The 57671-nt window shown below is 48.2% G+C and carries 53 protein-coding genes and 4 tRNA genes (2 of these 57 running past the window's edge); 43 read left to right on the top strand and 14 right to left on the bottom strand.

Annotation, left to right across the window (positions count from 1 at the left end; translation table 11 throughout):
* The 3 genes from H6760_03430 to H6760_03420 form a co-directional block, all read left to right on the top strand.
* Window positions 1-239, top strand: partial view of a V-type ATP synthase subunit A gene (locus H6760_03430; protein USN53202.1) — the 3' portion only. 1507 nt of this gene lie to the left of the window's left edge; only the last 239 of its 1746 coding nucleotides appear in the window; its start codon lies beyond the left edge, outside the window; the stop codon is at window positions 237-239.
* 11 nt (window positions 240-250) lie between these two features.
* Window positions 251-1657 carry a V-type ATP synthase subunit B gene (locus tag H6760_03425; GenBank protein USN53201.1) on the top strand — a complete coding sequence of 469 codons (1407 nt, stop codon included), beginning with the start codon at window positions 251-253 and terminating at the stop codon, window positions 1655-1657.
* A gap of 83 nt (window positions 1658-1740) precedes the next feature.
* Window positions 1741-2355: a V-type ATP synthase subunit D gene (locus tag H6760_03420; protein USN53200.1), complete on the top strand. Its 615-nt coding sequence runs from the start codon at window positions 1741-1743 to the stop codon at window positions 2353-2355.
* A gap of 72 nt (window positions 2356-2427) precedes the next feature.
* Here the strand turns inward: H6760_03420 and H6760_03415 are convergent, their stop codons facing one another.
* Window positions 2428-2706, bottom strand: coding sequence for an RNA-binding protein (locus H6760_03415; GenBank protein USN53199.1), 279 nt, complete (start codon window positions 2704-2706; stop codon window positions 2428-2430).
* A 436-nt stretch (window positions 2707-3142) separates the two neighbouring features.
* On the opposite strand from H6760_03415, the gene H6760_03410 reads away from it, so the two are divergent.
* The 3 genes from H6760_03410 (at window position 3143) to H6760_03400 (ending at window position 10972) form a co-directional block, all read left to right on the top strand.
* A complete protein-coding gene (locus H6760_03410; GenBank protein USN53198.1) occupies window positions 3143-6850 on the top strand; it encodes a DUF11 domain-containing protein in 3708 nt (1235 codons plus the stop codon).
* Window positions 6851-7026: 176 nt separating this feature from the next.
* On the top strand, window positions 7027-10086 hold the full coding sequence (locus H6760_03405; protein USN53197.1) for an ATP-dependent helicase: 3060 nt from the start codon (window positions 7027-7029) through the stop codon (window positions 10084-10086).
* 331 nt (window positions 10087-10417) lie between these two features.
* Window positions 10418-10972, top strand: a complete 555-nt coding sequence (locus H6760_03400) for a magnesium transporter (GenBank protein ID USN53196.1) — start codon at window positions 10418-10420, stop codon at window positions 10970-10972.
* 288 nt (window positions 10973-11260) lie between these two features.
* Here H6760_03400 and H6760_03395 read toward each other — a convergent pair whose 3' ends face one another.
* Complete coding sequence (locus H6760_03395) at window positions 11261-11536, bottom strand: hypothetical protein (GenBank protein ID USN53195.1); 276 nt, start codon at window positions 11534-11536, stop codon at window positions 11261-11263.
* A gap of 234 nt (window positions 11537-11770) precedes the next feature.
* Entirely contained in the window at window positions 11771-12124 is a 354-nt protein-coding gene (locus H6760_03390) for a hypothetical protein (GenBank protein USN53194.1), read from the bottom strand.
* Window positions 12125-12288: 164 nt separating this feature from the next.
* On the opposite strand from H6760_03390, the gene H6760_03385 reads away from it, so the two are divergent.
* From H6760_03385 to H6760_03310, 16 genes are all read left to right on the top strand, one after another.
* The gene (locus tag H6760_03385) at window positions 12289-12837 is read left to right on the top strand and encodes a hypothetical protein (GenBank protein USN53193.1); all 549 of its coding nucleotides are present in this window, start codon (window positions 12289-12291) and stop codon (window positions 12835-12837) included.
* A gap of 222 nt (window positions 12838-13059) precedes the next feature.
* Window positions 13060-15387, top strand: a complete 2328-nt coding sequence (locus H6760_03380) for an AAA family ATPase (protein USN53192.1) — start codon at window positions 13060-13062, stop codon at window positions 15385-15387.
* A 225-nt stretch (window positions 15388-15612) separates the two neighbouring features.
* A complete protein-coding gene (locus H6760_03375) occupies window positions 15613-16014 on the top strand; it encodes a hypothetical protein (protein ID USN53191.1) in 402 nt (133 codons plus the stop codon).
* Entirely contained in the window at window positions 15992-16984 is a 993-nt protein-coding gene (pheS, locus tag H6760_03370; protein USN53190.1) for a phenylalanine--tRNA ligase subunit alpha, read from the top strand. The genes H6760_03375 and pheS overlap by 23 nt, the downstream gene beginning before the upstream one ends.
* 1 nt (window position 16985) lies before the next feature.
* On the top strand, window positions 16986-19280 hold the full coding sequence (locus H6760_03365; protein USN53189.1) for a phenylalanine--tRNA ligase subunit beta: 2295 nt from the start codon (window positions 16986-16988) through the stop codon (window positions 19278-19280).
* 14 nt (window positions 19281-19294) lie between these two features.
* On the top strand, window positions 19295-21331 hold the full coding sequence (gene gyrB, locus H6760_03360) for a DNA topoisomerase (ATP-hydrolyzing) subunit B (protein ID USN53188.1): 2037 nt from the start codon (window positions 19295-19297) through the stop codon (window positions 21329-21331).
* Window positions 21332-21340: 9 nt separating this feature from the next.
* A complete protein-coding gene (locus H6760_03355; protein ID USN53187.1) occupies window positions 21341-22333 on the top strand; it encodes a CDP-archaeol synthase in 993 nt (330 codons plus the stop codon).
* A 177-nt stretch (window positions 22334-22510) separates the two neighbouring features.
* Complete coding sequence (secE, locus tag H6760_03350; protein ID USN53186.1) at window positions 22511-22696, top strand: preprotein translocase subunit SecE; 186 nt, start codon at window positions 22511-22513, stop codon at window positions 22694-22696.
* Window positions 22697-22700: 4 nt separating this feature from the next.
* Entirely contained in the window at window positions 22701-23246 is a 546-nt protein-coding gene (gene nusG / locus H6760_03345; protein ID USN53185.1) for a transcription termination/antitermination protein NusG, read from the top strand.
* A gap of 2 nt (window positions 23247-23248) precedes the next feature.
* Complete coding sequence (gene rplK / locus H6760_03340; protein USN53184.1) at window positions 23249-23674, top strand: 50S ribosomal protein L11; 426 nt, start codon at window positions 23249-23251, stop codon at window positions 23672-23674.
* Between the two features lie 4 nt (window positions 23675-23678).
* The gene (locus tag H6760_03335) at window positions 23679-24647 is read left to right on the top strand and encodes a hypothetical protein (protein USN53183.1); all 969 of its coding nucleotides are present in this window, start codon (window positions 23679-23681) and stop codon (window positions 24645-24647) included.
* 23 nt (window positions 24648-24670) lie between these two features.
* A complete protein-coding gene (gene rplA / locus H6760_03330) occupies window positions 24671-25357 on the top strand; it encodes a 50S ribosomal protein L1 (protein USN53182.1) in 687 nt (228 codons plus the stop codon).
* 5 nt (window positions 25358-25362) lie between these two features.
* Window positions 25363-25839, top strand: coding sequence for a cytidine/deoxycytidylate deaminase family protein (locus H6760_03325; protein USN53181.1), 477 nt, complete (start codon window positions 25363-25365; stop codon window positions 25837-25839).
* A gap of 1 nt (window position 25840) precedes the next feature.
* Window positions 25841-26269 (top strand): dUTP diphosphatase, encoded by a 429-nt coding sequence (gene dut / locus H6760_03320; protein USN53180.1) that lies wholly within the window; start codon window positions 25841-25843, stop codon window positions 26267-26269.
* 55 nt (window positions 26270-26324) lie between these two features.
* Window positions 26325-26933, top strand: coding sequence for a type II secretion system protein (locus H6760_03315; GenBank protein ID USN53179.1), 609 nt, complete (start codon window positions 26325-26327; stop codon window positions 26931-26933).
* Between the two features lie 2 nt (window positions 26934-26935).
* The gene (locus H6760_03310; GenBank protein USN53178.1) at window positions 26936-27535 is read left to right on the top strand and encodes an AAA family ATPase; all 600 of its coding nucleotides are present in this window, start codon (window positions 26936-26938) and stop codon (window positions 27533-27535) included.
* 369 nt (window positions 27536-27904) lie between these two features.
* On the opposite strand, the gene H6760_03305 is transcribed toward H6760_03310, so the two are convergent.
* Window positions 27905-29596 (bottom strand): FAD-dependent thymidylate synthase, encoded by a 1692-nt coding sequence (locus H6760_03305; protein USN53177.1) that lies wholly within the window; start codon window positions 29594-29596, stop codon window positions 27905-27907.
* A gap of 119 nt (window positions 29597-29715) precedes the next feature.
* Here H6760_03305 and H6760_03300 point away from each other — a divergent pair, with 119 nt between their 5' ends.
* Genes H6760_03300 through H6760_03290 form a run of 3 tightly spaced genes read left to right on the top strand, consistent with a single transcriptional unit; the run spans window position 29716 to window position 33096 of the window.
* Window positions 29716-30405 (top strand): thymidylate kinase, encoded by a 690-nt coding sequence (locus H6760_03300; protein USN53176.1) that lies wholly within the window; start codon window positions 29716-29718, stop codon window positions 30403-30405.
* A gap of 4 nt (window positions 30406-30409) precedes the next feature.
* Window positions 30410-31900, top strand: a complete 1491-nt coding sequence (gene gatB / locus H6760_03295) for an Asp-tRNA(Asn)/Glu-tRNA(Gln) amidotransferase subunit GatB (protein ID USN53175.1) — start codon at window positions 30410-30412, stop codon at window positions 31898-31900.
* A gap of 32 nt (window positions 31901-31932) precedes the next feature.
* Window positions 31933-33096 carry a M23 family metallopeptidase gene (locus tag H6760_03290; GenBank protein USN53174.1) on the top strand — a complete coding sequence of 388 codons (1164 nt, stop codon included), beginning with the start codon at window positions 31933-31935 and terminating at the stop codon, window positions 33094-33096.
* 44 nt (window positions 33097-33140) lie between these two features.
* Here the strand turns inward: H6760_03290 and H6760_03285 are convergent, their stop codons facing one another.
* Window positions 33141-34280 carry a Na+/H+ antiporter NhaA gene (locus tag H6760_03285; protein ID USN53173.1) on the bottom strand — a complete coding sequence of 380 codons (1140 nt, stop codon included), beginning with the start codon at window positions 34278-34280 and terminating at the stop codon, window positions 33141-33143.
* Between the two features lie 393 nt (window positions 34281-34673).
* Here H6760_03285 and pyrB point away from each other — a divergent pair, with 393 nt between their 5' ends.
* Window positions 34674-36143 (top strand): aspartate carbamoyltransferase, encoded by a 1470-nt coding sequence (gene pyrB, locus H6760_03280; GenBank protein ID USN53172.1) that lies wholly within the window; start codon window positions 34674-34676, stop codon window positions 36141-36143.
* 18 nt (window positions 36144-36161) lie between these two features.
* On the opposite strand, the gene miaA is transcribed toward pyrB, so the two are convergent.
* From miaA to H6760_03250, 6 genes are all read right to left on the bottom strand, one after another.
* Window positions 36162-37067: a tRNA (adenosine(37)-N6)-dimethylallyltransferase MiaA gene (gene miaA / locus H6760_03275; protein USN53171.1), complete on the bottom strand. Its 906-nt coding sequence runs from the start codon at window positions 37065-37067 to the stop codon at window positions 36162-36164.
* Between the two features lie 310 nt (window positions 37068-37377).
* Window positions 37378-37785 carry a hypothetical protein gene (locus H6760_03270; GenBank protein USN53170.1) on the bottom strand — a complete coding sequence of 136 codons (408 nt, stop codon included), beginning with the start codon at window positions 37783-37785 and terminating at the stop codon, window positions 37378-37380.
* Between the two features lie 153 nt (window positions 37786-37938).
* Window positions 37939-39690: a threonine--tRNA ligase gene (locus H6760_03265; protein USN53169.1), complete on the bottom strand. Its 1752-nt coding sequence runs from the start codon at window positions 39688-39690 to the stop codon at window positions 37939-37941.
* A 220-nt stretch (window positions 39691-39910) separates the two neighbouring features.
* Window positions 39911-41092 carry a baseplate J/gp47 family protein gene (locus tag H6760_03260; GenBank protein ID USN53168.1) on the bottom strand — a complete coding sequence of 394 codons (1182 nt, stop codon included), beginning with the start codon at window positions 41090-41092 and terminating at the stop codon, window positions 39911-39913.
* Between the two features lie 2 nt (window positions 41093-41094).
* Window positions 41095-44541: a DNA polymerase III subunit alpha gene (locus H6760_03255; protein ID USN53167.1), complete on the bottom strand. Its 3447-nt coding sequence runs from the start codon at window positions 44539-44541 to the stop codon at window positions 41095-41097.
* Window positions 44542-44547: 6 nt separating this feature from the next.
* A complete protein-coding gene (locus H6760_03250; protein USN53166.1) occupies window positions 44548-44862 on the bottom strand; it encodes a hypothetical protein in 315 nt (104 codons plus the stop codon).
* Window positions 44863-45000: 138 nt separating this feature from the next.
* Between H6760_03250 and H6760_03245 the strand changes: the two genes are divergently transcribed.
* From H6760_03245 to H6760_03220, 6 genes are all read left to right on the top strand, one after another.
* Window positions 45001-45867 (top strand): hypothetical protein, encoded by an 867-nt coding sequence (locus tag H6760_03245; protein ID USN53165.1) that lies wholly within the window; start codon window positions 45001-45003, stop codon window positions 45865-45867.
* Between the two features lie 12 nt (window positions 45868-45879).
* Entirely contained in the window at window positions 45880-46995 is a 1116-nt protein-coding gene (rodA, locus tag H6760_03240) for a rod shape-determining protein RodA (protein ID USN53164.1), read from the top strand.
* 85 nt (window positions 46996-47080) lie between these two features.
* Window positions 47081-47434 (top strand): hypothetical protein, encoded by a 354-nt coding sequence (locus H6760_03235; protein ID USN53163.1) that lies wholly within the window; start codon window positions 47081-47083, stop codon window positions 47432-47434.
* 13 nt (window positions 47435-47447) lie between these two features.
* Window positions 47448-48152 (top strand): 50S ribosomal protein L25, encoded by a 705-nt coding sequence (locus H6760_03230; protein USN53162.1) that lies wholly within the window; start codon window positions 47448-47450, stop codon window positions 48150-48152.
* Window positions 48153-48173: 21 nt separating this feature from the next.
* Window positions 48174-49298: a DUF3048 domain-containing protein gene (locus H6760_03225; GenBank protein ID USN53161.1), complete on the top strand. Its 1125-nt coding sequence runs from the start codon at window positions 48174-48176 to the stop codon at window positions 49296-49298.
* Window positions 49299-49307: 9 nt separating this feature from the next.
* Entirely contained in the window at window positions 49308-50453 is a 1146-nt protein-coding gene (locus H6760_03220; protein ID USN53160.1) for a DUF3048 domain-containing protein, read from the top strand.
* Here the strand turns inward: H6760_03220 and prmC are convergent.
* Genes prmC through rpmE form a run of 3 tightly spaced genes read right to left on the bottom strand, consistent with a single transcriptional unit; the run spans window position 50450 to window position 52649 of the window.
* Window positions 50450-51328 carry a peptide chain release factor N(5)-glutamine methyltransferase gene (gene prmC, locus H6760_03215; GenBank protein ID USN53159.1) on the bottom strand — a complete coding sequence of 293 codons (879 nt, stop codon included), beginning with the start codon at window positions 51326-51328 and terminating at the stop codon, window positions 50450-50452. The two genes, H6760_03220 and prmC, sit on opposite strands and share 4 nt — an antisense overlap.
* Window positions 51273-52331 (bottom strand): peptide chain release factor 1, encoded by a 1059-nt coding sequence (gene prfA / locus H6760_03210; protein USN53158.1) that lies wholly within the window; start codon window positions 52329-52331, stop codon window positions 51273-51275. Before prfA ends, prmC begins: the two co-directional genes overlap by 56 nt.
* Window positions 52332-52364: 33 nt before the next feature.
* Window positions 52365-52649, bottom strand: a complete 285-nt coding sequence (gene rpmE, locus H6760_03205) for a 50S ribosomal protein L31 (GenBank protein USN53157.1) — start codon at window positions 52647-52649, stop codon at window positions 52365-52367.
* 264 nt (window positions 52650-52913) lie between these two features.
* Here rpmE and rpsB point away from each other — a divergent pair, with 264 nt between their 5' ends.
* The 11 genes from rpsB to H6760_03150 all read left to right on the top strand — a co-directional run.
* Window positions 52914-53717 (top strand): 30S ribosomal protein S2, encoded by an 804-nt coding sequence (rpsB, locus tag H6760_03200; GenBank protein ID USN53156.1) that lies wholly within the window; start codon window positions 52914-52916, stop codon window positions 53715-53717.
* A gap of 17 nt (window positions 53718-53734) precedes the next feature.
* Window positions 53735-54316 carry an elongation factor Ts gene (locus tag H6760_03195; GenBank protein ID USN53155.1) on the top strand — a complete coding sequence of 194 codons (582 nt, stop codon included), beginning with the start codon at window positions 53735-53737 and terminating at the stop codon, window positions 54314-54316.
* Between the two features lie 10 nt (window positions 54317-54326).
* Window positions 54327-55184, top strand: a complete 858-nt coding sequence (locus H6760_03190; protein ID USN53154.1) for a hypothetical protein — start codon at window positions 54327-54329, stop codon at window positions 55182-55184.
* A gap of 47 nt (window positions 55185-55231) precedes the next feature.
* Window positions 55232-55307: transfer RNA gene (locus tag H6760_03185), tRNA-Thr, on the top strand.
* Between the two features lie 28 nt (window positions 55308-55335).
* A tRNA-Tyr gene (locus tag H6760_03180) sits at window positions 55336-55422 on the top strand.
* A gap of 267 nt (window positions 55423-55689) precedes the next feature.
* Window positions 55690-55998, top strand: a complete 309-nt coding sequence (locus H6760_03175) for a hypothetical protein (protein ID USN54060.1) — start codon at window positions 55690-55692, stop codon at window positions 55996-55998.
* Window positions 55999-56015: 17 nt separating this feature from the next.
* Window positions 56016-56091, top strand: a tRNA-Thr gene (locus H6760_03170).
* A 39-nt stretch (window positions 56092-56130) separates the two neighbouring features.
* Entirely contained in the window at window positions 56131-56286 is a 156-nt protein-coding gene (gene rpmG / locus H6760_03165; protein USN53153.1) for a 50S ribosomal protein L33, read from the top strand.
* A gap of 24 nt (window positions 56287-56310) precedes the next feature.
* Window positions 56311-56384, top strand: a tRNA-Trp gene (locus H6760_03160).
* 197 nt (window positions 56385-56581) lie between these two features.
* On the top strand, window positions 56582-56947 hold the full coding sequence (locus H6760_03155) for a hypothetical protein (protein ID USN53152.1): 366 nt from the start codon (window positions 56582-56584) through the stop codon (window positions 56945-56947).
* Between the two features lie 69 nt (window positions 56948-57016).
* A protein-coding gene (locus H6760_03150) for a hypothetical protein (protein USN53151.1) crosses the window boundary here: on the top strand, window positions 57017-57671 show its 5' portion. It continues 110 nt past the right edge of the window; the window shows 655 of its 765 coding nt (coding positions 1-655); it begins with the start codon at window positions 57017-57019; its stop codon lies off the right edge, out of view.

Genomic DNA, 57671 nt, shown 5'->3' with positions numbered 1-57671 from the left:
CCTTCGATGACGTTGATACCTACACCAGTCTGCAGAAGCAATACTACATGTTAAAGGGTATCCTGGCCTTCCACCACGCCGCCCAAGAGGCGCTGGAGCGGGGAGTGAACTTGAAGCAGATGGTCAACCTGCCAATCAAAGAGCGCATCGGCCGCATGAAAGAAGTGCCGACAGAGAAGATTAAGGAGCTGGAGCAGCTGGTGACGGAGATTCCGTCCGCCGTAGCTGCCGCTAACTAAGGAGCACGCATATGGAACGAGAATACAAGACACTACGTGAAGTCGCTGGTCCTCTCCTCATTGTTGAGGGAGTGGAAGGCGTCAAATACGAAGAGCTGGTCGATGTGAAATTGCCTGATGGCAAGATTCGCCGCGGCCGCGTGCTCGAAATCGACAATGATCGGGCAGTGGTACAGATGTTTGAAGACACTCGCGGTATTAGCGTGCAGGATGCTTCCGCCCGCTTCCTCGGCCGCGTTATGGAATTGCCAGTTTCCACCGACATGCTTGGTCGCGTCTTTGACGGCTCAGGTAAGCCAAAAGACGGTGGAGCCGAAATCATTGCCGAAGCACGTTTGAACGTGAACGGTAATCCGATTAACCCATACTCCCGTAACTTCCCAAATGACTTTATCCAAACCGGTATTTCCACGATTGATGGATTGAATACTTTAGTGCGTGGACAAAAGCTACCGATTTTCTCCGGCGCTGGTTTGCCACACAATGCCATGGCCGCCCAAATCGCTCGTCAGGCAAAAGTGGTTCGCGTTTCCCCGCAGGGTAAAGTGGAAGCAGAGGATTCCCAATTCGCTGTAGTCTTTGGCGCTATGGGTATCACCTTTGAAGAAGCAGAATACTTCGTAAATGAATTCCGCAAGACCGGTGCTATCAGCCGCGCGGTACTCTTCTTGAACCAGGCAAATGACCCGGTGGTTGAACGTATCACTCTACCTCGCTTGGCTCTGACCACTGCCGAGTATCTGGCTTTTGAAAAGGACATGCACGTCTTGGTTATCCTGACCGACATGACTAACTACTGTGAAGCCTTGCGTGAAGTTGCGGCAGCTCGTAAAGAAGTCCCAGGTCGCCGTGGCTACCCAGGTTACCTCTACACTGACTTAGCTACCCTGTACGAGCGCGCTGGTATGATCAAGGGTAAGAAGGGTTCAATTACCCAGATCCCGATTCTTACCATGCCGGAAGATGATAAGACACATCCAATTCCTGACTTGACCGGCTACATTACCGAAGGACAAATCATGTTAAGCCGCGGCTTGCACAAGCGCGGTATTCGTCCTCCAGTTGATGTGCTGCCATGTCTCTCTCGTCTGATGCCGAAGGGTATCGGAGAAGAGAAGACTCGTGAGGATCACTCCGGAGTCTTTAACCAGCTCTATGCTGCCTACGCTCGTGGCACTGAGGCAAAGGAATTAGCCGCTATCCTCGGTGAAGCTGCTCTGTCCGACGTTGATAAGAAGTACGTGGAATTTGCCACGCAGTTTGAGTCACGCTACATCAACCAAGGTGAGTATGAGGATCGCGATATTCTCACGACCTTGAATCTCGGTTGGGAACTCTTCTCCATCTTGCCGAAGTCTGAACTGAAGCGTGTGAAAGAAGAATATATTGAGAAGTATTTACCCAAATCTGACTCCTAATTAGTCTTCGAGCTTGTCGAGAAGCTAAGCTCGGTTCTCGACTTCTCCGCTCTGGGCGGATACGCTCGAACACTCATTACCCTATGGCGCAAACGATTAACCCAACACGCATGGAGCTTATCCGACTCAAGGGTAAGCTCAAGATGGCCAAGCGCGGTCATTCTTTACTCGAGGAAAAACTCGAAGGCTTGATGCAGGAGTTCTTAGGTATCATCAAAAAGACTCGCAGCTTACGACAAGAAGTAGAGGCTCAGCTCGGTCAAGCGTTCCAGAGTTTCATTATCGCTTCAGCTGATATGCGTCCGGAAGTAACCGAGGAAGCGCTGGCAGTCACCACGAAGCAAATTCAATTGCAGGTGGCAACCAAGAACGTCATGAGTGTGCAGGTGCCACAGTTTCAGTATGCCGAGTCAGGTGATTTCCTGAGCTACTCTTTGGCAACTACTTCCTCTGGACTTGATACTTCTCTGAAAACATTCTCAGATGCGCTGCCAAAGATCGTGGAGTTAGCTCAGACCGAGCACTCAGCTCGTTTACTCTCAGCTGAGATTGAGAAGACGCGTCGTCGTGTGAATGCACTTGAGTTTGTCTTTGTTCCCGAGATTGAGCGGAATGTGAAATACATTTCCAGCAAATTGGATGAGCAGGAGCGAGGCGCCCTGGTCAGCATCATGCGATTAAAGGAAGCGATGCAGTAAGAGCACGAATTCGAATATAATCAAAAACTCGGTCTGCCTAGGCAGCCGAGTTTTTGATTCCATCACGTTGCTTTAGTTATCAAAGCTTCGCTTTGGACGATCTGTCATTGGTCGAGCTTCGTTGACAACGAGCGCGCGGCCTTCCATTTCTTGGCCGTTGAAGGTTTCAACTGCCTTTGCCGCGTCCTCATCGTTGGACATCTCGACGAAACCGAATCCGCGTGAGCGTCCGGTCGCTCGGTCTAGGATGACCTGAGTCGATTCAACCGGTCCAACCTGGGAGAAATGCTCCTTAAGGCTGTCCTCGGTGACGCTGAACGGAAGGTTTCCGACGTAGAGTTTCTTCGCCATTTACTTCCACTTACTACTAAGAGGTGCGTATCTGTTTCGGTAGACCTTTCACCTCTACGCCCTACGGCGAGATATCCCGAAAAGACTTGCGAGGCCATACTACCATATATGAAAAAAATGTGAAGAGCTGGCCACTTTGGGTGGGGAATAGGGTCAAAAAGCGCTGAGGAGAGGCACATTTTTCAGCTTGACAAATTGGCCCTGAACCATTAAGGTGAAGCACAGACAAAATCGATCTTTTCCGAAATAAAAACCCAAAATATCGCACCTTGTCGGACACTTTCAGTATCGTTCTTTCGTCTCAAACACTGCACATTCCCTACAACTTCGGAGGAAGTTAGGAAAGCCAACAAAAAGTTAGAAAGCGGAATTTTCGTTTTATAGCTTGCTGTTGGCTTTTTGTATCAAATAAACGAGTTCATTAACCAGAGGAGTTATGCCTACGTTATCACTATTCAGGGGGGAATATCAGGGGGGTCTTAGCAAGGGAGTCCGTCGGCGCTTATTCAATCTATTGAGCGTCGTGGCAGTCTTTAGTTTGGTGCTCCAGACTACCGGCCTAGGAACGGTGCTGGCTGCCCAAGCAGCTGAGCTGCCAGTTCAAGCTGTGGATAACTCTCAGGAGGGCGGTACAAGCCTTAGCCTGGGTACAAATGTAGACGATTCAGCGCTTACCTTTGGCAACCTCCGCATTCGGAAGTTTTATGACGATAATGGTAACGGTATCCGTAATACCGCCCATGACACTGACCCATGGCTGAGCGATTGGCACTTTGTGGTGCGTGATATGCAGGACCAGATTGTGGCCGAGGGTGATACGAGTGGAGAATCCGGTTTTTATGTACCTCACCTGCATGCCGGAGACTATACCGTCACAGAAACCCAGCTTCCTGATTGGGAAGTGACAACCGGTAATGTGACAGAAAACGTACATGTTACGGCGGGTCAGACCACGGAGATTGATTTTGGTAACTGGCGTACTACCGGTGGTTTAGAAAACCTTTTCTCGATTCAAACAGCTTGTTCGCAGGGTCAAACTGCCGGCTATGCGGTTGCCAGCGCAGGAGTTGGATTAGAAGATGACGGAAGTGGTGTGATAAGCAATCTCGACGTACCAGGTACTATTGCAGCGGCCTATCTTATTTGGGGCGCCTATGAAGAAGAGAGCGATCCAAGTTTTGTGTTTAACGGACATGCAGTGAATGGTACTGAGTATCGCGAGGCGCTGGATGCAGTAGCGTACGTCGCAAATGTAAGCAGCTATGTGAGTACCGGCACGCATTCATATACAGTAGAGAACTCCAGTCCTTACACAATGTTAGGAGCGAGTCTTTACGTGGTATATGCATCTGAAGATGTTGATGCCTCTCTGGTGACTTGGTTGGGAGGAGTGGATACCGCATATTGGAATCGACCCTACTTCCCCAAAGGTCCAGACACTGAAGTGTACAGTTATTCTTTTGCTCCAGTAGATTATGATCGACAAGCAACACTTACCTTGAGTGTGGGCGGCGGCGATCACACGAACCCTAATCGCGGTGATGCGCTCTGGGTAAAGAGTGCCACTGGTGCAGTTCCAACAAACCTGGTTGATCAAGCTGGCGCAACAGAGCTGCTGCATAACTTGCTCACTTCGCACGAAGGTCCAGAGTGGGATCATCCAACAGTCACGGTAACTATTCCAGCCAACGCGACCTACTTTGCTTATCAAATCGAATCACCAGAAGATGATAATGGTGAGAGCTTTATTCTCTTCGCATCTTCATTGACCGCTCCGCTTGATTGCCCGACTGGTGATCTGACGGTGAATAAGAAAGTCGATGAAAACGGTGATGGTATATTTGAGGGCGGTAATGTCCGAGCAAATGAACTTGGTTTCCAGTGGAGTGATATCACTGAAACAAAGATGCGAGATATGGGCACGCCCAACGAGACCGGTGTTGGCCCTCATCAAATCACTGAAACGCAATTGCCTGGGTGGCATTTTGTTGGTTGGTATGATGACAAAAATATCTCCGATTACTCATGTACAAATCCGCAAGGCACGACCCTGCCTGTGCCGGTAGAAGTATTTGAAGATCAGGAAACATCCATCACGCTCTGTAATGCGCGCGACTTCACTACTATCGACTTTGATAAAGTAGTCGTAGGCGGCGGACCATCGACCGATCAGGATTGGACCTTCCATGTTGAAGGCTTGGGTGATTTCACTGAAGCAAGCGCTCCAGTGTCAGTGCCGACAATGACGCAGTACATGGTGACTGAAACTTCAGGTAGCTACGATAACCTCTACACCTTAACTAACGCGAGTGGAATCTGTAGTTATGCAAATGGTGTTATCACTTTAGACACCGGTCGCCAGGGTGGTACTTGTGTGCTCGAGAATACCCGCAACACCGGAGAAATCACCGGAGTAAAATATTATGACCACAATGCGAATGGTGTACGTGACGACGGCGATGAAGGCATCGAAGGTGTCACTATCCAGCTAAGCAATGGGCAAAGCAAAGTGAGTGCCAGCGATGGCAGTTTCTCCTTTGCGAATTTGCCAACTGGTACCTACGAAGTGAATGAAGTCCTGCCAGATGCTTGGATGAACACCACGCCACTCAGTGTAGAAGTTGAAGTAGTGCAAGGCGAACCAGCCTATGTGGAGTTTGGCAACACCCGCTCACTTACTATTGCCGGTACCAAGTGGAATGACTTGAACGGCGATGGCGTGCGACAAGTTGGCGAGCCAGGCATCCAGGGCTGGACTATTAATCTCTGGGATGATGGTGAAGACGGCCCGGGCAATATCATTGCCACGACGCAGACTGCAGCCGATGGCAGCTACGCCTTCACTGATCTTGAGCCAGGTACCTACTGGGTGAACGAGGCATTAGTGGATGGTTGGATGCAAACTTCTGAGCCAGTAGTTATTGGTCCGCTCGAGCTGGGTGAAAACACTACCTTGACCGGGAATGACTTTGGTAACTTTCAACTCGGATCAATCAACGGTGCAAAATGGCATGATGTGAATGGCAACGGCACCTGGGATGAGGATGAAAGCGGCTTAGCCAATTGGCAGATTAACCTTTGGGAAGATGAGGATGGTCAGCCGGGTGCAATTATTGCTGATACCTTAACTGACGCTGATGGTAATTACAGCTTCACTGATCTTGGTCCTGGTACCTACTGGTTAAGCGAAACATTGCAAGATGGTTGGGAGCAGACTTCCAGCCCTATCACCCTTGGTCCGATTGTGATGACTTCAGGCTTAGTCTCCAATGCGAATAACTTTGGTAACAAGCTTCTCAGTCCTGAGCTGAGCATTGTGAAGTCGGTCAATGTCGACACCTTTGTGAATCCGGGTGCAACAGTAACCTACACCGTGGTCGTGAAGAACATTGGCCAATCCACTGCAGTGAATGTAGTCATGACTGATCAATTGCCAGCTGGTTTCATCTTTGTAGACACTGGCTTGTCAGTTCGCAGCTTCCCACTCGGTGATCTCGCAGCGAATGAAAGCATGACAGTCACCTATGATGTCATTGTGAGCACCAGCCAAGCGGCCGGTTTCTACGACAACGTAGCAACAGCTGATGCAGATAACACCGATCCAGTGGCTGATGAAGCAACCGTTGAGGTACGCCTTGGGTCTGTCCTGGGTGTCAGCACTGAGCCGCTCTTACTCCTTACTAAGAGCGTGAACACCAACGAGGCAAAGCCAGGTGATTATCTGACCTACACCTTGAAGGTAACAAACGCTGGTGATGGCATTGCCTTAAACGTGCGCGTAACAGATATCTTACCTGAGGGCTTTACCTTTGCTGATTCAGGTTTGACCGAACGTGTCTGGACTCTCGGCAGCATGTTTACTGACGATACTCGCACTATCACTTATGAGGTGAAGGTGGCTGATAATGCTGCGTCTGGGAATTACCTCAACGTAGCAAAAGCCGTAGCAGATAATTACGGCGAAGTTCGCGCCAGCCAGAATGTGGTAGTGAAGCGCGGTCAGGTCCTTGGTGCATCAACCTTGGCTGATACTGGATCTGGTTGGGGTGATGTGGCGGCCTTTGGCCTCGGCATGATGGCTATAATCAGCGGATTCGTTGTGTTGTTCGATAAGCGACGCTTCAGCATGCCGCTGAATCGCTAGACTTAAAGGAATAAGATAAACACACCAGCGCGGGCTCTCAAACCCGCGCTGGTTTTTGGTTTATAAAGAGCGCAGGCAGGAGAGCCTGCGCTGTGTGGCATTTATTCCCAGCGCAGGTTAAAAACCTACGCTGGGGGAAGTGTGTGTTGACATGCTGTTTGTGCTATCCTATGGCTATGACCGCGAAGAAAGCAGCAGCAAAAGGGGAGGCCAAGGCCGCGTCCAATTCCTTCGACGTGCAATTGAACGCTGAGCAGCGTCAGGCTGTTGAGCATGCTCAGGGACCACTCCTTATCGTGGCTGGCGCAGGCACGGGTAAGACCACAGTGATTGTTGAGCGACTGGCCTGGTTGATTACTGAGAAGGGACTGCGGCCTGACGAGGTGCTTTGTCTCACTTTTACCGACAAAGCAGCCAATGAAATGCTTGATCGCATTGACCGCCGCTTGCCAACTGGCTATGTCGACCTTTGGGTATCAACCTTTCACGGATTTGGTGAGCGCGTGCTGCGGGAGAATGCGATTGACGTTGGTTTACCTGGTGACTTCCAAGTGTTATCCGAGCGGCAGCAGTGGATGTTTTTGCGTCAGCACTTGGACGCACTTTCTCTAGATTACTATCGTCCGCACGGTCGCCCGACCAAGTTTCTCCAATCACTTATCAAACACTTCTCGCGATTAAAAGATGAAGTGGTGAGCCCGGAGCGTTACCTTGCCTTTGTCGAGGAGAAGCGACTTAATCTGGATCAAAGCGAGTTTACTAAAAAAGAGGATAAGGATGCAGCCGGCGAGGATGTGCAACGCTTACAAGAGCTTGCTTCATCTTTCCATCTTTATAATCGTTTACTACGCGAGCGCGGCTTTGTCGACTTCGGTGATCTGATTGTGGAGACACTCAAGCTTTTTCAAACTCGCTCGACATTGCTGCAGCGTTATCGCAATCAATTCAAAGCGATTCTGGTTGATGAATTCCAGGACACCAACTGGGCGCAGTATGAATTAGTGAAGCTCCTAGCTGCACCGGAAAACAATTTAACCGTGGTGGGTGATGACGACCAATCGATTTATAAATTCCGTGGTGCGTCGGTTGCTAACATTATGCAGTTCCGCGAAGATTACAAAGACTGCACCAGCGTGGTATTGACCCAAAACTATCGCTCGTATCAACGCATCCTGGATACGGCCTACAACTTTATTCAACTCAATAACCCAAACCGTTTAGAAGTGCAGTTGCAGGATGACGGCAAGGGTTTAAATAAACGCTTACAAGCCGCTCGTCAGGGTGAGGCAAAAATTCAGGAGCTGGTCACCTCGACTGAAGATGACGAGGCGGAAAAAGTAGTAGAGCAAATCCTGGCTCAGAAGAATGCGGATAAGGATTTGCAGTGGAGCGATTTCGCTATTCTGGCTCGAGCAAACGCGCACTTGGAATCTTTTCTGAACGCTGCCGAACGCTCAGGCGTCCCATACCAGTATGTGGCCGCTCGCGGGCTGTATCGTCAGGCAGTCGTACTCGACGTGCTGGCTTATCTGCGCATGTTGGATAATTATCACGAGGACATTGCCTTGCATCGGGTGCTGACCATGCCGATTTTTTCTTTTTCTACGCAGGATATCATTACCCTAAATCAAGATGCTCGTCGCCAAAGCCGCTCAGTCTATCAGTCATTGAAAGAGCACGGACTCATTTCCACTCTGAGTCAAAAAACACATCAAGAAGCTGATCGTCTGCTAGGTTTGATTGAGTCGCACACGGCTCTAGCCCTGCAAGAGCGGCGCAACGTCAGCCGCGTGCTCTATGCTTTCCTCGAGGACTCCGGCTATCTGCGTTACTTAAGCGATGATGATGATCCGGTCAAGCAAGCGCAGCTCCATTACTTATCACAGTACTATCGCGAAGTGACTGACTTTGAGCGCGGCAACACCGAACCGAGCGTGAAAAACTTCCTCCTTCTTATGCAGGCCTCCATGGATGCCGGGGAAGAGGGGCAGTTGGATGCGGTGGCGCAAGAAGGTCCAGATAGCGTGAAGCTGATGACCGTGCACGCGGCCAAGGGTTTGGAATTCCGTCATGTCTTTGTCGTGAATATGGTTGAGCGGCGTTTCCCATCCTCTGATCGCGGTGATGCGATTAGTTTGCCCGATGGTTTGGTACACGAACGTTTGCCAGAGGGGAATGTGCATATTCAAGAAGAGCGCCGCCTCTTCTATGTTGCCCTCACTCGCGCAAAGGATTCACTCACCTTAACCCGTGCCTTGGATTACGGCGGCGCAACTGTGAAGCGTCCTTCTCCTTTCTTAATCGAAATGGGATTGGTGACCAAGGAGCAGGCAGCGGAGGAGAAAAAACAGCAGTCGACTTTACTCAACGCTCGTGTGCGAAGTGCTGTGCAATCAGAGCCGGAGAGCATCTTACGCAAAGTGGCCGAAGAAACGCGCTATGACTATTCCCGCATCAGCACCTATGATCTCTGTCCATGGAAATTCCGCTACCGCTATGCCTTGGAAGTGCCAGAGCCTGGGAACAAGCGCTTCTCCTATGGGCAATCTGTCCACGCTACCTTGTACGATTTCTTCCGCCTCGTGCAAGAGCGCAGCAAGAAGCGGCAAGTCACTCTTTTCGCTGAAGCGCCGAAAGTAAATGAGGGGATATTGGAGGCTGGAGCTAAGAGCGTTTCTCTGGCTGAGTTAAAAGAGTTGTACGAGCGTAACTGGATTCGTGAATGGTATGACGGCGAACGCGACATGGAGAAGAGTAAGCAAAAAGGCTGGGAGTCGCTGAAAGCTTTTTACGCATCCTATAGCGGCGACCTGCCTGTGCCTTTGGCGCTCGAGCAGCCTTTCACTATTCAACTCTCAGAAGAGTTTCGCTTGACCGGTAAGATTGACCGCATTGATCAGATTGAGGATAGCGAGGAAGTGGAAATCATTGATTACAAAACCGGCACAGCGAAAGAGAAGCCGAGCAAGGAAGCGAAGTACCAGCTCATCCTCTATGCATTAGCCGTGCAGGATAGCGATCTGCTGCATCGCAAGGTAGGGAAGTTAACCTTCTGGTATATTGACGATAACAGTCAGGTCTCATTTGTGCCAAAGGAGAAAGACCTGGAAGCGGCTCGTGAATGGGTGCTGGAGCAGATTGGACAAATCCGGGAAGCAGACTTCACGGCTGATCCAAATCCCATCAAGTGCGGCGGCTGCGAGTTCAAACAGATTTGTCCATTCAAGGCGGTATAACGTTATTCAGTGTTCGTGCGTAGTTGGAACCGAGTTATATAATTAACATCAGCTTCTCGACCTTGCTCGAAGACTGAAAGGTGATTCAGTGTTCGAACGCAGTCATCGAGGCTTTGTCGAGATGGCGAAGTTGAGAACCTGAATAGCATTCAATCAGCTTCTCAAGTCCTCATCTCAACCCTGTTCGATACTTGTCGAAGCCTGATTGAAAAGCAATTATTTTGATCAGTCCAATATTGTTTTTGCGTGGCAGAGGAGTATTATTCTGACAGGTAAACTTCCATGTTTCACGTAGCTGAAAAAAGCGCCCCCTCTATTTCTTAAAAAATATATGCAAACGCCAAAAATACGATACGCAGATGATGGTCATGAGAGCATTGGTACTTTATTAAACCTGCGAGCCCCAGCTCTTATTTTTGGTCTCATGTTAGGCATTGGTATTTCTTTTGTTACTTCGCGTTTTGAAGAAGTGCTGGCCCATAGCGTGCAGGTGGCCTTTTTCATGCCCTTCATTGTGTATATTTCTGATGCAGTGGGGACGCAAACCGAGGCTATTTATTCCCGTGATTTAAAAACTGGGAAAGCCAAGTTCAAGGTTTATCTCCGCAAAGAGTTTTCTCTCGGTGTAATTATTGGCATCGTGTTTGGTCTTATCTCCGGACTCATCACTTGGTTTTGGTTGGGAGATGCGCAATTGTCATTGAGCGTGGCGATTGCTTCATGTGTTGCTATTACCACAGCCCCAGTAGTAGCACTCATCATTGCCTACCTCTTCCAATCAGCTCATCGAGATCCAGCAGCGAGCACCGGACCGATCGCTACGGTGTTGCAGGACATGCTTAGCGTGGTCATTTACGGAGTAGTGGCGAGTCTAATTATTTTGTAGGATTTTTAGAAAGTTGAATAAAGAAAAAGACTGCTGGAGCGTATCCAACAGTCTTTAGGGATGGGTTCAAGAGCGGACAGGCCTGCTCCGAATGATGTGTCGTCTGGCACGCTTGGGGTCCTTTGCCCAGAGCTCCATCATCTGGCTCCGGACTTGGGCATTGAAGCCATCATCTTCTGGGGTTAGGTCCCTGCATGAGGAACCTTGTATGAGGGTGAGGAGCCTTTTGACCTGACTCCGTCCTCTGGTCCTTGTTGTCATGTCGACCTCGAGGAAAGGGTTTGGGGGTCAGGATCCAGAACTGAGGTAGCTTGCTACCGCGAGTTTCCATTCGCTTCCGCTGGGATCGCCGATCGTTTCTGTGCAAGCGTTGCAGAAGCCTTGAATTCTCAAGCCGTCGTAACCCTGCAGCATCTCAGGTGAGGTGAAGGGTAGGCTGTTCTGATCGGGTCCGATCTCGCGCATGATTTCATCGAAGCGTTGTCGCAGGATTTCTCGTTCCGGAGCAGACTCCGGTATTCGTTCGAGGATTCCGGCGCTGACTTCCTCAGCTGATCTCAACATAGAGGCCTCCGTCTCTGTCTGATTTGCACGTGTGAAAAGAGCCACTAGAGAACACCGCAATATAAACCTATGAGGCGTTTTTGTCAACGTTTATTTGTGGGTAATGCAGTGGTATGCAAATATGAAATAATTAGCTTTGCTATTTAAAAAACACTACTTGAGCTGCTAGTAAAAAACTGCGCCATTCCCTAGAGGAAATGACGCAGTTGAGAACCCTTCAGGAAGTCGAAGTCTTTACATTGAGCTCCAGTAGCAGGTCGACCACGCATAGTACCCACCATTGTAGGTAACGTAGACGGATCCAGTCTGCTTTGCGACTCCCGAGTTAAGGTCAGTGATGCGGATGAAGTAGGATCGGTAGGCGACGATCGATGACCAAGTACGGCGATACGTGAAAGTGCCACTATAGCCGTAGACGTAGTCTTGTCGAGATGGATAGGGTGCCCCCACCTCGAAGAGTTCGATCTTGTAGTCTCCGGACGGACCGTAGAAGGAGTACTCCACCGTTGTGTCCGTCGCAAGGCTCACTCCGGGGCTAGCAACTGAAAGCGCCACCAGTGCGACAATCAGGAAGAGAAGATACCTCATTTTGCTTCCTTTTCTTCAAAGAACTTCACAGATGTGATAATCAGGCTGGTTATCACCCAGGGACAATTTACATATGGTAGTTAAAGAAAATATTAAGAATAGGACTTGCTTATTAGATATTACTGGGCTAAGATAGCCCTGTTATTAATTAGCAGGAGACAACTATGTCCAAGAAATTCCAGAATATAGCCTTTATTGTCCTTGTTGTTATCACGGTGAGTTTAGCGTGGATGTATAGCCTTGCTCGAAATGATGCGCAAGAGTTAAGTGCTCAGGTTAACGAACTAGAGTCATCCATGGCGGTGCAACAAAATTTCACTCAGTCAGTATTACCACCGTCGTCAGGCAATGTAGATATTTCTGCTTGGAAGGTAGTAGAAAATCCCGAGTATCATTTCTCAGTGCGTTACCCTCAGGGTTGGTCAGTGAATACTGAAAAGAACGTACCGACCCCTACATCTACAGAGCAGGCAAGCGAAGTGCCAGCACTATCTCTGACTATCAGCTCGAACACTGAAATAGCGGATACTTGGCAGGCGATAACACTCTCAAACGGAAGCACTGCGTATTATAGCTTTGACGGTGGTTTTGATCATTACTACATGGTAAGTGGTGATGCTATGTTGCTATGGACGATCCCGGCGAGGAGCCAGGGAGCTGATAATATGCTTCAAGAGGCAACTCAGATTGTAAATACCTATCAGGCAATTTAGCCTCTTAATATTTTCTTAATCTGTTTCTGGTGAAATACCCTATGGAGGGAGTAATGAGCGGGTGCCGTTGGCTACCCGCTTTTGCTATTGGCAGGGGAGGGTGGTCTTAATATTTTCTTGAGATGAATGGTGTAAGAGGTTAAGGAGGGGTGTAAGGTGTAATCGGTTACTATGTGATTTATGGTGGGGGTGAACTTGCCAATAATATAATTTTTTACCGTCATGGGTAATGCTATCCAAAGAATCAATAAAATAAAAAATCTCGGACTTGTTTTTTCTAATTATGTCTGGGGTTCAGGAATACGATCTAGATCAACCTTGCCAAATTTCAAGCAACTTAATTTAGTGTATGGTTGGAATGGAAGCGGCAAAACAACACTCTCCCGTTTATTTGATGCTTTAAGCGGGGTGAGTATTGAAAATCTGGAGTATGAAATTGAAGACGAGAATGGAAATAGGTACGATCAAAACGACACATTCCCTCCAAAAGTCAGAGTTTTCAACAGAGACTATATAGAAAGAAATATTGAGCTTATAGAAGGCCGTGCAAATTCAATTTCAATTTTACTCGGTGAAGAAAATAAAGATCTCGCTGTTCAAATTAAAAAAGATAGAACTTTACTCAACGGCGATTCATCTGATCCGAAGCAAAGAGGAAAAATTGCAAGATTGGCAGATTATAAAAAAGACCATAAGCGGCTTAAAGCAAGTCGCGATGGTCAATTCACCGAAATTGCAAAAACCATAGGAGCTGCGATCGGAGGAAATGCATTAAGAGATTATCGTAGGCCGCAGGCAGAAAGTGATTTTTCTAAAATTAATAGGAAGGTGGAGCTAGAAGAAGTAGAGCTCAATAATATATTAATCTCTTTAAAGCAGGAATCTCTACCATTTTTGGATAGAATATTTATTCCGAAAGTCGAAATAGATCAAAACAATTACGAAATTTCTGAAATTGTAAATTCCATTAATACCGAGGCAGAAAACGTATTAAACAAAAAAGTTGAGTCCGAGATTATTAATCGACTTGCAGAAAATAATGATATTTCAGAATGGGTAGAAGAGGGGGTAAAATTACACAAAAGACATTCTTCAGATGTTTGCGAATACTGTTTACAAAATATTCCAAATGATAGAGTAGAGCAATTGGCACTTTATTTTAATAATGCAGACAAAAAATTAAAAGAAGACCTGGATAGTCTTGTTGAAAAATTAAGGAAGCTTTACTCCGTTATTCAAAATATAACAATTCCCGAGAAAACGAGATTCTATAAAGACCTACAAACAAACCTAGAGACAGAAAAAGTTAATTTTGAACTAGCTAAACAACAATTTGTCAACGATATTACAAATCTTGCGGATAAAATTAAAAGTAAGAAAAGTAAGACGACCGAAAGGGTAGAGCATGATAAAAAATTGAGCAGTATCGGTCTATATAAAGTTGTTGATAGCGTAAATGCCATTATTGATGAACACAAAAAACGAACTGCGGATTTTGATACCGTTAAACAGAGGGCTGCGGAAAAAATAAAATTCCACTATCTGAGTACAATTTTTGACGATATAAAAAAAATAGAATCAGATATTTCTAATCTAACAAAAAACATAGACACATTAACAAAAGAAATTGAGGAGATAAATAAAAGAATTGAAGAAAATACAGCGAAAATCTCATCGAAACATAAGGCCTGTGAAGTCATCAATGAAAAAATAGCAACTTATTTGGGGCACAGAGAGCTAAAATTTGTTCCGCGCATCGAAACGGTTATTAGCGAGAATGGTGATGAAAAAGAGGTTGTTTCGGGGTACAATATCATGCGCGATGACTCTGCTGCAAAATATTTAAGCGAAGGTGAAAAGACCGCTATTGCCTTTATATATTTTGTGGTGCATCTTGAAGATCAGAGTTTTGATCTTCAAAATGGAATCATCCTCATTGACGATCCTGTATCTAGCCTCGATTCAAATTCTCTTTATCAAGCCTTTAGTTTTTTGAAGGGTGCAGTAAAAGACGGCGGGCAAGTGTTTATTTTTACTCATAGTTTTGATTTCTTGAAACTTTTGATCAATTGGCGGAGGGGTGCCGGGAGAGATAATACCGGGTACTTTATGATAAAAAATTATTTTCCCTCGAACATTCGTTGTGCCTACATTGATAGAATGGATAAAGAGCTTTGTGAATATGAAAGTGAATACCACTATCTCTTTAAATTACTTAAATATCTTCGCGATGAACAAGATGATTCTATCGCCAAGGCATATCCTATTCCTAATATAGCAAGGAAGGTTTGGGATACGTTTTTAATGTTCAGTGTTCCAAATGGAAAAAAATCATATAAAAAGATAGAGGAGTTAAAACAAAATGGGTATGATGAACAAAAGTTAGACGCCATATACAAATTTACAAATGATCAATCACATATTACTGGATCCGGTTTTAATCCAGCGCTCGTCCCAGAGACAAAAAAGATTGTGAATGAATTATTTGAGATGATGGAAAAAATCGCACCAAATCACTATCAAATTATCAATGATGCGACGAAAGACTGAAAGAGTTAAGTATGGTCAATAATATGTGTCTAAAATAAATATTAGGTATAAATGAATGGATTGAAGAAAGAGTGCTAAGATATTTTGATCGACGAACATTCATTCATTTTCCTTTTTTCCCGTTATCCAAACAAAAAGTAATTAAATATCCTATCTTGCCCCAGCACCTGATTTCTGGTACAATCAGGCTGCTGTTTTAGCTAATTACTCCCGAATTTTTGCCTTGTGAGCATTCGACGTTACCTGCTCCTTATGACTGTGGCCACGGTGCTGAGTTGGGCGCTCTGGGCGCTGGTCCTTTTCTCGATTGATCCGGAGGTGTCGGGCTTCATCGGGCATGCCGCGTTTTTTTTAACCTTGTTTTTTGCCTTGATTGGCAGCTTCTCCTTGCTGGGTTTTGGTCTGCGGATGCGCTTTGTGCGCGAACCAGTGGCCTACCGGCAGGTGGCGATTTCTTTTCGCCAGGGCACGCTCTTCAGTCTCCTGGTGAGCGGCGCGCTCATTATGCAGGTGTCTGAATTCCTGCGTTGGTGGAACCTGGCTGCCTATCTCATCCTCCTTTCTTTGATTGAATTCTTTGCTCTGGCCCGTGAACAAAAGCCGCATGATGGAATCCGAACTCAATAAGCTACGTAGTGATGCCATGGCTGCTCTGCAGCAGGTGAGTGATGCGAAGTCACTGGAGCAGTGGCGCAATACCTGGCTTGGCCGCAAAGGCGCTTTAGCTCAGGCATCAACCGCGATTGCCAGCCAGCCGCAGAGCGACCGCGCGCAGCTGGGCAAACTTTGGAATAGCGTGAAGCAAGAGCTGGAACAAGCGCTGCAGAAACAGCAGCAGCTTTTGCAGCAGGGGAACGTGAAAGCAGCAGCTGATCTCACCCTAATGGGGCCGGAACTGCCTCTTGGTTCAATTCATCCTCTCCGTCATATGCAGCGGCGGATTCAGGAGGTCTTCATGGGCATGGGTTATGAGGTGCTGCATGGCCCGGAGATTGAGCTGGCCAAGTACAACTTCGACTTCCTCCGCATCCCTGAGGATCATCCAGCCCGGGATGAGTGGGATACTTTTTACATTGACGGTGCGCTGAAGAGCGGACCCAACCAGCCTTTACTGCGCACGCACATTTCTCCGATGCAGGTGCGGGTGATGGAGGAGCGCCAGCCGCCGATCCGTTTCATTTCACCTGGGCGTGTGTTCCGTCACGAGGCAACTGATGCGTCGCATGAGGCGAACTATCATTACTGCGAAGGTATGGCGATTGCCAAAGGGCTGACCTTTGGCGACCTTCTCGGTACTTTGGAAACTTTTTTCAAAACACTTTTTGGCGAACACGTAGAAATCCGAGCGCAGCCAAGCTTTTTCCCATTTGTGGAGCCAGGCGCGGAAATCCTGATGAACGGCGGCAAAGGTTGGATGGAGATGCTGGGCTGCGGCATGATTCATCCAGAGGTGCTGCGGAATATGCGCGTTGATCCTCGGGAGTACTCTGGCTTTGCTTTTGGCATGGGGATTGATCGCCTCATGATGTATTACTATCAAGTGCCTGATGTGCGTATGTCATATCAGGGCGATCTTCGTTTCTTGTCGCAATTCTAATATGCACGTTTCGCATCGTTGGGCAGCAGAATTTGTCACCATGCCGAAACCGGAACAAGTCCGGGCCCTGCTTGATGCAGCTGGTTTACCAGTTGAGTCAATCAAGAGTGATGTGGCAATTGCCGACACGGTCATTATTGGTCATGTGTTGAATGTACTGGCGCATCCAAATGCTGATCGTCTCCGCATTGCTGAAGTAAATATCGGTGACGGGGGATTGCATCGGATTGTTTGTGGTGGCCCAAACCTGGCGCAAGGGCAAAAGGTGGCGGTAGCTACCCCAGGCACTGTCTTACCCAATGGTCAGAAAATCGAGCGAAGCAAAATCCGCGGTGAAGAGTCCGCCGGCATGCTCTGTGCCGAGGACGAGCTAGGCATTGGTGAGAGCCACGCTGGCATACTCGTGTTACCTGATAATGCGCCCATTGGCCGACCAGTCACCGAGGTACTGAAGGGCAAGGACCTCGTGTATGAGATTTCTGTTACCCCGAATCGCTCAGACTGTCTTTCAGTGCTTGGCATTGCGCGCGAGATTGCCGCTGCGAGTGGCAAGAAGCTTCCTACTGCACCAAAAGGCCTACGCAGCAAAGGTAAGAGCCCGGTCAAAGTTCGTCTGCAAAATAAGGATTGTGCAATGTACTTAGGTCAGCGCATGACGAAGGTGCGGGTGCAGGCGAGTCCGGATTGGCTGCAGCAGCGTTTGCAAGCTGCTGGCGTGCGGCCTATTAACAATGTGGTAGATATTGTGAACTATGTCATGTTGGAGCTGGGTCAGCCCATGCACGCTTTTGATGCGGCGAAACTCTCAGGTGAGACCATTCAGGTCCGTCCAGCCAAAGCAGGGGAATCACTCCTCGCCCTTGATGGTAAGCGCTATAGTCTGAAGCCCAGCATGATGCTTATTGCTGATGCGAAAAATCCGATTGCTATTGCTGGTGTAATGGGAGGAGAAGAGAGCGGTGTAACTGAGACAAGTACGGATATTATTTTAGAAGCAGCGGTGTTTGCCAGTGACTCGGTGTATCACACTTCCCGCGCCCTGCAGCTGAGTTCCGAGAGCTCGCAGCGTTTCAGTAAAGGCATTGATCCAGAAATGACTGGGCTGGCAATGCAGCGCGCCGTCCAACTCTTGCAAGCACATGCCGGCGCGCAGCCGGTGGGTGGCGTGGTACAAGCTGGTAAGTTGCCAAAAGCAGCTAAGCCGGTGCGAGTTTCTGTCACTTGGTTAAATGAATTCCTTGGTACCGACATTCCTGCCACGAAGATAAAGAAGTTGCTGAGCTCGCTTGGGATGAAGGTAAGTGGTTCAGCTAAGACGCTCAGCGTTACACCGCCAAGCTGGCGACATGACATTAGCTTACCTGAAGATGTGGCCGAAGAAGTAGCACGTCTCTCTGGCTACAATGCGATTATTCGAACAGTCCCACCGGCACCGGGTCGCCCGGTCGCATTGCCAGCGCAAGATGTGATGACTGACCGTTTGGCTGATGCTTTTGCGCAACTCGGCTTCCACGAACACATAGGCTATGCGTATGTGCCTGAAGTAATGGTGCAAGATGATTTGAAACAGGCTGTACGCATTAGTAATCCTTTAAGCGCTGAGCAAGAATATCTGCGCACTTCGCTTATCCCGGGTCTGCTCCAAGTTGCTGCCAAGAATGCGAAGACACATTCTGACCAACGCCTTTTTGAATTTGGTAAAGCATATCAACGCTCAGGCAATACTTTTACCGAAGATCCTATGCTCCTCGTGCTTTGGCAGGGGAGCGAAAAGGCGGTCATGGAGTTTTCCAGCCTCTTACGCACGGTGCTGGAGCACCACTTTGGGGTGACTGATTTCCGCCTCCAAGCCGGGGAAAATGAGGTAAAGATACTCGTGCAAGGACAGAGCGTCGGGCGCCTACTTCAGGCCTCTCCACTCGTCCTCCGCAACCATAAACTCTCAGGCCTGGTACGGATGGCTGAATTCCGCCTGGAGGCCCTGCAAAAGGCCCTAGAAAAGGCCAAAATACGCTATACAGAGATTCCTGCATATCCAGAGGTAAAACGTGACCTAGCCCTATGGATTAAGGCTGAAATACGCTATACTGATATAGAGGGGATTATTCGAGCTACCCCGCTTATTACCGACTTTGCCCTCTTCGATGTCTACGAAAAAGAAGGCAAACGCAGCCTGGCTTTTCACCTCAGTTTCCGGGCTGCCGATCGCACCTTATCCTCGGATGAAGTCGACGCCAGTATGCACAAACTCAGAGAAGCGCTCCGCACTAAAGTGAACGCTGAAGTCAGATCTTAACGAAAGAATTCCGCATGCCAAAAAAACCTAGCCCAGCCAAGAAAGAGAAGTCCGCATCCAGCGAATATTCCGCTAAGCAAATCACCGTCCTCGAAGGATTAGATCCGGTTCGCAAGCGTCCGGGTATGTACATCGGTAACACGGCCGAGGCAGGTTTGCATCACTTGATTTGGGAAGTGGTCGACAACTCGATTGACGAAGCCATGGCCGGTCATTGTACTGAGGTGCATGTGGTCTTACACAAAGATCGACGCGTTGAGGTACAAGATAACGGACGTGGTATCCCGGTTGAGAAGCATGCCACCACCAAGAAGTCTGCCCTGGAAACAGTTATGACCACTTTGCACGCTGGTGGTAAGTTTGGCAGTGGGGGATACAAAGTGTCTGGAGGTTTGCACGGTGTCGGTTTGTCTGTGGTGAACGCGCTTTCTGATTTTGTACGGGCTGAAGTGAGCCGCGAAGGTAAAGTCTGGGCCATGGAATTCACCCGCGGTAAAGTGACCAGCAAGATTAAACCGATTGGGAGCGCTAAGGGCACAGGCACGACGATTATTTTCCGACCTGATCCGGAAATTTTTTCCGTACTCGATTACGACATTCAAACCATCTTCACCCATCTACGCCAACAAGCCTATTTGACCAAGGCGGTCATGGTCAGCGTGGAAGACCGACGCGGTGAAGTGCCTGAAACGTACGCCTTCTATTTCGAGGGAGGAGTGGCCTCATATGTGCGGCAGCTTAACCATAACAAGGTTGCCAAGCACGAGAACGTCTTTAGCATGAGCAAGGAGCTGAGCGATGTGCAGGTGGAAATCGGCATGCAGTATACCGATGACCTGAGCGAGAATCTCATTTCCTTTGCCAACAACATTCACACGGTAGAAGGCGGTATGCACGTGATTGGTTTCCGCACCGCCCTTACTCGCGCCTTAAATAACTACGCGCGCAAGAACGAGATTCTAAAAGAGAAAGATACTAACCTGACTGGTGAAGATGTGCGCGAAGGTTTGACCGCCATTATTTCCGTGAAGGTGAAAGAACCGCAGTTTGAAGGTCAGACCAAGGCAAAGTTGGGTAATGCCGAAGTAAAGGGCATTGTGGACCAAGCTTTTTCTGAAGCCTTTGCTATTTACCTAGAGGAACATCCACGCGACGCTGAAGCAATTATCAGCAAGTGTATCTTAACGGCCCAGGCTCGAGTAGCTGCTCGAGCAGCTCGCGATACTGTGCTGCGTAAAGGTGCTCTGGATGGACTGACACTGCCGGGTAAATTGGCTGACTGTTCATCTCGCGATCCAAAAGAGAGTGAGCTCTATCTGGTCGAGGGTGACTCGGCTGGTGGTTCAGCCAAACAGGGACGTAATCGTGAGTTCCAGGCTATCTTGCCTCTCCGCGGTAAGATTCTGAACGTGGAAAAAGCCCGCCTCGATAAAATGCTAGCCAATAATGAAATCAAGTCCCTGGTCATTGCCATGGGCACTAATATTGGCGAGCAGTTTTCATTGGAAGGCCTGCGCTACCACCGCATTATTATCATGACTGATGCTGACGTGGACGGCGCGCACATTCGCACGCTTTTACTCACTTTATTCTATAAGCACTTCCCAGATCTTATTACCAATGGGTATCTCTATATTGCCCAGCCGCCGCTCTATCGCGTCCAGCGCAATAAAGATGTTCGCTACATTTTCAATGACGCTGAATTAGAAAAAGTAGTTCAAGAGCTGGCCAAGAAGTCAGGGGACAGTGCGAAGAAGGTAAAAGAAGTGGTAGAGGCAGCGCAAGAAGTGGAAGCGGGTGAAGAAGTGCCCGAAGAGGCGGAAAAAGCCACCGGCGTTTCTATCCAGCGTTACAAAGGTTTGGGTGAAATGAACCCGGACCAGCTCTGGGAAACCACCATGAACCCTGAGCATCGCCTGATGTATCGAGTAACTATGGACGATGCTGCCAAGGCGAGTGAAATATTTGATGTGCTTATGGGCGCTGATGTAGCTCCTCGCAAACGCTTCATTCACACGCGAGCGAAGACTGTCAAAAACCTGGACATTTAAGCGAGGTCGATGGAGAGTCAGACTGCCCCACAGCGATTTACTTGGGTGCAGACATACCGTGCCTGGATTCGCCGGCTCTGGATTTTTCGCTTACCAAATGTTTCGCCCGATGCTATCAGCTTAGTAGGTTTCTGCTTAAGCTTGTTTGTTATACCAGTCTTTAGCATCAGTCGAGCTTGGACTATCGCTCTGCTCATCTTTATCCTCTTTCTCGATTGGCTGGACGGAGCTGTGGCTCGACAGTATCAACGGGGGAGTCAACATGGCTGGCTGGTGGATATTGGCCTTGATCGTTTTTCCGAGGCAGTTATCTTCTTACCACTCGGCGTATTTTGGGCTGCACTCTGGTGTGTGAACACCCTTCTTTCTTTGGTAGGTATTTTCTTTCACAAAAGCATTGCCTTGCCTGGCAGGTTCATCTTTTTACTCGCCCTACTCCTGCATGTTGAGGCAAATCCACTCACGCTCATACTCAGCAGTTTTTGGTTGCTTTTACCCATGGGTGTGGCAAATATGTTTCCCATCTTTGCGGTCAAGCTTTTCCCACGTTCTAATTGGCCAGTTGATTTTGGCGCCTACTTTCATGGCCAGCCTTTGTTCGGCAGCCATAAAACCTACCGAGGGATATTGGCCGGCGTGCTTGGAGCTGTGCTGACATTTTGGCTGCAGCGCTTTCTTTACCTCAAGTATACTTGGGTGCAGGATATTAGCCTTTTTTCTTATACCTCGCAGAGTCTCTCCTTTGGAGCTTTACTCGGCTTCGGGGCTCTAGCTGGCGATCTGCTTAAGAGCTTTTTTAAGCGTCGAGTGAACATTGCCCCAGGTCAGTCCTGGTTTCCCTTTGATCAGATTGATTACATCGTGGGAGGCATAGCCTTTGGCGCTTTTGTGTATCTTCCTTCACTCTCGCACATGTTTACTATGCTGGCCTTAGGTTTTGCCTTACACCTGCTCGTGACATGGATAGGGGAAGGGACTGGCATACGAGAGAGGGCTACTTGACCACGCCCTCGTCCGGTTTTGCTGGACTTTGGCGGGCAGGGACTCAGTGAAACGGGAAGGTGTATATATCCAGATTTTCTTTTTACTATGGTTTACCGAGACTACTTGACGACTTGGTAAAAATATCGTATCCTGTGGACATCTGCCCGGATTGGGCGGTTTTTAAGAGCTTCAATAGTGGCATTTCACCTAGTAAATTACATCCGTGAATCGCGTGACGAGCTAAAAAAGGTCGTCTGGCCGACTCGCGGTGAAACTACCCGCCATACCCTGATGGTTATTGCTGTCAGTCTAGGCGTGGCTGCATTTTTAGGGATTGTCGACTATACTTTAAACTTTCTATTGGAAACTTTCCTAACATAAGGATATGCCAAAGCAGACACTGCAAATGGGGCGCCGTTGGTATGTGCTCCACACTTACTCCGGATACGAAGAAAACGTAGCTCGCAACCTGCGACAACGTATCGAATCCATGGATATGGAAGACAAGATTTTTAGCGTCTTGATTCCGACCGAGAACAAAATCCGTATTAAAAACGGTAAACGTAAAGTAGTGACAGAAAAAATCTTCCCAGGATATGTCTTGGTGGAGATGATTGTGACTGACGATTCCTGGTACGTGGTGCGTAACACACCGAATGTAACTGGATTCGTAGGTACTGGTACGACCCCGACCCCAATTTCTGAAAATGAAGTGAAGGAATTGCAACGCCGTATGGGTGTTGAAGAACCGAAGTATAAGATTGACGTGGGTGTGGGTAGTCCGGTCCGGATCGTTGATGGTCCGTTTAAGGAATTTGAAGGTAAAGTTTCTGAGGTCGATGAAGCACGAGGTAAGGTAAAGGTCCTCGTCTCAATGTTCGGCCGTGAAACTCCCGTTGAACTCGACTTTCTCCAGATTAAGAAATTATAACTATGGCAAAGAAACTGAAGACACAAGTAAAGGTACAGATCCCTGGGGGACAAGCTACACCAGCGCCACCAGTCGGTACCGCGCTCGGACCACATGGCGTCAACATTGGCGACTTTGTGAAGCAATTCAATGATGCGACTCGCGATCGGATGGGGGAGACTACCCCGGTAGTCATTTCCATCTACGAAGACCGCACCTTTGACTTTGTATTAAAGACTCCACCGGCCTCTGTCTTAATTATCAAAGCAGCTGGCGTGCCAAAAGGTTCCGGTGATCAGTTAAAAAATAAAGTGGGCAAAATTACCAAAGCACAGGTGCGAGAAATCGCCGAAAAGAAAATGCCTGACCTGAATGCCCGCGATATCGAAGCAGCTATGAAAATCATTGAGGGTACTGCCCGTAACATGGGTATTACCATAGAAGGATAACCATATGCCAAGCGAAGCGATCCTCATTATGCTCATTCCAATTGGTGGAGCTCTCACGGCCATAACGGCGATTGCTTTTTTCATTGGCGCTGGACAAGACACAAAAAGCAGTGGCAAAAAGGCTTCAATTGTGAAGCACATCTACCTGTATTTGGTATCTTTTGTCACTTTGTTGATTATTACCTTCTCGGTAGCTACGCTGCTCAATCTTGGTGCCAAGGCAACTTTTTTGCCTGAGGCCGACGGCGTAGAGTACGGTGCGAATGTTCCTCCTGGCATGTATTTGCCTGAAACAAAGCTTGGTAGTGCTACTTTGGACTGCAGTGAGAATTGCGCTTTTGAAGGCGATAATGCAACCGCATTTACCGAATGGAAATCAAGCTACGTGCAATGGCAAGAGTCTCAGGATAATTCCACGACTCAGAATCCAATGGCATTGGTTACGGCAATTTCTCTCTTGATCGTTGCCGGAATAACCTACTTCTTGCACTGGCGCATGGTGCGGAAGAATGAGCAAAAGCAGACTGATTCGCCGCATGTCACCCGAGCGATTTATTACTGGTCTTTCTCTCTCGTTGGACTCTTGGCAATCGTGATTTCAAGCGGATTCCTCATTAATACCGCTTTACGGGCCTGGATCTATCCAGAAAGCTATGAGAATCAATCAGTGGCAGTTGTTGCGCGGCCAGACTCTCTCGAGTCGCAGGGCGTACAGTCAGTGATTGATTGTGCTGAGGCTTGTGAGTTTAGCGAAGCTGATGTGCAGCTAGCTAAGCAGTGGTTGCTTGATTACGATGCCGCTTATGCTCAGGTTGAAGAAAACGCTCGACCGAGCCGGATACAGAACGAGCTTTCCGTGAGCATTCCATTCCTTTTAGTTGGTTTGCCACTCTTCCTCTATCATTGGATGCGGGTGCGCAAAGATGAGGATGACCTAAGTCCAGACGCATCGAACCCGTCAGTTACTTCTTAATTCTTGAATCCTGAAAGTATTGTATGAGCAGTCGATCAAAGCGCTATAACGCTAATAATGAAAAAATTGAAGCAGCCAAGCTTTACACTATTGATGAGGCGCTGCAACTTATTAAAAGCCAAGCATCTACAAAATTTGATGAAGGTGTTGAGCTGCATTTCCGTCTCGGCATTGATGCTAAAAAGGCCGATCAAATTGTCCGTGGTACAGTGCAGTTGCCCCACGGCACTGGCAAGACCTTAAAAGTGGCCGCCTTTGTGCCTGCGAATATGGTAGAAGAGGTAAAAGCAGCTGGTGCGGATGTGGTTGGCGGTGAAGAGCTGGTAAAGGAAATTAAGACCACCAATAAGACAAACTTTGATGTCGCAGTTGCGCATCCAACCTTAATGAAAGCACTTGGTCCAATTGCGAAGACGCTTGGACAAAAAGGTCTCATGCCAAACCCACGCAACGAAACAGTTACTGCAAACCCTGCTGAAGCAGTGAAGGCCTTGAAAAAAGGTAAAGCTACTTTCCGCTCTGACACCACTGGGAATGTGCATCAACTAGTTGGTCGCGTTTCTTTCGCTGACGCACAACTGCGCGAGAATATTGACGCTTTTGTTGACGCAGTACGTCGAGCAAAGCCAAGCGAGGCTAAGGGCACATTCATGAAGTCAGTGACCCTGAGCTCCTCAATGGGGCCGGGCATCAAAGTAAGCCTGGATTAAACCCGATGGCGCGTCCTCCACGAGAAAACTATCTTTCCTGGGACGAATGCCTGATGCAGATGGCGCATGTGATTAGCCAGCGCTCCAAGGATCCGTCTACCCAGACCGGAGCGGTGATTGTAAATCAAGACAACGTCATCGTCGGTATGGGCTATAATGGCTGGCCGCGGGGGACTGAGCACGATTTCCCTTGGGATAGCGAAGGTGATTTTCTCAACGTGAAAAATACCTATGTGGTCCACGCTGAGGAGAACGCTATCTACAACGCAAATCAGAGCACCAAGGGTGGAATTCTCTACTGCTTACTTTTCCCATGCAATGAATGCGCTAAAACAATAGTGCAAACAGGAATTAAGGAAGTGGTATTTGAGAGCGATCGCAATCACGACCGGCCGGTTTGGGTTGCTTCTCGCCGCATACTTGATGCTGCTGGAGTGAAATATAGACAGTATCGTAGTCAATTAGCTAAAGAGGAAAAATAATATGAAAGTACGAGTTCAGAAACTGCACGAGGATGCGAAGTTACCAGAGTATGCACATGGTGAAGAAGATGCGGCGATTGATCTCTGCACAACCGAGGCAGGTGTGATTCCTGCTGGACAAGCGCGCGGTTTTGGCACCGGGCTGGCTTTTGAAATTCCCTTAGGTCATGTCGGTCTTGTCTGGGATCGTTCTGGATTGGCATTCAAGCACGGCATTACCATCCTTGGCGGCATGATTGATCCTGGCTATCGCGGTGAAATTAAAGTGATGCTGCTGAATACTAGTGGTGAGGATTACACTGTAGAAAAGGGTGAGCGTATCGCGCAGTTCCTCATATTCCAGTCCGGTCATGTAGAAATTGAGGAAGCAGCCGAGCTCTCAGCTACCGCCCGTGGTGAGGGTGGTTTCGGAAGCACTGGTCGTAGTTAACCTGGCCTTTCTTACAAGTAGAGTAACTCATGATATACTGAGTGTACTTTAGCGTATGAAAAACACTTCTGGATTTACCTTAATTGAGCTCCTCATTGTTATCGCTATTATTGGCATCCTCTCGAGTATTGTCATTGCACTTAATTACGAAACGGTTCGGGCCAAGACCAGGGATACTGAGCGGGTATCTTGGCTCAATGATTTTGCTGATGCTTTAGTTTTGTACTATGACGACAATCAGCGTTATCCGGGTCAAAGACTCGGAGTGGGCGGTGCAACCTATACCTTTCCAGCCGGGAACAACTATTTTCACTTCCACTATGGTTACACACAGCTGGATGGCAGTTGCACTGGCAATTATCCAAACCTGAAGTTTGAGAATTCTGCCTCAGACGGTTTCCTCGATATTCTCTATCCAGACTACATCAACATCACGGGCTTTTTTGATCCGCTTGGCCAAGAGGTACAAGACACGCCATATAATTGCCGCTATGTGGTGCAGCAATCTGAGCGAGATGTGAATAACGTGCAGTCATATTTAATGCACTGTCGTATTGAAAAGAGCTTAGAGTATGCCGAAGGGGATAGCGGTACTGCGCCACTCTATTTTGAGCGAAGTGGAGGCAACCCCCCATTCTGCCTGGTTGACCATAATACCGATTAAGTATGGTATGCATCTCAACTCGTCCGGCAGAAATCCCTAAACCGGCTCCAAAACTCATTGGTTTGACCGGCACGCTGGCAGCTGGTAAAGGTGCTGTTTCGGAGTATCTCATTCAAAAAGGGTATCAACATTACTCAGCACGTGAATTTATTCGCGCCGAAATTCAAAAGCGCGGCTTAGCAGAAAACCGTGATATGTTGGTGCAGGTAGGAAATGATTTGCGGCGGCAGTTTGGTCCTGACTATGTTATCGCCACTATGGCCCGAAGGGGTTTAGCTGAATCTGACCGGGTGATTGTGGAGAGCATCCGCGTGCCAGCTGAAGTGGAGGCAGTGCAAAAAATGGGCGGCGTGGTTATTGCTTTAGATGCTGATCAAAAGCTGCGTTATGAGCGCTTGTATAAGCGGGGATTAACTGATACCGATAACGTCACCTTTGCGGAGTTTGTAGCTGAGGAGGAGCGGGAGATGCGAAGCGATGATCCGCATAAACAGAACATTCATCGCTGTGTTGCAATGGCAGATTATCGGATTGAGAATAATGGAGGGCAGGATGAGCTTTATCAAAAAGTTGATACAGTGTTGAAGAAGCTCGAAGGATAGAAAACACCCCCTGCTTGGACAGAGCAAGGGGTGGTTTGTTGTGAATGCCGAGGGCCTGGTGTGCCGATCTTGTGAGTTACTTGCGTGATCGCTCCTCTCCGACCTTGTGAGAGTGGGGGAGACAATCAGACAATGGGCTCACATCAGGAAACCGCGCTGTCCCGCGTAAGGAGGGTATTTCCCTAGTCCATCGGACAGATCCTAAGCTCGGATACGAGATACCCCGAATGAGAGGGAAAAAGGGACTCTACGTATATCCAGCGAGTCCTAAGACTTCGCCAGACTTCATCCACAACACCGGAAAGAACAAAACCACCCTAGCAGTTCTTTTCTTGAAGGGCAAGCCTTTGCTCGGTTCAGCGCTTTTAGTTAGGCGCCGTGCGTTTCTTCGTATTTGCGTTCTTTGACTCGCTGCTTTGCCTCTGAGTCGCCGCGAGCAGAGGTGTAGCTGTTGTGGTCAACAAAGCTCATACGGGCGGCGCGCCAAGCTGAACGCTCCTGAATACGTTTGTGCATCTCCTGGCCGACTTTACGATAGGCAGGATGGCCCTGTGGAGTGGTGCGGAGTTCAAGTAGGTGATAGGCCTCTCGTTCGTTCATCCCAATCACCCAGCGCACTTTAGAGCCGTGCAGGGCAGCATATTGAGCAATCTGAGGAAGTTGCTTGGCTAGCTTGCGATAAAGTTCTTGTGAGCGCTCATGACAAGCCTGAATCTCTTCGCTGAAGCCTGCCTCAATAATATCTTGCGGCATGGCAAAGCCCAGCTCAGGCGAGAAGCGCTGACGTAGCTGCGTGGTCATGCGATGGCGCATGAGATCTTTGTAGCTGCCAAAGTCGGTAACCAGGTCAAAGGTGTAGGGGTAGCCGCTTTCAAAAGCACGATAAGGGCGGTCACGACGGGTGCGGCGCTGACCAATGTAGGTATCAATAATCTCTTTACGTTTTTCTTCTGAAAGTTGCTCAACAAAATCCATTAGCTGTGACAAAGGATGCTGGGCGTAGGCATAGAGGATGTGGGCCAGGAGGGAAGTATCACGATATCGGGCTATAGCTTGACGAAGCGCCGCAGGGTCGCTTTGGCCGTTCAAATGTTTCGCAATATACGCCTCGCCTTCGTCCATAAGGTGTATTTCTTCAGTCGGGGTTTCTGCCTCCACATTGGCGAGTAAGTCGCTTACTAAGCGTTCCATGTCATGTTCAATCGTGGTGCGATATTCATCTCGCTTGGCGCGCCGCACATAGACCGGAATTATTTTACTCAGCTCTCGCAAAGCCGCATCGCCCAGCCTTTGGGTTTCTCGAAAATGACTGGAGAGTAGAGCAGAGATCATGCTTTGATGGAATCGGCCATTGCCAAAAATACCGACGTTGGTGGTCGTTGCTAGTGGGAGGATATAGCGCAAAGTGTCGCAGGCCTTTGTGCGAATATCCATGTTATAAGTTGTCTTAAAGGCTTTTTGGTCTTTTTCATTTTCCAGCTCTTCATAGTGCTGCTTATTGCCATTTCCTAGCACATCATATTCAGCTTGCTTCAGGGGCAATCGCTTCTTATAAAATTCCTTCATGGGTTCGATGAGGCGGCAGTAGGTGTCAAAGAGGAAGTCCATGGCCTCGGTATATTCATTTGCTAAATCGCTTCCTTCTAGTTCAGGCGGGACAATGTATTTATATTTTCCCTGCGCATCTTTTTGGTCGTAGAAAACATAACGAGTGGATTGCTCGATGGGGGAGCCACCAATGCGACATTCTTCAATTTCTTTCGTGGCAAGTATGGAGATATTTTCAAAAGAGATGTGAGCGCCTTCTAATTCGCCAACTGAATCATCGCCATAGGCAATTAAGACACGCTCGATAAGATCTTCCGCATGCTCGGCGTCTACCACCCCTTCGCTAATAAATTCTTTGAGTAGTACTTCTCGAAATCCGCCACGGGCACGGCTGTAGCGGGCATAGGCTGCTCCAACCAGACCAGGCATGTTTTTAATACAAAAAACATCACCCGTGGGGTCGGTGATATACTTTTTGAGCACTTCGATTTCTTCGGGTGTGAATGTAGGCATGGGTGGAATCATTAGCGGAAAAGCATGGGGATTGTAGGTGTTTTTACAGCTTTTTTCAAGTGATGCATCATTGGATAAAAAACTTGGAATTTGGCTCTTGCGTATGCTAAACTTGGCCTGTGAAAAAGAAGCAAAGCGGAAAACTGATCGTACTCGACGGGGTGGATGGATCTGGCAAGGCAACGCAAGCTGGTCTCCTTATTCAGCGTCTAAAAAAGCAGGGGTATCAGACTGCCTTAGCTGATTTTCCTCGTTATGATGAAAGTTTCTTTGGGGCCATGGTCGGTCAATTCATTCAGGGCAAATTTGGACCGACACTAAAAGTGAATCCTTATCTTGCCTCACTCTTGTATGCACTTGATCGTTGGCAGGCAAAGGATCAGTTGAATAAATGGTTAGCGCAAGGGAAAGTAGTTGTCTGTAATCGCTATACTTCCTCAAGCATGATGCATCAGGCGGCCAAGTTTCAAACAGCTTTGGAGCAGAAGGAGTATCTCCATTGGTTAGAAGAAATGGAGTATCACATACTTGGAGTGCTCAAGCCTGATCTGACTGTTTTTCTCTCCGTGCCGCATACCATAGGACGTAAGCTCGTACGAGCAAAAGGTCATCGTAATTACCTGGGCGGAAAGGCTGTCGATAGTCTGGAAAAGAATAAACGTCATCAGCAGACGAGTTGGGAAATGGCGCATCGCTTATCAGCACGTTTTTCCTGGAAGGTGATAACGTGTACCAAAAATGGCGTGATGCAGGATCGCGAACATATTGCTGAGCAAGTCTGGAAGACTGTACAAGAAGTGCTAAAATAATCTCATGGCTACCTACGAAACAATTATTGGATTAGAAATTCACGTACAGCTAAAAACGAAGAGCAAACTCTTTTGCGCTTGTGATAATACCGGTGAAGGACAAGCCCCCAACACTACTATCTGTGAGATTTGTACTGCGCAGCCAGGTACTCTCCCTGTGCCTAATCAGCAAGCGATTGACTGGTCAGTTTTGGCTGCCCTCGGCCTCAACTGCAAAATAAACACTGAGTCAAAGTTTGACCGTAAACACTATTTTTACCCCGATCTCTCGAAAGGTTATCAAATCTCTCAGTTGGATCAGCCGATTGGGGAGAATGGTTACCTGGATGTGGTTGAGGGCGAGCAAGCGCATCGGGTGCGGATTGAGCGTCTGCATTTAGAAGAGGATTCAGCCAAGCTTTTACACGAACCGGGTCAGGAGATGACGCAAATCGATTTTAATAGAGCAGGCACCCCCTTAGCTGAGATTGTCACCAAGCCGGATATTCAGACCCCAGCTCAAGCGCGCATCTTCTTAACTGAATTACGCTTACTCATGCGTTACCTTGGCGTATCGAATGCTGATATGGAAAAAGGTCAACTGCGTGTTGATGCAAACATTTCATTGCGTCCAGAGGGTGATACTGAGCTCTATCCCAAAACCGAGATTAAAAACCTGAATTCCTTCCGTTCAGTCGAGCGCGCGTTAACTTTTGAAGTCGAGCGTCAGACAAAATTATGGGAGGCAGGCATGCCGCCGATGCAGTTAGCCACTCGCGGTTGGGAAGAGACAAAGAATGAAACAGTCGAGCAGCGTACGAAAGAAGAAGCAGCCGACTACCGCTATTTCCCTGAGCCGGATATTCCACCTCTACATTTTAGCGCTGAGTATCTCGAAAAAATTGCTGCTGCTATGCCCGAGCTTCCGGCTGCACGTCGTCAGCGTTATCAGTCAGAATTAGGCTTCCCGGTCGAAGTGATAGAGCGTTTAGTGACTGACCAGCATTTAGGGAAATTTGCTGAAGAGGTTGTTTCAGAGCTGCGCGCTTGGATGGAAGCAGAGAACGAGCCGGGGCTGGTTTGGGAGCAGGAAAAAGGAAAGTATGCCAAGCAAGTTGCCAATCTGCTTGTGCATCGCTATGAAAAACTTCGCAATGAAGTGTCGAATGCTAAAGATATCACACCAGAGAATTTCGCTGAGTATGTGAAGATTGTGCAATCAGGTGCGGTCAATGCGCCGGCTGCTCAACAACTTCTCGAGGAAATGGTAAAAATTGGTGGCGATCCTTCTGATATTGTCGCGCAGAAAGGTTTAGGGCAGGTGAGCGATGAGGGTGCTTTACGAGACGTGGTGCAAAAAGTGCTCGATGCGCATCCAGAGAAAGCTGAAGAGTATCGCAAAGGTAAAATCGCTTTACTCAAGTTCTTCCTGGGCCAGGCTATGCGAGAGACACAGGGGAGAGCTGACCCTAAAGTCTTAGAAAAGCTTCTTGAAGAACGCTTGACAAGCGCTTAGAGTTTCTTCATTCCTATGCTATGCTAAAGTCAATGCTACGTCGATTTTGGTTATTTACGCAGCATAGAGCCGAATCGCCTAGAGGGTTTTCTACCATCTGGACCGTTGTTGCTATAGTTGCAGTTATCGTTGTAGTGGTAGGGTTAACTGGTTTACCAAATGCTGAAGAGTCAGTGAATGTGGATGAGGATGTGGCTGATATAAATACTGAGATCACTGATCCTACAACCCGACCAAGCACTAAAGTCTTACTTGCCCAGGAGCTAAGTGATAGCAGCGCTGATTTTCAGTTTAGCGCAGAGATTCCTCCAACTTGGCAAGCTGAGGCCGTCAAGGAAATTGCCGCACTCAATATTTACGACCCAGCCGCAGCGGGTGAGAACACGTTGGCGCAATCACAAATCTTTTTACGCAGCTTCACTGCCAACGATTTTCTTACGCTTTCCACAGTGACTATTCACTCACGTGAAGAATTAACGGTTGTTGGGCGTCCAGCAGTGCGCTATGACATTGAGAAAAAGGCCGGGGTGGGAAATTTTCCTGCCCAACCAGCTTGGCGTAATCAACGACATATGGTAACTGATGTGCGAGTGAGTGATGATAGCCCCTCGGTTTTTTATGTCATTGCCAAACACCCAGATTTAGATCAGTCCGTGTATGATCGTTTTTTAGAGTCACTTGTCGTTGACACTGCAGCACTTCCGACTGCGCATCTCCTTGAACCAATTGAGCAGTTTCGTGATCGTATAACCTTGAAACATTTTGGTCAGTACATCACTGCGCAAAACTCTCCAGTTCAACCCGAACGATTCAGTGGTTTTCATACTGCTGTTGATGTTGAGTTTGGTGACACCGATGATATTCCTATACCAGTGCGGGCAATTGGGCCCGGGGAAATCATCCTCTCACGCACTGCCTCAGGATACGGCGGTGTTTTTGTTTTACGCTTTCAATGGCAGAGCGAGACCTACACCGCAGTCTATGGACATATTGCGCCAGACAGTTTACCAAGGCTTGGTGCGCAGGTGCTGGCTGGACAAGAGCTCGGATATTTAGGGAAAGGTGGAACAAGCGAAACTGATGGTGAGCGAAAGCATTTGCACTTTGGTATTCACCTAGGGTCTGTGACTGATATTGCTGGCTATGTACAGAGTGAGGCCGCTCTCACTCCTTGGGTTAATCCCTTAGCATTGTAGTAGAAAGAAGCCACGAACGAGTGTCCGTGGCTTCGGGTTGAGATTTAGGCTTGGCTGATACGCCGGACGCCCAGCATTTTTGCCAAGATGAGAGAAAGTACAGCGGCTAGCATGGAGGCAAGGGCTCCCAGCTTGGCCGCATCGAGCAGAGGTCCGGCTGGCAGAGCCACCGTGGCTACAAAGAGCGCAACGGTGAATCCTACGCCAGCAACAGAGCCAAGGACGATGACGTCTCGCATCGACATCCTGCGCGGTAGACTCAGGCCGAAGCCCATGCCGATCAGCGTAAAGATGGTAATGCCCAGTGGTTTGCCCAGCAGCAATGAGACCATCACGATGCCAGTAGCGATGCCAGCGTTGCCAAAGAGTACTCCAGCATTCACGAGACCGAAGAGACCAAGAATCAGCTCGACAGGTTTCTTCCACCAGTGCTCGAAGCGGTCCAGGGTGTCTTGGCGATTTTCCTCGTTCTCCGCAAAGAGTCCCAGGTCAGCTTTGGCGCTTGGCATCAGCGGGACGATGACCACTAGGGCCAGAGCCGGATGGATGCCGCCGCGGAAGAAGCCGTACCAGCTCATGACTCCCGGGATCAGTAGATAGGGCCAGAAGCTGAGCACGCGCTTGCGACGCATGACATAGGCGATTCCCATGGCAGGAGCTACCCAGCCGAGGAAGTGCAGCAGAGAGACATCGCCGTTGGGGTAAAAGACTGCCAAGACAATGAGTCCGAGCGCGTCGTCGGCGATAGCGAGGAGGAGCAGGAAGGGGATTGCCGGATGTCCTTTGCCAAAGATCATCCGTGCGAAGAGGTAGGAGAAGGCGATGTCGGTGGCGCAAGGAATTGCCCACCCAACCTGCAGCACTTCCAACTTGAAGAGACTGCAGGAGATGAGGTAGAGCACTGCAGGTCCAGTCATACCGCCGAGTGTGGCGATAATCGGAAGGGATGCTTGTTTGGGTGATGACAGCGCGCCTCCCGGGAGAAAAGACTCCCAGATTTCCTTGGCCGCCATGCCAAAGAAGAAGCACATGGCGACGTCGTTGATCCAGAAGTGCACCGGGTAGACAAAGTTCTCGTAGGCCTCGTAGTCGTGATTGGCCCAGATTAGGGCAATCACGGCCGATAGAATGAGAAAGATCGAGTTCTCGAACAAGAAATCAATACCACGGCTGAGTTGCCGCATACAAACCCTCCCTCGGTGTTGCGGAGCCTCGTATAGCTCAAGTTCGGGCGCATTTTAGGGCATTTTTGCGGAAATGTCAATCATTTACTTTTTCCACTTGACGCTGTAGGTTGTCCGGTTTACACTCTCGTAGGAATGAAATACTCTGTACCAGATATTTCGGAGGCAATAAGGCTGATTTGATCCGCCCAGTGGCGGATTTTTTGTGCTCGTTGACATACCTCCGCATAACCCAGTGAGTCGCATATGGGTTCATGTGGGTTAAATAGATTTCGTACCCGGGAGCATTCTTGATGCTTCGGTACGCGGGACTCAGTTCTTCTAGAGGGCACAGGAGTGAACCTTCTGTGTTTAACATCGAAGTTGTTGCTTGGGTTGACAAGGAGGCAAGCAGTGAAGCATGTGATCTCGGTTGGTGATTTCGATCTTCCTTTCATCGATGGGGTTTTGGCAAGTGCTGAGTCCTATCGAATGACTTGGGAGAAGGGCGAGCCTTTGCCGAGTGTTAGCGATCAAGGTGTTGTGCGGCTTCTCTTTGGAGAGCCGAGCACTAGGACCGCCGGATCATTCGAGGAGGCAGCGCGTCTGCTGGGTCTGCCGCATGTGCTGACCTCAGGGGCCGAGGGAACTTCCTTGGTAAAGGGGGAGACACTCGGGGCAACCGCACGAATGTTCTGCGGCTACAATGGGTCAGCCCTGGTGATGCGGACAAAAGTGGAGGGTGCTCCTCGTTGGGTGGCTGAGATGGCTGCACGGCGAGGTATGCAACTCTGCGTACTCAATGCTGGCGACGGTGCGAATGAGCATCCCAGCCAGACCCTTCTTGATCTCTACACCATTCGGCGCCATTTGGGTCGACTGAATGGTTTCAAGATTGGTTTCGTGGGTGATTTCAAGTATTCTCGCACGGTGCATTCCTTGATTCGCGCACTGCGCCTGCTAGAGGGTGTGGAGATTGTACTAGTCTCAGCACCGGAAGCACAGTTGCAGTGGTGGTATACGAGAGGCATGTACAATGTCACCGTGGCGAGTGATTTGGAGACGCTGGCAGGGTGCCACTTGGTCTATGCGACTCGGGTGCAACGAGAGCGTTTCCCGAGCGAGTACGAATACCACAGGGTTGCCGGTCGTTTCACGATTGACCAGGCGGCCCTAGACATGCTTGGGTCTAAGGTCTTGGTGATGCACCCCCTGCCGATCGGTGACAATGAGATTCATCCTTCTGTCCTCGGTGACCCACGAGTCATCATCGACGCTCAGGCAGCGAACGGCGTGCCGATCAGGATGGCCCTTTTGAATGAGGCGCTCCATAGTCGCTGTGCGGAGACACCTCTTGAGGTGATTGGGCCGGAGATCGAGGATGTGCGAAGTGGGTCGGCTGATGAAGCGATTGCTCGCAAGCAGTTGGCGCAGCAGCGCTTCTTGCCCATCAGTAACGGGACGGTACTTGATCATTTGCCTGTAGGTTTTGGCAGGAGGATTCAGTCGGTGCTCGGTCTGGATCCAAATGCGCACTACGTGGGACTTGATCAGGGACTGCGGTCTAATGGTCAGGGCGGCAAGAAGGATACGCTCCGGCTGGAAGATGTTTTCTTGAATGCAAGGGAGCTCTCTGCCATCGGCATCTTGGTGCCTCAAGTGACCATCAACGAAATTCGTGATGGTGTGCTAACGAAGCGGCGGGTGGCGACCGTGCGTGAGATCACCGGTATCGGATCTTGTCCCAACCCGGCTTGCGTGACCAGGTGTGATGCGGAGGCAGCGCTCTATCCTCACTTTCATGTGAACGGAGAAGGGCGGGAAGTCCTGGCCTGCCACTACTGCGAACAGCACTTTGATAGGAGGGAAGTGCTGGTTGACTGAACATGTGCTCTCCCTGGTCTAGGACTGGGGAGAGTTTTCTTTTTTGAGAAACTGCCTGGTAAGCACCTGTGCCTCTTTGGCGCTTTTCACCCAATGTATATTTTTATCCCGCTTGAACCAGGTCATCTGTCGTTTGGCATAGTGCTGGATAGCTTTCTCCAGCTGCTGCAGCATCTCACTTTTTGTTAATTTACCCTGCAGGTGATAGGCAAGATAGCGATACTCCAAACCAAGTGCTTCCATGCGACGATAGCTTAGACCCTGACGATGCAAACGTTTTGCTTCGGCCAGCATGCCTTGCCGCATCCGAGCGTGTAAACGACGATGGATGTTATCGTGCAGTTTTTCTTTTGATAGAGTGATACCAATTTTCAATGCGTCGTATTGAGATTTTACGTGAAGTTGAGGTACGCGGCCAAGGCTTTGGGCAATTTCAATTGCTCGAATCAGACGCACGGGATTTTGAGGGTCAATACTTTTCGCTCGAATAGGATCAAGCTTTTGCAGCATATGAAATAGTTGCGCAGGTGTTTTTTTGACCAGTTGCTTTCGCAGTTTTTTATTCGGCCTTACCTCTGGAAGTGTTGTACCAGAAACAACTGCATCAATATAAAAACCAGTGCCACCGCAGATGATAGGCAAATTATTATTTCGAGTAATCTTGCGAATAGTCTTTTGAGTCTCTTTTTGAAATTGCGCTACAGTGTATTGTCGTGTTGGACTAGCAATATCCAAGAGATAATGGGGGATACTTTGCATCTCTCTCTTTGTCACTTTGCCTGTCCCAATATCAAGACCACGATAGACCTGGCGAGAGTCAGCGGAAATAATTTCCCCTTTGAAGCGCTTAGCCAGAGCAATAGCCAGAGATGATTTACCAGAGGCGGTGGGGCCCAGGATGATTATAACTTGTGTGAGGGACATAGCTAGGAAGAAGCTTCTGAGCGAGCCAGAAGCTTGTAGGTGTAGATTATTTTTCCCTTGATTCAGGTGCGGTTGCTGCCTTGTTCCGCATCTTCTCCTTCGTCCTCCTACGGTCATCACGAAGCATCATGAGATCCTCTGCTACAGAGCCTCGGTGACCAAGGGAAAAGCAGATGCCACGAAGGATATGGGCAATGTCGTCTTTCGAAAAGGGCATGACTCACCTCCAAAGTGAGTCTAGGGAAAAAAGTATTTTGCGTCAATGGAAAAACCCTTCTTTGTTTATGCAACGCCGAAGGGTTTTTGAGAGTTACACCGCCAGGTCCACGTCGTTACCGCCATCTCCAACCCCTTGTCCTGTATCAGTGTGCTCGGTGCTCGTGTCCGTTGCCGGCACGATGGTCAATGGTACGGCATGTTGCCGATGCAGCGTGACAATCCAATCAGTGACGTGACGAAGCTCTTCCTCAGCGCTTTGGGTTGCCTGTGCTACCTTGTCGGCAGGGAAGCCCCCATCATACAAGGTGCTCGGCAGAGCAAAGAGCTTGCTATTCATCAGTCCGTAGAGAGTGATTTCGTCATCCGGCGAGATGAGCGTGCGTAGCTGAGCCAAACGATCAGGCGTTACACCAAAGCAGGCGAGACGCGCCATGAGGGTTTGTCGATACCAAAACGCCGGATGGGGCACTCCAGTTGTTCGATCGTTCTGCGGGGACATACTGACCTCCCGGGCAGTGGGTGTATTATGATGTGCAATATCCAACCGAGGTCGGATAAGGTGAAGATACGAGCAGTCCCACTTTCTGTCAAGATGGATTGAGTAGACGCAGACGAGTAAACATTTAATTACCTGCGTTACCTGCAGCAATTTTTACAGCTCGAGCGAGCGTTGGGCGATCTTTTCTTGAATATCTTCAAAGAATTTCTTCTTGGTATATTCATGCACCTCTTCACTGCCGCGTTTCCGTACATGCAGTTTTGGCGAAGCAAGTTCTTTATCACCGATGACAAGCAGGTAGGGGACTTTGCGTTTAATTGCTTTGCGAATTTTATTCCCTACGGTTTCGTTCATCAGGTCCACATCGACGCGGATGCCTTGCGTACGAAATTCATCCGCCATTTGAAGCACAAACTCTTCATGCTTACTGGTAACTGGAATTAACTGCACCTGACTTGGTGAGAGCCAGAGCGGGAAGGCGCCGGCAAAGTGTTCAATCGCAATTGAAAGGAAGCGTTCCAGTGATCCAGCGACCGCAATATGAAGCATGACCGGACGCACCTTCTCTCCTTTTGTATCAGTGTATTCAAGCTTGAAGCGTTCAGGTTGGTTAAAATCAAGTTGAATAGTGGAGAGCTGCCAAGTACGACCAATAGCGTCCAGTTGATGGAAGTCAATCTTTGGGCCATAGAAGGCTGCCTCACCTTCCTCAACGGTAAATTCCTGACCTTCATCTTTCAGTACCTGTGCGAGGGCCTGCTCAGCTTTTTCCCATACCTCGTCGCTGCCGAGATAATCTTTTTTGCGCTTCGGATCGCGAACGGACAGGGTAACTCGATAATGTAAACCTAGGGTTTTACTAAATTCAGCAATAATGGCAAAGGCGTTTTTTGCTTCCTCCAGCATTTGATCCTGCCGGCAGAAGATATGCGTATCGTCGATAGTAATTGAACGCACTCGGGATAATCCATGCAGCTCACCGCTTTGTTCATCGCGATATTGCTTGGTAATCTCAGCATAGCGGAGTGGCAGGTCGCGGTAGCTGCGTAACTGCGAGGCATAGATCTGCGTATGGTGTGGGCAGTTCATTGGCTTCAGCACAAATTCCTCAGACTGTCCCTGCACTTTAAAAATGCCATCCTTGAATTTGTCCCAGTGCCCGGAGGTCTTATAGAGTTCAGATTTCGCAATATGAGGAATATCAACGAAGTCATAACCCTTGGAGGCTTTTAGTTCATTTAAGTACGCGCTAATTTCACGGATGAGCACAGTACCTCGGGGAGTGTAGAGGGGGAGTCCCGCACCAACGTATTCCGAGAAGGTGAAGAGATCGAGCTCTTGACCCAGTTTACGGTGATCACGTTTCTCAGCTTCTTCAAGCATTTTTTTGTATGCTTCCAGCTCATCTTTTGTAGCAAAGGCATAGCCGTAAATGCGGGTCAGCATTGGCTTCTTTTCATCGCCACGCCAATAAGCTCCAGCGGTCTTTGCCAAGCCAAATGCTTCAGGATTCATTTCTTTCATATCTTCAACATGGCCACCACGGCAGAGATCTCTGAAGTGTCCAGATTGATAAATGGTTATGGCTTGTTTTTCTTTTTCCAGATCCTTAATCAACTCGAGCTTAAAGTCGTTTGTTTTAAATTCTTTCTTTGCTTCATTGGCAGATACTTCAAAACGCTCGAAGCCTTTCCAATCCTGCAAAGTTTTGCGCATCATTTTTTCTATTTTTGGCAAATCCTTATCAGAGATTGGTGACTTAAATTCGAAATCATAATAGAAGCCGTTTTCGATGGCTGGTCCAATAGTAGGCTTTGTATCAGGCCATAAACGTAGTACGGCAGCTGCGAGTAGGTGAGCAAAGGAGTGACGAATATGTTGGAGTTTTTCTGCTTGTTCTTTCATAGGTGTAAATAAATTAATCCCATCGTTATGAACGTTGGGGTCCTTCGACAGGGTTTAGGACGGTTCCACCCAGATTTCCTCCTTCGCCAAGGCTAGGGAGAACACTCTATATATTGTCTTGTTGCTTAGCTTATTGGACTCCCGAGGGAGCGCTGAGTTGGTAGCTCAGCCAATCACAACACTCTCATCCTATATCTGGACCAGCCTTCTTGTCAATAAATTATTGCTCAGGCTGATTAAAACGAATTTCAATATGATCCTCAAGCGATGCAGCCTGAGTGGCCCAAAAGGGGGAGAAGCGAATAGAGACAGCAGCAACCTCTGGGAAGGAAGAGAAGTATTCGAGAATCTCTTGTCGGCTACGGCTGACCAGATTGCTTCGTGAAAAAATTGGATTCGCAAGGGTCGTGCTCGCGTCGATAGTTCCGGTGATGCTTAACTCAGCCGTTTGTGTATCAGTGTTAATTTTTGTAACCGTGGTTTCAATTTCCTCGGCATCAGAGGAGAGGGGAATGGTGTTGTCTGGAATTTCTTCAGTGAGTCGCGTGGCAGCCAGGGCAGCGATATCGCTAGGAAGTATAGCAACGCCGTCCACCTTAAGCGTGAGACTGCCCGTGAAGTCTTCTACTTGGTCGCCAACCTCGGCGCTGAAATCCTTTTCCGTAATAGTTCCGATAAGCGCGTCATCGAGAAGTTGCCACTTGGTTTCTTCACCAGCTAAGCTGTCTTGAAAAAAGCTGCGTACATCTTCAACGATTTGCGATCGTAGGGTGTTTTCAGCTTGTCGTAAATCTTCTGCTGAGACGCTCTTCACTTCTTTTAATCCTCCTGTCATTGCTGTAGTGCTCTCCGCATAGATTTTTTCCTGCAGGCCGGGCCAGAGACCAGGCAGCGTGAAGCGACTTGGTCCAATGTTTCCGATGGCTCCTTTTTCATCAGCGTATACCTCCGCCTCAATCGATGAAGCAGCCGGTACATCAACTCGTTCTTTGAGTCTAAAAAGCACGCCATCTTCAGTTAAGAAGCGAGTGGTAGCTGCCAAGGGCTGCGTTTGGTTCCAGTTATTATAAATAGTTACTCGACCGGTGGCGGTATCAGCCACGCTGCTTCCTTCACCTAAACTCGTGAAGGTGCCTTGTCGAGTGCGAGTAGCTGTGAGGATCATGCCTTGGATAGTTGAGTTGTCGCTTCGTTCGCCACCTTCTGCGATTTCATCTTCCCTCACTGCCACGGGCACAGTTACTGAGTATTCTTGTTGGCGAGGGGTGATTGTGACAATCGTACGCGATAAGGAGAGATAAAGTACGCCGCCGCCAGCGATGAGTACAATAAAAATAAAAATGATTGCTGCTCGAGCATAAGACTTTGGAAGCTGACCTTGAGTTGAATGACGTTTTTCCATACTTAGTCTTGTAGACTGGCCAAGGTTGCTGCTACCTCATTACGTAAGGCTTCTGAGTCACGCACGTAGTAATTTGTCTCTTTACTCTGACCGTTCGTTCCCTCCATAGTGAGACGGACTCGAGCGTCACCCTCATGCGCTTGCAGTACTTGTTTCAATGCATCAAGTGTAGCAGGACTAATGTTCTTTGGTAAGCGAATCACGTATTCCTGCATTGGTGAGTCAGTGTTTCTCGGAAGAGCAGGGGACGCTGCTTGCAGCTTATTCGGGTCAAGCGCTTTGACCGAGTCAGCTAGAATTTTTGGTATGCCGTCCTTGTCGCTGACCTTTCCTTTTACCAGGACAAGTGATTCCTCAATCCATTCATGAGAGGTGTCGAGGTAGAGCTTCGGAAAAACCAGCACTTCAACAGAACCTGACATGTCTTCTATCCGCACAAAGAGCATTGCATCGCCTTTACGCGTGGTGATCCTTTGCACTTGGGTGACTATCCCTGCGATGCTGATCATGCGACTGCGAGGTGCTTGATCCAAGCCGAGGATAGGTGTGGAAATTTTTGCCAGAGCCTCACGATATTGAGAAAGCGGATGATCGGATAAGTAGAGCCCTAGCAATTCTCGTTCCCAGGAGAGTCGCTGCATTTTATCTAGAGGTTCAGCCTCCATCAATGTTAATTTACGTGCGTGTGTATTTGGAAGCATGCCAAAAAGGTTGGTTTGTCGCTGATCTTTTTCTTGCCCCACTTGCTTGGCAAAGGAGAGGATCGTTTCCAAGTTATGGAGCAGCGCGCTTCGCCCACCAACGCAGTCTAAAGCTCCCGCCTTGATAAGGGCCTCCAGAGATTTTTTGTTCACGTCTTTGCTTTGTACTCGTTCTAGGAAATCCTCGAGATTCGCAAAGGAACCGTTTTGTTTACGCTCAGCAATTATTGCCTCGACGACACCTTCACCAACATTCTTGATAGCATTAAGTCCAAAGCGAATGCGATTTGGCTCAGCATCTTGATCTTTCTGAGTAACCACAGTAAAGGTGGCAAAACTTTCATTAATGTCAGGCGGTAATACCTCTATACCAAGGTGCCGGCATTCTTCAATCTCTAAAGCAATGCGATCAGTTGAGCCATGATCCGAAGTCATTAATGCAGCCATGAATTCAGCAGTATAGTTTGCTTTCAGGAAGGCGGTTTGGTAGGCGATCAGGCCATAGCAGGCCGCGTGTGCACGGTTAAAACCATAGCGGGCAAAAGGCTCGATGAAATCAAAAATCTTCTTAGCCGTGGCTTCTTTAATATCGTTTTTCACACATCCCTCGACAAACTTTTCTTTTTGCTCTTGCAGCAACTTCCCAATTTTTTTACCTACAGCTTTACGCAGCACATCTGCTTCACCCATGCTAAAGCCGGCCAGGTCGCGAGCCATTTGCAGCACCTGTTCTTGGTAGACTGCTACGCCATATGTTTTGTCGAGGATAGGCTTCAGTTTCGGATGGAGATATTGCGCCTGACGACGTCCATGTTTGCCGTCAATGAATTCCGGGATAAGTTCCATTGGACCAGGACGATAGAGTGCCACCATAGCGATGAGGTCTTCTAATTCGTTCGGCTTCAAGCTGATGAGATAACGTCGCATGCCCGAAGATTCAAGTTGGAACACGCCAATGGTGTTACCGCGCTGGAGTAGGGAATAGGCTTTTTTATCATCGAGCGGTAAATCCTGCAGTACGATATGTTCGCCTCGAGTCTTTTCAACAATCTTTAAAGTCGTTTCAATAATGGTGAGGTTGGACAAACCAAGGAAGTCCATTTTCAAGAGACCGAGGTCCTCGATCGGATGGAGTGAGTATTGTGTGATAACAGTTTGGTCGCTGGCTGAAGCAAACTGCACTGGCACATACTCTTCCAGCGGCTCTTTGGTAATCACCACACCACAGGCGTGCGTAGAAGCATGACGCGCAACACCTTCAAGCTTCCGAGCATTGTCGAGCAACTCTTTTGCTTGTGGATCGTTATCATTAATCTCGCGCAATTCCGGAACCGAGCTGACCGCTTCATCAATGGTCATGCCCATAGGAATGAGTTTAGCTACTCGATCGCAATACATATAGGGCAGATCGAGCACCCGGCCAACATCGCGAATAGCAGCTCGTGCAGCCATTGTTCCAAAGGTAATAATCTGCGCCACATGATCTTTACCGTATTTTGATTCCACATAGCGGATCACCTCATCACGCCGGACGTCAGAAAAGTCGGTATCAATATCAGGCATGGAGATACGCTCCGGATTCAAGAAACGCTCAAACAGGAGATCGTAGCGTAAGGGGTCGATGTCAGTGATGTTGAGTAGATAGCAAACAAGACTGGAAGCAGCTGATCCACGACCAGGTCCGACAACGATACGATTTTCCTTTGCCCAGGTAATGAAGTCTTGCACGATGAGCAGGTAAGTTGCAAAACCAGTTTTTTCAATAACCGAAAGCTCGTAGTCGAGTCGATCTAGGACTTCTTTATCAGGCTTGGTATCGTAACGGTCGCGCAGTCCGCGCATGCAGAGTTCCCGCAGGTAGGCGTTCGCAGTTTTTCCCTGTGGTACCTCGTAGTGCGGCAAGTGAATTTTGCCGAGCTCGAGAGTGACATTACAGCGTTCAGCAATTGCGGCAGTATTGGCAATCGCTTCGGGAAGGTCAGGGAAGAGGGAGGCCATTTCTTCGGTAGAACGCAGGGCAAAATTTTCCCCCAGGTAGCTCATGCGATCCTTATCATTCTTCTTTGATTTGGTTTGGAGGCAGAGCAGGATATCCTGTGCGTCTGCATCCTCGGTGCTTAGATAGTGACAGTCATTTGTGACTACCAATGGCACGTCATATTCCCGACTCAACTCAATCAGTCGAGTATTCACAGTTTGTTGCTGCGGTAGACTAGGATTGCTTTGTAATTCAAAGTAAAAGTGATCAGGGCCAAATACTTTTTTATATCGCTCAATAGTTCGCTTCAGTTCCTCTTCTTCACCACTTAGGATAAGGGAGGGGATATGTCCGCCAATGCAGGCGGTCATAGCAATAAGCCCTTCTGAGTACTGCTCAAGCAACTCCCAGTCTATGCGCGGGCGATAATAGTAACCTTCCAGATGCGCTCGGGTAGTTAGGGCAATTAGGTTTTTATATCCCGTATTATTCTCAGCTAGGAGGATGAGGTGGTAAGGGCGCTCATCAACCTTTGCTTGTTTTGAGTGACGACTGTTGCGTGCTAAATAGGCCTCAATACCTATGATGGGTTTGATTCCAGCGGCAGTGGCTTTTTGATAAAACTCTACCGCTCCATATAAGACGCCGTGATCGGTGAGGGCGACTGCTGGCATATCCAATTCGACTGCACGTGCAACAAGCTCGTCTATTTTTGGTAGACCGTCAAGCAGACTATAGTGACTATGGACGTGAAGGTGGGCGAAGCGCATGTGTTATCAAGCGCTGTCAGTGGATTTTTTGTCCCCCTTAGTAGTTTTTTTCTGTTTGCGTTTTTGGATGACCTCAATCAACTTGGTCACCACTCCTACTAGCACCTTCAGAGAAGAGCTAGAGTGTATGAGATGTTCTTTCACTGTGGTGAAGAGCGCATCAAGTGAGGCAAGCTTTTCTTCAATTTCATTGACCGCGTTATAGCCCTTGCGGAGAATCATGATAATGTAAAACAAGGCCCATACCATGAAGGCCGTCAAAATCGCAATCGCAACTGCGAGCACAAAGAAGAAGAGATCTTGACTGGTTGAGAAGTACATACCGCTTTTCTCCAAATGAGGTGGCCCGAAGTGCGGGTAAGCCTCAAAAAGTGACGTTCAAACAGGCTTACTATACCATAGAGGCGTCTCATCGCAAAGCGGCTATCATGTCTGGGCAGGCTCTGCTACAATATACGCATGGATTCCGAGCAATCAGACTATCCAAGCAGCGGCTTTCGTTTCAATGATTTGCCTTTGCGTTTACGCGAGTGGTTTTTGGTCCACCGTTTTCAGCTTCGTAAATGGTGGGTTTTAGCTATTCTTGTGGCTGACACCTTACTCTTTGCCTTTGTCATTACTTCAGTTTTTCTCTACTTGGTACAGGGGCGGGGGATAGAGCGTGGTTTTGTGGAACGCGCACAAGCCTTAACTGCTCCCAGCGCCTTGAGTGATGTGGCACCAGAGACTCTCGTTATTGATGATGTCACACTCTTATCAGCCGCGAATGACGGAGTTGACCTTGTTACCAAAATAGAGAATCCAAACACGACCTGGGTAGCCAGTATTACAAGTACTTTTAGCGATGGAGTTTCTAGCACTGCGACTCAGACCACTCGTTTGGCGCCAGGACAGTCAAGCTATGTGTACCGCTTGGCAGAAGATTGGCAAGGCAGTCGTGATAGTAAAAAAGTGCAGTTTCAGGTTATCTCCTTAACGTGGCAGCGTCTAAGTGATATTCAACTCCTTGAGAATATTGGCTTTACCGTGAGTGATGTGAGTTACACTGCTACTGTGACAGTGCCAAATTCCGGTCAGACCTTTGCGCGAGTCACAGCAAATATTCAAAACGATTCACTCTACGGATTCTGGTCGGTGCGGGTTCCCGTCGTGCTATTGCAAAATAGTACCCCCATTGCGCTTACCACAGTACTTTTACGGTCTTTTGAGGCGGGTACAACAAAGTCGATTGACGCGCAGTGGTTTCGCTCCCTGCCTAGTAGCGTGACGGTCGAGGTGTTGCCAGAGGTTGACATATTTGACCAGCAGAATTATATGAACCTGTAATGATGCGCACGTATGTCTTTATTGAGTAGATTTGGGGCGCTCCGGCGCCTCGATTGGTCTTTATTTGCGGTAACCATTCTTTTAACCGCCTTTGGCTTGGCGGCGCTTTATAGTGTGACCATTAATGTTGAGAATCCCAGCTACGATCAATTTTTGAGTCAGGCAACTTTTGCTATTGTAGGCATTGCCATCATGTTAGCAATTGCGATTCTTGATTATCGAGTATGGTGGAACAGCGCTTGGCCTCTTTACATCCTTGGCATACTCCTTTTGCTTGCGGTACTCTTCTTCGGTGAAACAATTCGTGGGACTCGCGGGTGGTTTGTTATTTTTGGTCGCACCTTCCAGCCGGTGGAGTTTGTGCGTATCTTCCTTGTCCTTGCTATGGCTCGCTTTTTTGCCAGTCGAGATATAGGGCAGGGGACAATGAAGACGATCATCTGGTCAGGACTTATGGTTGCCTTATATGTGGGCTTGTTGGCATTAGAACCTGAATTTGGATATTCCGCCGTACTGATGGGAGCTTGGTTGGTGTTACTTTTTTTCCAGCGTATACCTCGTTGGCAATTCGCCCTAGTGATCCTGGGTTTTATGGCAGCAATGGTATTTAGCTGGTTTTTTGTTTTGGAGGATTATCAAAAAGCTCGCGTGCTTACTTTCCTCAGTCCTGAGCAGGATCAATTAGGGGATGGGTATAATGTGACGCAATCGATAGTAGCAGTAGGTTCAGGCCAGTTATTTGGTCGCGGTTTGGGCTTAGGACCGCAGAGTCAGTTAAACTTCTTGCCTGAACAAGCTACCGACTTTATTTTCGCGGCAATTGCCGAGGAACTTGGTTTTGTGGGTGCAATGCTGGTTATTGGCGCCTTCTCTATACTCTTTTTCCGAATTTTGGCTATTATTCGTCGTTCGCGGGATATGTATACGACCTATTTGTTGACCGGGCTCTTACTCCTTCTTTTCCTGCAAACCTTTATTAATATTGGCATGAATCTTGGCTTACTACCGGTTACTGGTATTCCCTTACCTTTTGTAAGCTCAGGTGGGAGTGCTTTACTCGCCAATTTCTTTATCCTGGGTATTTTGCAGAGTATTAGCATGCGCCAACCGGCAAATGCGAACAGTTAAAACTTGACCCAGGCCAAAAATATGCTATACTATACCGGTCAGATGCAAGTACTTGACGGACAAAAATTAATATCGTAGTGTCGGTATGGCCTACGCAACCCCGTCATTTTTCAATAATGCTTCGGGCGGTCGTTTCAGGGGGACCACTCATGCTCTTTCGCATTGTCCGCTTTGCCAGGCTTTTTATCAGCCAAGCACCTCGCGAATTCTCGTAACAAGTGAGGATGCGCATCTTATCCACCTCGAATGTACTCGGTGTGGATCCTCAGTACTCGCCATTATTGTGGCAAGTATGGTGGGAGTAAGTTCAGTCGGCCTATTAACCGATTTAACTGCTGAAGATGTGATGAAATTCCGCCTAGGCAAGGAAATCGATGCGAACGATGTCCTCGATGTGCATGAATGGGTTCAAGATGCATCAGGCGAATTGATCAGTTAATTTCTCGAAATTCATGAAAACGTACGTATTACAAGCTCAGCGGCGTTCGTCGCTCGGTAAACAAGTAAAGAAGCTGCGACAAAGCGATATTGTTCCAGCAGTTATTTATGGGAATAAGCGTGAAACAGAATCCCTAAGTTTAAATGCACGCGAATTTACTAAAGTATTCATTGAGGCTGGAGAATCCACGCTGATTGATTTAGCAGTCGAGAATGAGGCGCCAGTCAAGGTGCTTATTCATGATGTGCAGCATCATCCAGTTACTGATCGTATCTTGCACGCTGATTTGCTGCAGGTTGATATGACTCAGAAGATTGAAACTGAGATTAACCTCAAATTTGTTGGCGCTGCTCCTGCGGTGGCTGAATTGAGCGGTACTTTGGTGACCAGCATCGAGAGCGTAGAAGTTTCTTGTTTGCCTGGTGATTTGGTACACGAAATCGAGGTTGATTTGAGCAGCTTAAAGACCTTTGAAGATCAGATTCATATTAGCGATATTCCAGCGCCGCAAGGCATTACTATTCTCGACAAGGCTGACGCGGTAGTCGCTGTGGTCACACCTCCACGTTCAGAAGAAGAATTGAAAGCACTTGATAGCGAAGTGGTTGAAGATGTGAGTGGCGTTGAATCTACCAAGCCAAAGAAAGCTGAAGAAGAAGGCGAAGAAGCATCTGGTGATGCCAAGCCTGATGCCGGCGCCAAAGAAGCTAAGGAATAATACAATTATCTAGGGGGACCTATGCCTAAGGGGGATACCAAAGGAGAGATGAAAGAGGGGGTAGAGCAGGTAGCAGTACCAGCCAAACCGCAGGGTAAAATGACGCTTTGGTTAAAGAAAAGGCCGGTCCAGATCACTCTTGTTGTTGTCGTGCTTGCGGTCGTTGCATTAGCAGGTTTTTTGCTTACTCGAACGGATGATAGCGATGACGGGCAAGTAATTGTCACTAATACAAATCAGCCTAGCGAGCAAAAAGTTCGACGAGTGCTTGATGGCGTGCTTGATGTTGCTGCGAATAAAAATCCACGACCAGTTGGCGTGATGATAGAGAATCTTTCAATTGTCCGCCCCCAAAGCGGTCTTGGCCAAGCAAATGTGGTATACGAGGCCTTAGTTGAAGGCGGCATTACACGATTCCTAGCAGTCTACCTCTTAACCGATGATATTCCTGAGTTAGGACCAGTACGCAGTGCTCGACCATATTATGTTGATTGGGCAAACGAGCTAGGCGCGATATATGCTCACGCTGGTGGTAGTCCTACCGCTTTGGCAGATATTCGCTCCAAAGATGTGTTTGACCTTGATCAATTCTATAACTCCCAGTATTACTGGAGAAAAAATCTTCCACGAGCGACCGAACATACACTTTTCACTTCCACTGAGCTCCTGCAATTTGCTTTGCGGGATAAAGAGGCAACAATGACAGGGGATTACACAGGTTGGAAGTTTAAAGAGGAAGCTGCTTTAGCAGATAGGCCACTTGAAGTAAATCCGATTGTGCTTGATTACTCGAGCAAGAGTTATGAGGTAAAGTACACCTATAATCGTGAAGAAAATACTTATCTGCGATTCCAGGGCGATGAGGCGCATACGGATCAGAATACTGGTGAGCAAATTAGCCCAAAGAATGTGCTGGTGCAATATGTTGGTACACGTTTAGCTGATGCGACCCGCTTAAGCATGGATGTTGTTGGATCCGGTGATGCTATTCTTTTCCGCGACGGTGAGGCGATTCCGGCACGCTGGTCAAAATCTTCCACCAGCGCCCGCACAATTTTTACCGATTTAGAAGGCCAACAACTCATTTTTAACGCCGGGCAAACCTGGGTACAGGTTTTTCCAGATGATCGACAGGTCACCTATTAGGGGATTTGAGTGAAAGAGAAAGCACACACAAAGGAACATCACGCTAAGCCAAAAAACCACCCCTGGAATAATCCCAGGGTGATTGGTATTAGCTTAGCTGTTTTAGTGGTCTTGAGTGGATCCCTGTTATGGGCTGCGGTTGCCTTTACTGGCAATAGTGATGCTAACAATGGTATTGGAATTGAAAACGCTGTTACAGTAAATGCTGCTTTCACAAACGAAGATGCAAATCATTTACCGGAGACTGAAGCGACTGAATTGCCACGTCAGCTTGATGGAGTCTTGGTAGCAAAAGAGAAGGCAAATCTACTGCCGTGGATCATCATGTTTGATAATCATCCGGATGCCCGCCCTCATGCAAACTTAAGTAAAGCCTCAGTTGCTTACAATACTTTGGTAGAAGGAGGAGCGACTCGTATCATGGCGGTCTTTAGTCCTGATAATGTGAGTGGAGAGTTGGGTCCGGTACGTAGTGCTCGTCCTGTCTATATTGAGTGGTTGTCAGAGTATAATGCTGCGTATATGCACGCGGGAGGGAGTCCCGAGGCTCTGCAAGAGTTATCCGGGTTTAGCTTGCGTGATTTGAATTGTTTAACAAACGCTGCCCGATACTGTTATCGCGGCGCTGGCTATGCTCCGCATAATCTTTATACAAATACTGAAAAGCTCACTTTTGCAATGCGCGACCTACAATATGAAGATGTGCAGCCTGATTTTCGTTCCTGGCGTTTTAAAGATGAGGATGCTATAGAGGCACGAGGGAATTTTACTGAACTGAGCTTACAATATTCCAGCGGTACCTATAATCCGCACTATGAATATGATCGCGAACGTAATGTGTACCTGCGTTTCAATGCGAATGATCCCCACATGGATCGTGCACAAAATGTGCAAATAGCTCCAAAGAATGTTGTCGTACAAGTGATTCCAGAAATCGTTGCTATTGGTGAAAAAGGACGTCTCACCCTAAATGTGACCGGTCAGGGTAAAGCCGTGCTTTTCCGGGACGGTTTAGTGATAGAAGGACATTGGGAAAAACCAACCCGAACTGACCGCACGGTTTTTTACGCTGATGACGGGACAGAAATGAAGTTCAATCGAGGACAAAGCTGGGTTGAAGTGATTCCTGACGGACGAGGTTTCCCGTACCATTAAATTTTCGATTCGAGGACCAGGACTCGCCAATGGCCGCTGAGGTCTTTTTTCCATTTGGCCCGATACTGTGGCAGGAGTTGACGATGGAGTTTTTGTAAATCCTTCTTACGCCGCGGATCGATTTCCAAAAGCAGTGTAGGTGTATCAGGACGTTTTTGTACTTGCTGGAATAACACACGAAAAGCGTTTAGGCCATCCTGACCTGCTACGAGAGCTTTCCTCGGCTCTTTCGCCACGCTGTCGTCTTTTGCCTCTCCTGGTTTAAGGTAGGGGAGATTTGCCACGATAAGGTCGAGCGCTGTTGTGCGTAATGGTTGAAGCATATTTCCTTGCATGATGTGGAGATTTTTATGCTGCCAATGCTTGGCATTCTTACGGGCATAGTGGATTGCTGATGAGGATAGTTCGGTTGCATAGATCTGCCACCTTGGTCGCTCGCAGGCTAAGCTAAGGGCTATACAGCCGGAGCCGCTGCCTAGGTCGGCCACCTGCAGTTTTTTCGCGGCTGGGAAATACTGCAGCGCTAAGTCAATAAGTGCTTCAGTTTCTGGACGTGGAATCAGCACGCCTGGACCAACATGAAATCTGCGTCCGTAAAAGTCTTGCCAGCCACGCAGATAGGCGAGTGGGGTGTTTTTTGCCCGGCGCTTGAGGATTTGTTGATAGGCTAGATATTGTCTCTGGGTCAGTGTTTTTTCACTATGCACAAAAAGCCAAGCCACATCTTTTTTCAGCACTATGCGTAAAAGTGCTTCAGCATCTTGTCTGGCATGCTGCTTGGCTACTTTGTATAATTTTTGCTCACCCAGGACTAGTAGCTTAGCTATTGTTTGCTTGCTGGGCTTTTGCTTGGATCGCTTGGATAATTGGGTCAAAGCCACCGTCCATGATTACTTTCAAGTTGGAAAAGTTTTGATTGATGCGATGGTCAGTCACCCGATCTTGCGGGAAGTTATAGGTACGAATTTTTTCTGAACGATCACCCGAGCCGACCTGGCTTTTTCGAGTCTCAGAAGCTTCTTTTTGTCGGCGTTCTTGCTCAAGTGCAAAGAGGCGTGCTCGCAAGACGCGGAAGGCTTTTTCCTTATTCTGCTTTTGTGAGCGTTCGTCTTGGCAAACGACTATTAATCCAGTTGGGATATGATGCAATCGAATAGCTGAATAGGTGGTATTCACGCTTTGTCCGCCATGACCGCCCGCTGTAGTTGCTTCAATACGGACTTCCTCTGGTTTAATTTCAAAATCTTTTTCCTCCGCTTCTGGCATGACAGCTACTGTGATCGTCGAGGTATGCACTCTTCCACTCTTTTCCGTTTCTGGTACACGCTGCACTCGATGTACTCCAGCCTCATATTTCATGTCGCGATATACATTCGTACCGTTCATTTCAAAAACAACTTCCTTAATACCACCAATGCCTATCCGACTCATCGAGAGTAGGGTAGTGCTCCAATCATGCTCTTCGGCGTAGCGTGCATAGGCGCGGAAAAGCTCAGCCGCAAAAAGAGCCGCTTCATCACCGCCAGCCCCGGCCCGAATTTCCACAATAACGTCCTTCTTATCCAGTGGGTCAGGTGGGTTTAATTCCGCATTGAGTTTTTGCTGTAGCTCATCTCTCTGGGCATTCAGTTTGGCGATCTCCTCTTCACCAAGGGCAAGCATCTCAGGATCCTGTTCATCCTTGAGACTTTCCTGCGTTTGCGTAAGCGAAGAATGCACCTGATCAAGCTGATCAGCTAAGTTCACGACTTCACTAAGCTCGGCAAACTCTTTTGAAAGTGTGCGAAGCTTGTCCGGGTTTTGCATGAGCTCCGGTTGCTGAAGCTGAACGGCGAGTTCCTGATGACGGGTGCGAAGTTGCTGAAGCTGCGTGTCCATAGTTTTTGAGGCGGGAGTAATACCGCCAAGCAGCTATTTGCTCTTCTTTTCGTCTGTCTTCTTTGCTGGCTTTGCCTTTGTAGCTTGCTTGGTTTTGCGGGCAGCGCTGACCGTTTCGGTTTTTTCCCGGAGACGGTTAAAGCGGTCAATACGGCGGGCCGTATCAACGAGTTTTTGCTTACCAGTGTAAAAAGGGTGGCAATTTGAGCAAATTTCTACACGAATTTCATCCTGGGTAGAGCCGGTGCTAAAGGTATTACCGCAAGCACAGATAACCTTGCTTTCGTGTGTATAGTTTGGGTGGATGGATTTTTTCATAGCATTTCTTAGGAAAAGCGTGGCTAAGCTTAGCAGAATAGGGAATACTTTGCAAGTCTCCAGAAGCCCCTGAGCCACCCTTGCGGGATTTTTGCTTCTATGGTAGAGTCTACACCGTTCATTTATTCGTTATTTATCACTCATATCGACCCTTTAGCCACCCAGCTAAGACTGTCGACTGGATCCTGCCTCATGCCGAGGTCCCAGCCGCTAGGTCGATAGTGGACCTACTGAGATAGTCATTGAGAGAACTATCCAGATAGGATGAAAGGAAACAATATGCGAGAAGTTACCCTCTCAGAGTTATTGAAAGCTGGTGTACACTTTGGCCACCAGGTCAGCCGTTGGCATCCAAAAATGAAACCATTCATTTTTGCTGCTCGAAATGGCATTTATATCCTTGATCTCGAGCAGACCAAGGAGCGTTTGGAGCGAGCCGCCAATTTTGCTGGTGAGTTAGCAGCCAAGGGAGGCAAGGTCCTTTACATTGGTACCAAGCGACAAGCCAAGGCAATTGTAGAGCGTGAAGCGCAACGCGTAGGCATGCCTTATGTGACGAATCGTTGGATTGGTGGAACTTTCACCAATTTCCCAACTGTTAGCCGCGTGATTGCCAAATATAAGAAGTTGAAATCAGAAGTAGAAGGCGGTCAGCTAGGCCGTTATACCAAGCGCGAGCAATTAGGCTTCAAAGAAGAGCTGGAACGTTTAGAAGGTCTCGTAGGTGGTATCAGCACGCTTGATGCCTTGCCAGCCGCAGTCTTCATCGTTGATGTGAAGCAAGAGCGCACCGCCATGAAAGAAGCTTTGAAGGTCGGCATTCCGGTAATCGCCATAGTCGATACTAATGTAAACCCTAAGGGCGTTACGTATCCGATTCCTTCAAATGATGACGCCACCAAAGCGCTTGATCTTATCCTCAGTGTCATGACTGATGAAATCCTCTCTGGTAAGCAAAAGGCTGATATCCAGGTAAGCGAAACCAAAGAGAAGAAAGCGGAGGCTGCGAAGGAAGAGGCAGCTGCCGAAGTAGAGGATAAGCAAAAGGATAGCTCCAACGATAATTAATCTCTAGGTACGTATTCATGGACTTAGCACTCATTAAAAAATTACGAGAAGAAACCGGCGCCGGTGTAGTTGAAGCAAAAGAAGCTTTAACGGAAGCTAAAGATGATTATGAGGCTGCCTTACTCGTTCTCCGCAAGAAGGGACAGGCCCGAGCTGTGAAAAAGCAGGGACGCGAGACAAAAGAAGGTGTGGTTGCTTCTTACATTCATGCAAATAAGCGAATTGGCGCCATGGTTGAGGTAAGCTGCGAAACAGATTTTGTTTCACGGACTGATGATTTCCAACGTTTTGCGTATGAGCTGGCAATGCACATCGCAGCTGCTAACCCACAGTGTTTACGACCAGAGGATGCTCCAGAGGATTTGGTAGCAAGGGAGCGCGAATTGGCTGCTACTTCAAAAGATATTGAAGGTAAGCCAGAGCAGATTGTGCAGAAGATTATTGATGGAAAGCTTGCCCGTTTCTATAGTGAAATCTGTTTCATGAAGCAGCCTCTCATTATGGACGATAGCAAGACGGTTGAGGAATACGTTGCTGAAGCGGTTACAAAGTTTGGGGAAAATATTCAAATAGGTCGCTTCATTCGTTTCGAGTTATAATCCTACCCACGTGCTCGACATCGCACTCATTATCCTGATCGTTGCCGGTATCGCCGTCATTGCGGTGGTACTGTTTCGAAAGCTTCCGAGCCTCACATCGATTGATACGCGTAAGATTAAGAGTGAGCAGGAGACACAGCGTAAGCTTGATCTGATCGAGCGCCGCTTGCAGCGTAAACTTGATGGAGTGCATGAAAAGACTATTGGAAGATTGCATGGTCTAGTGAATCGAGGTAGGGGAGCGGCTCGAAGTTTCTACGCCCGTTTACAATCCATTGAACGACAGTATCGCCAGCGAGCGCACTCAGAGCGATCTCCAAGTGAGCGAGCTGAAGCGCAGCGTAAAGTGGTCTTACTCATCGAAGAAGCGGAAAGCCTAAGTAAGAACGAGCAATATAGTGAGGCTGAGCAGCGCTGTATCGAAGCTATCGCGATTGAGCCGAAGAGTATTGATGCGTATCGAATTCTCGGTGATGTGTATCTGCGAATGAAAGAGCACGCACAAGCCAGAGATGTTTTCCGTCATGCGCTTGATTTAGCTCAGCGTACCTATCAGGTAAAAGGTGTTCAGCAGCCAAATGGTCAGCCAAGTCAAAACATCGGTGGTTACAGCTCAGAAATGGCCGAACTCCGTTACGATCTTTGCATGGCACAACGAGGCTTGGGTGAGTACGATGATGCGGTAGATAGTTGCGAAAGCGCTTTGGAGCTCATGCCAAATAATCCTAAGTTTCTTCACGGCACGCTTGAGCTAGCCATTGAGGCAAAGAAGAAGCTACTCGCTATACGAGTCTTTGATAAGCTTAAGGAAGTGAATCCGGAAAATCAGCGCCTTAGTGAATTTGATGAGCAGGTAAAAGCACTGTAGTTCATTCATAAAAAATAATGGTCTTATTACTTCTGGTGCTACATTGTGCCGATGTAGCTCAGTTGGTAGAGCAACTCCATGGTAAGGAGTAGGTCAGCGGTTCAAATCCGCTCATCGGCTCCAGGAGTGGTGAGATCATTTCCTCACATGAGGGTCGGTACCCAAGCGGTCAACGGGGGCAGACTGTAAATCTGCTGGCCTTGCGCCTTCGTAGGTTCGAATCCTACCCGGCCCACCACGGCCCATCGCTGGCTGCGGGTTGCGTGTCCTCGTTAAAACGAGAACACTCCACCCTTTGCCAGCGTGTGCCTTTACGCCTCGCACTTAACCTGTCGGCCCAAGCGCTCGGCGTTTGAAAGCCCTTACGGCGCATGTCCCTTTCCTCATTTGAAACAGTCTCTTTCGACAGGCTCGAGATCCTTGGTTTCAAATGGAGCCCCAAAAATCCCAAGTCTTCGGCGTTTGCACTCTATTCCTTATGTCACTTCAAGAATCAGAATACGTTATGATTCGCACCTCGGTGCCAGTGCCCCAAGCTGATGCAGTTCGTAAGGCAATGGGTGATGCTGGCGCAGGGAAGATGGGCAACTATTCACACTGTAGTGGAAGCTATCGCACTACTGGACGTTTCATCCCGCAAGAGGGAGCGCATCCTGCCATAGGGGAGATTGGTCAGGAAGAGATTGTGGAAGAGGAAGTGATTCGCATGCTCTGTCATAAGGAAAAAGTAGAGGAGGTAATAATAGCGTTGAAGCAGGCGCACCCTTATGAAGAACCAGCCATCGATATTTTTCCTCGCTTAGAGCTTTCATAACTTGCCAAGCGCCGGGCGCCGATGTAGCTCAGTTGGTAGAGCAACACTTTTGTAAAGTGAAGGTCGTCGGTTCGAATCCGACCATCGGCTCCAGGCGGTCGGCAAGAATATACGCATAAATAATATACTGCTATGTCCCAAGATAATCTTATTAAGCTGGAATGCACGGTGTGCAAGCGCACCAACTATCACAGCTTCAAAAACAAGAAGACCCTCAAAGGTCGACTTGAGATGAAAAAGCACTGTAAGTGGTGCAAAAAGCATACTCTCCATAAAGAGACAAAATAGTCTTCATTGATTCTACGAATCTGTGGGGGCGTAGTTCAACGGTAGAACACCGGTCTCCAAAACCGGTAACGAGGGTTCGACACCTTCCGCCCCTGCCACGGGCCATCACTTGCTGTGGGCTCCGTGACGACAACAAATTGTCTTCACTGCGCCCTTTGCAAGGATGTCCCTTTTCCCCACTGCAAACAGTCCCTCTCGGCAGGCTCGAGGTCCTTGGTTTGCAGCGGGGCCCCCTAGAAGACTTAACCCTTCGGGCCCAAGTCTTCGGCGTTTGCATCCTGCTTTGTGCTAGGATATGTATATGAATACAGTGTCGTCCGCAAAGCCTTATCAGCGAATGGTATATGTGGTGCGCTTTGGTCATTTTATTATTGGCATAAGCATGACTTTAGCCACTGGGTATCTTTGGTACTCAGGTCTTTTCCGGGCGCTTAATTTATGGACGATTGCCAGTATAGCCCTACTTGCAGGGCAGTGGATTATTGTGATGTTGAATCATGGAAATTGTCCCTTGGGGGTTGTGCACGCTCGCTACGGTGATGAAAAGACATTATTTGAATTAGTGGCTGGCAAGCGATACGCTCCTTACGGTTTTCGCAATTGGGCGGTGTTATGTGTACTTGGGGCGCTATTGTTGGTCCTGCGATTTTTATTCACCTAGGAGAGAATTGACCAAAGGAGCCTCTCAGGGCACAATACCTAAGGAGGTCTTAGAATTTACTAAACGAGTATGCCAAATGAAGTAAAAGCTGATCTCAATCCTGCACATGAGCTGCCACAGGGCGAGCATCAGGAATCACTACCTAAACCAAAGCGTCATCGCTTACGATGGACGCTCGTGACTCTCGTGGTGGTATTGATAATATTGCCTCTCCTGGCCCTAGGGTATTCAGGCGTATGGCATATCCCAGGTCTGACACAACTCTTTGGCTCTGATAAGCCGATTGATTTAGGGGTCCATCCTACCGAAGCCGATTTAGCCAGTGCCTTAGCGGATAATCCGATGATGATTGAGGCTGAGCCAGGTACATTTTATTGGTCACAAAATAAAAGCTTTGCGGGTCAGGTGGCCATTGACGATGAACATAGTTCCGAAGAGGTGACAGCTTTTATTCAACACTATCATGGCGATGGGCGTTTTGTCCGTGACATTCAAGTTCGCTTTCGCGAAGGCGGCATGGAGATTTCCGCTTTTGTTTCGCCCTATATCAAAGCACCGGTCTATGTTGATGTAGACGTAACGCGCACTGGCACTCAATCGGTTTCCTTGAATTTACAAAAAGCCAAAGTTGGCCGTCTGACTGTGCCAGAGAAATACTATAATCAAATCGAAGAAGCTGCTCAAGACGTGCTTAATCGAGAGATTGCTGCAGTTCCTGGTTTCC

The organism is Candidatus Nomurabacteria bacterium, from assembly GCA_023898465.1.
Classification (GTDB): domain Bacteria; phylum Patescibacteriota; class Patescibacteriia; order HK-STAS-PATE-3; family HK-STAS-PATE-3; genus HK-STAS-PATE-3.
This window is presented reverse-complemented; position numbering and strand designations above follow the sequence as displayed.

Excerpts from the sequence above, each read along its gene's own strand:
- H6760_03265 (USN53169.1), bottom strand. The coding sequence starts at position 39,690 with ATGAAAGAACAAGCAGAAAAACTCCAACATATTCGTCACTCCTTTGCT.
- pheS (USN53190.1), top strand. The coding sequence starts at position 15,992 with ATGATGGAATCCGAACTCAATAAGCTACGTAGTGATGCCATGGCTGCT.
- H6760_03335 (USN53183.1), top strand. The coding sequence starts at position 23,679 with ATGCCAAGCGAAGCGATCCTCATTATGCTCATTCCAATTGGTGGAGCT.
- rodA (USN53164.1), top strand. The coding sequence starts at position 45,880 with ATGTCTTTATTGAGTAGATTTGGGGCGCTCCGGCGCCTCGATTGGTCT.
- H6760_03310 (USN53178.1), top strand. The coding sequence starts at position 26,936 with ATGGTATGCATCTCAACTCGTCCGGCAGAAATCCCTAAACCGGCTCCA.
- H6760_03225 (USN53161.1), top strand. The coding sequence starts at position 48,174 with ATGCCTAAGGGGGATACCAAAGGAGAGATGAAAGAGGGGGTAGAGCAG.
- H6760_03325 (USN53181.1), top strand. The coding sequence starts at position 25,363 with ATGGCGCGTCCTCCACGAGAAAACTATCTTTCCTGGGACGAATGCCTG.
- H6760_03270 (USN53170.1), bottom strand. The coding sequence starts at position 37,785 with ATGTCCCCGCAGAACGATCGAACAACTGGAGTGCCCCATCCGGCGTTT.
- H6760_03235 (USN53163.1), top strand. The coding sequence starts at position 47,081 with ATGGCCTACGCAACCCCGTCATTTTTCAATAATGCTTCGGGCGGTCGT.
- H6760_03290 (USN53174.1), top strand. The coding sequence starts at position 31,933 with ATGCTACGTCGATTTTGGTTATTTACGCAGCATAGAGCCGAATCGCCT.
- rpsB (USN53156.1), top strand. The coding sequence starts at position 52,914 with ATGAAAGGAAACAATATGCGAGAAGTTACCCTCTCAGAGTTATTGAAA.
- H6760_03255 (USN53167.1), bottom strand. The coding sequence starts at position 44,541 with ATGCGCTTCGCCCACCTTCACGTCCATAGTCACTATAGTCTGCTTGAC.
- miaA (USN53171.1), bottom strand. The coding sequence starts at position 37,067 with ATGTCCCTCACACAAGTTATAATCATCCTGGGCCCCACCGCCTCTGGT.
- H6760_03230 (USN53162.1), top strand. The coding sequence starts at position 47,448 with ATGAAAACGTACGTATTACAAGCTCAGCGGCGTTCGTCGCTCGGTAAA.
- H6760_03245 (USN53165.1), top strand. The coding sequence starts at position 45,001 with ATGGATTCCGAGCAATCAGACTATCCAAGCAGCGGCTTTCGTTTCAAT.
- H6760_03395 (USN53195.1), bottom strand. The coding sequence starts at position 11,536 with ATGTTGAGATCAGCTGAGGAAGTCAGCGCCGGAATCCTCGAACGAATA.
- rpmE (USN53157.1), bottom strand. The coding sequence starts at position 52,649 with ATGAAAAAATCCATCCACCCAAACTATACACACGAAAGCAAGGTTATC.
- gatB (USN53175.1), top strand. The coding sequence starts at position 30,410 with ATGGCTACCTACGAAACAATTATTGGATTAGAAATTCACGTACAGCTA.
- H6760_03425 (USN53201.1), top strand. The coding sequence starts at position 251 with ATGGAACGAGAATACAAGACACTACGTGAAGTCGCTGGTCCTCTCCTC.
- H6760_03260 (USN53168.1), bottom strand. The coding sequence starts at position 41,092 with ATGGAAAAACGTCATTCAACTCAAGGTCAGCTTCCAAAGTCTTATGCT.
- H6760_03155 (USN53152.1), top strand. The coding sequence starts at position 56,582 with ATGTATATGAATACAGTGTCGTCCGCAAAGCCTTATCAGCGAATGGTA.
- H6760_03400 (USN53196.1), top strand. The coding sequence starts at position 10,418 with ATGCAAACGCCAAAAATACGATACGCAGATGATGGTCATGAGAGCATT.
- rpmG (USN53153.1), top strand. The coding sequence starts at position 56,131 with ATGTCCCAAGATAATCTTATTAAGCTGGAATGCACGGTGTGCAAGCGC.
- H6760_03380 (USN53192.1), top strand. The coding sequence starts at position 13,060 with ATGGGTAATGCTATCCAAAGAATCAATAAAATAAAAAATCTCGGACTT.
- H6760_03175 (USN54060.1), top strand. The coding sequence starts at position 55,690 with ATGATTCGCACCTCGGTGCCAGTGCCCCAAGCTGATGCAGTTCGTAAG.
- H6760_03250 (USN53166.1), bottom strand. The coding sequence starts at position 44,862 with ATGTACTTCTCAACCAGTCAAGATCTCTTCTTCTTTGTGCTCGCAGTT.
- H6760_03315 (USN53179.1), top strand. The coding sequence starts at position 26,325 with ATGAAAAACACTTCTGGATTTACCTTAATTGAGCTCCTCATTGTTATC.
- gyrB (USN53188.1), top strand. The coding sequence starts at position 19,295 with ATGCCAAAAAAACCTAGCCCAGCCAAGAAAGAGAAGTCCGCATCCAGC.
- H6760_03285 (USN53173.1), bottom strand. The coding sequence starts at position 34,280 with ATGCGGCAACTCAGCCGTGGTATTGATTTCTTGTTCGAGAACTCGATC.
- H6760_03355 (USN53187.1), top strand. The coding sequence starts at position 21,341 with ATGGAGAGTCAGACTGCCCCACAGCGATTTACTTGGGTGCAGACATAC.
- H6760_03305 (USN53177.1), bottom strand. The coding sequence starts at position 29,596 with ATGCCTACATTCACACCCGAAGAAATCGAAGTGCTCAAAAAGTATATC.
- dut (USN53180.1), top strand. The coding sequence starts at position 25,841 with ATGAAAGTACGAGTTCAGAAACTGCACGAGGATGCGAAGTTACCAGAG.
- H6760_03195 (USN53155.1), top strand. The coding sequence starts at position 53,735 with ATGGACTTAGCACTCATTAAAAAATTACGAGAAGAAACCGGCGCCGGT.
- rplA (USN53182.1), top strand. The coding sequence starts at position 24,671 with ATGAGCAGTCGATCAAAGCGCTATAACGCTAATAATGAAAAAATTGAA.
- H6760_03385 (USN53193.1), top strand. The coding sequence starts at position 12,289 with ATGTCCAAGAAATTCCAGAATATAGCCTTTATTGTCCTTGTTGTTATC.
- nusG (USN53185.1), top strand. The coding sequence starts at position 22,701 with ATGCCAAAGCAGACACTGCAAATGGGGCGCCGTTGGTATGTGCTCCAC.
- H6760_03415 (USN53199.1), bottom strand. The coding sequence starts at position 2,706 with ATGGCGAAGAAACTCTACGTCGGAAACCTTCCGTTCAGCGTCACCGAG.
- H6760_03390 (USN53194.1), bottom strand. The coding sequence starts at position 12,124 with ATGAGGTATCTTCTCTTCCTGATTGTCGCACTGGTGGCGCTTTCAGTT.
- H6760_03420 (USN53200.1), top strand. The coding sequence starts at position 1,741 with ATGGCGCAAACGATTAACCCAACACGCATGGAGCTTATCCGACTCAAG.
- H6760_03405 (USN53197.1), top strand. The coding sequence starts at position 7,027 with ATGACCGCGAAGAAAGCAGCAGCAAAAGGGGAGGCCAAGGCCGCGTCC.
- H6760_03410 (USN53198.1), top strand. The coding sequence starts at position 3,143 with ATGCCTACGTTATCACTATTCAGGGGGGAATATCAGGGGGGTCTTAGC.
- prfA (USN53158.1), bottom strand. The coding sequence starts at position 52,331 with ATGGACACGCAGCTTCAGCAACTTCGCACCCGTCATCAGGAACTCGCC.
- H6760_03365 (USN53189.1), top strand. The coding sequence starts at position 16,986 with ATGCACGTTTCGCATCGTTGGGCAGCAGAATTTGTCACCATGCCGAAA.
- rplK (USN53184.1), top strand. The coding sequence starts at position 23,249 with ATGGCAAAGAAACTGAAGACACAAGTAAAGGTACAGATCCCTGGGGGA.